Source organism: Jannaschia pohangensis (assembly GCF_900113875.1).
GTDB lineage: Bacteria > Pseudomonadota > Alphaproteobacteria > Rhodobacterales > Rhodobacteraceae > Jannaschia > Jannaschia pohangensis.
On sequence record NZ_FORA01000001.1, the window covers coordinates 1,173,495 to 1,229,660 of the forward strand.

A 56,166-nucleotide genomic window follows, 5' to 3' on the forward strand; every position below is an offset into this window, starting at 1 on the left:
AGCTGATGGCACGCGGTGCAGGCGCCAACATCGGCGGCATCCTCGGCTCGCAGAACTGGGACTGGAAGCTGGAGAACCAGTTGGGCGCGCGTTATTCGGGCACCAATGCCTTCGTGCAGTCGTTCGGCACCAAGTTCGGCTTCCCGCCCTCGCAGGCGGCCCACACCTGCTATGTCCAGACGCTGCTCTATGCGGATGCCGTGGCGCGGGCCGGGTCGTTCAACCCCTGCGCCGTGGTCGAAGCCCTCGAAGGCTTCGAGTTCGACGGCATGGGCAACGGCCCGACGCTCTATCGTGCCGATGACCACCAGTGCTTCAAGGACGTCCTCGTGGTGCGCGGCAAGGAGAACCCCGAGAACGAGTTCGACCTGGTCGAAATCGTCGAGGTCACCCCGGTCGAGCAGGTCACCTATGCCCCCGATCACCCGCAGTTCGCGGGCGGTGCCCTGGGCACCTGCAACCCGGGCGCCTGACGCCTGCATCCGTGGCGGGGACATCCCCCGCCACGGTTCGCGGCCGGTCAGCCTGCCGCCCCCGCTTCCCCGATTGCCCGCCTGATGCGGGCCTCAACGCACACGCATTCCAACCGCAAGGGGTGGGATAATGGACGCAATCATCCTCCAGACGCTCAACGGGCTCGACAAGGGCTCGGCATACGCGCTCATCGCGCTCGGTCTGACACTCATCTTCGGCACGCTCGGCGTGGTGAACTTCGCCCATGGGGCCCTGTTCATGATCGGGGCCTTCTGCGCCGTGACGCTTCAGAAGATCCTGACGCTCAGCCATACGGTGATCGACGAGACACGCACGGACTTCCTGGGCAATCCGATGAAGGTGGATGTGCCCTACATCTATGAATGGTTCGGAGAATCGACGGGCAACGCGATCATCGACTGGTCCGTGCCACTGGCGATCATCCTGGCCATTCCGGTCATGATCGTCCTGGGCGTGGTAATGGAACGCGGCCTCATCAAGCATTTCTACAAGCGCCCGCACGCGGACCAGATCCTGGTGACGTTCGGCCTGGCCATCGTGCTGCAGGAGATCGTCAAGTATTTCTATGGTGCGAACCCGATCCCGGCCCCCGCGCCCGATGCGCTGGACGGTGTGTTCGACTTCGGCGCCATGCTCGGGTTCGATGCGAACACGATCACCTATCCGCTCTGGCGTCTGGTCTATTTCCTGTTCTCGGCGGTCATCATCTGCGCCGTCTTCGCCTTCCTTCAGTTCACCACCTTCGGGATGGTTGTCCGGGCCGGCATGGCGGACCGTGAAACCGTGGGCCTTCTGGGCATCAACATCGACAAGCGGTTCACCATCATGTTCGGCATCGCCGCTGCCGTGGCGGGCCTTGCGGGTGTGATGTACGCCCCGATCAACTCGCCCAATTACCACATGGGAATGGACTTCCTCGTGATCTCCTTCGTGGTGGTCGTGGTGGGTGGCATGGGGTCGCTTCCGGGGGCCGTGCTTGCGGGCTTCGTGCTCGGCATCCTCGAGGCATTTGCCTCGATGACCGTCGTCACCGACTTCTTCCCCGGCATCAACAACATCGTGATCTACCTGGTCGCCGTGCTCATTTTGCTTACCCGTCCGCGTGGCCTGCTTGGCCGCAAGGGCGTGATGGAGGATTGATCCATGCTTGGTCTGAACGCAAAGGACTTTCGACTTCTGCTGCTCGTCACCATCCTGGTGGTCTTCGCGCCGGTATTCCTGAACCCCTTCCCCGTCGACAGCGCCATGGCGCAGTTCAACGCGGGTTATCCCGACCTGATGCAGCGCTTCGTGATCTTCGGGATCTTCGCCATCGGCTTCAACATCCTGTTTGGCCTGACCGGCTATCTGTCTTTCGGTCACGCCGCCTTCCTGGGCACCGGGTCGTATGCCGCGGTCTGGATGCTCAAGCTGCTGACGATCAACGTGCTGCCGGCGATCCTTGTCTCGACGATCGTGGCGGGTCTCTTTGCCCTGCTCATCGGCTTCGTGTCGCTGCGCCGGTCGGGCATCTACTTCTCGATCCTGACGCTGGCCTTCGCGCAGATGGCCTTTGCCCTCGCCGCTTCGGTCCTCACGTCGCTCACCGGGGGCGAGACCGGGCTTCAGACGGCGCTGTCCGATCCGCGCATCCTCGACGGGGCGGCGGCGGTTGCGGGCAACATCCCGGCGCCATCGCTCTTCGGCTACGAAATGCGGGCCACGACCACGATGCGGTTCGGGGATTGGGCTTTCACGCTGAACCTCGGCTACTACCTTGCGGGCGCCTTCATGCTGGCCGCCTTCTACCTGTCGATCCGTATCACGCGGTCGCCCTTCGGGATGATGCTGCGCGCGATCAAGTCGAACCAGCAGCGCCTGAACTATACCGGCCTTAACACCAAGCCCTACATGCTGGCCTGTTTCGTGATCTCGGGCATGTATGCCGGTCTGGCCGGTGGCTTGATGGCGGCGATGGACCCGCTGGCGGGGGCGGAGCGGATGTTCTGGACGGCCTCGGGCGAAGTGGTCGTGATGACCATCCTGGGCGGCGTCGGCACGCTGATCGGGCCGGTGCTTGGCGCGGGTCTCATCAAGTACATGGAAAACATCGTCTCCAAGATCAACGAGGCAACGCTCCACAGCTGGTTTGCCTTCCTGCCCGACGGGATGGAGGACGCGGTCGTCGCCCTCATCTATCCCTTCATCGGCAAGGGCTGGAACCTGACGCTCGGCATCGTCTTCATGCTGGTCGTGATCTTCCTGCCCGGTGGTCTGGTGCAGGGCGGACAGAAAATTGCGGGGCTGTTCCGTCGCAAGAAGTCCGCTGAGGCATCCACCAAAGCGCAAACCCCGGCCGAGTGAGGAGGAACCATCATGGGCATTCTCGAAATCAAGAACGTCGGCAAGCGGTTCGGAGGTCTTCAGGCCCTGTCCGACGTCAATCTCTCGGTCGCCGAAGGGTCGGTCCATGCGATCATCGGGCCGAACGGCGCCGGCAAGTCGACCCTGCTCAACTGCCTTGTGGGCAAGCTGATCCCCGACACCGGATCCGTCACCTTCGAGGGTCAGTCGGTCCTGGGGCGCAAACCCTACGAGATCAACCAGATGGGCATCTCGCGCGTGTTCCAGACACCCGAGATCTTCGGCGACCTGTCAGTGATGGAGAACATGATGATCCCCTGCTTCGCCAAGCGCGACGGGGCCTTCGAGCTGAACGCGTACGGGTCGATGATGAAGGACAAGGAGATCATCGAGCGGGCCGAGCACATGCTCGACGACATGAACATGGCCGACAAGCGCGACATGCACGCGGCGTCCATGTCCCGCGGTGACAAGCGGCGGCTCGAAATCGGCATGTGCCTGGCACAGGAACCGCGGCTTCTGCTGCTGGACGAACCGACGGCCGGCATGGCGCGGGCCGACACCAACAACACCATCGACCTGCTCAAGCACATCAGCGCGACTCGCCCGATCACCATCGCCATCATCGAACACGACATGCACGTCGTCTTCAGCCTGGCCGAGCGCATCACGGTCCTGGCCCAGGGCACCCCCCTGGTCGAGGACACACCGGACAACATCAAGGGCCATCCCAAGGTGCGCGAAGCGTATCTGGGTGAGTCCTCGGGCCACTGAGGGAGCCACGCCATGAACGTCAAACCCGACTTCACCCGCGAGGCCAACCAGGCCGCCACCGCGCCCGCCTTTTTCAGCGTGCATGACATCCATGCCTATTACGGCGAAAGCTACATCGTGCAGGGCGTCAGCTTCAACGTCCACGAGGGCGAGATCCTGGCCCTTCTGGGACGCAACGGGGCGGGCAAGACATCGACCCTGCGGACCTGCGCCCGGCTCGACAATCCGGAGCTCAAGAAGGGCGAGATCTGGCTGGATCACAAGCCGCTGCACCTGATGAAGGCCTTCGAGGCAAGCCAGGCAGGCCTCGGCCTCGTGCCCGAAGATCGTCGGATCATCCCCGGCCTCACGGTCGAGGAGAACCTGAAGCTGGCACAGATCGCCCCGCCCATCGGCTGGTCCATCGAGCGGGTCTATGAGCTGTTCCCACGACTGGGCGAGCGGCGCACGCAGGAAGGCACGACACTCTCGGGCGGCGAGCAGCAGATGCTGTCCATCGCCCGCGCCCTTTGCCGGGATCTCAAGCTGCTGCTCCTCGATGAACCCTACGAGGGTCTGGCACCCGTCATCGTGGACGAGATCGAGAAGACGCTGATCGAGATCAAGAAACTCGGCATCACCACGATCCTCGTGGAACAGAACGCCGTCCGGGCTCTGGAGCTGGCCGACCGGGCCGTCATCCTCGACACCGGCGGGGTCGTCTTTGACGGATCGGCCGCCGAGGTTCTGGGCGACGAAGCCCTGCGCGCCGAATACCTGGCGATCTGACGCGACGACACCGGGGGCGTGGCCCGCCCCGCGCCCCGAATGACTTCCCTGCGGTGCAGAAGGAACACGACATGCTTGACGACAACGAGAAACTCTATCCGCCTTCGGACGCCTTCGCGGCCAAGGCCCATGCCGACCGCGCGACCTATGACGCGATGTATCAGGCATCGATCGAGGACCCGGAGGCGTTCTGGGCCGAACACGGCAAGCGCATCGACTGGATCAAGCCCTATACAAGGGTCAAGGACACCTCGTTCGCGCCCGGCAACGTCAGCATCAAGTGGTACGAGGATGGCACGCTGAACGTTGCGGCCAATTGCATCGACCGCCACCTGGAGACGCGCGGCGACCAGACCGCCATCATCTGGGAACCCGACAGCCCCGATGACGATGCCTTGCACATCACCTACCGCGAGCTGCACCGCAACGTCTGCAAATTCGCCAACGTCCTCAAGTCCATGGGCGTGGGCAAGGGCGACCGCGTCGTCCTCTACATGCCGATGATCCCCGAGGCGGCCTATGCCATGCTCGCCTCCGCCCGGATCGGCGCGATCCATTCGATCGTCTTCGCCGGCTTTTCGGCCGACGCGCTGGCCGCCCGGATCAACGGGTGCGACGCCAAGGTGGTCATCACCGCCGACGGCGCGCCGCGCGGCGGCCGGATCACCAACCTGAAGGACAACGTCAACAAGGCCCTGCTTCACGATACCGACGACGTGAAGTGCCTGATCGTGCGGCGCACCGGTCAGCAGATCGCCTTCCGTTCCGCAAACGACTTTTGGCTGCACGAGGAAGAGGAAAAGGTTTCGGCCGATTGCCCCCCCGAAGAGATGGCCGCCGAGGATCCGCTCTTCATCCTCTATACATCCGGATCGACCGGTCAGCCCAAGGGCGTCGTCCACACCACGGGCGGCTATCTTGTCTTTGCGTCGATGACGCAGAAATATACCTTTGACTATCACGACGGGGACATCTTCTGGTGCACGGCGGATGTCGGCTGGGTCACGGGGCACAGCTATATCGTCTATGGCCCGCTCGCCAACGGCGCGACCACCCTGATGTTCGAAGGGGTGCCGACCTACCCCGATGCGGGCCGGTTCTGGGCGGTCTGCGACAAGCACAAGGTCAACCAGTTCTACACCGCCCCCACGGCGATCCGGGCGCTGATGGGTCAGGGCAACCAGTTTGTCGAACCCTATGACCTGGGCAGCCTGAAGGTTCTGGGAACAGTGGGCGAGCCGATCAATCCCGAGGCCTGGAACTGGTACAACGACATCGTCGGCAAGGGCCGGTGCCCCATCGTCGACACCTGGTGGCAAACGGAAACAGGCGGTCATCTTCTGACCCCCCTGCCCGGCGCGACCGCGACCAAGCCCGGGTCGGCCACTCTGCCGTTCTTCGGCGTGCAGCCCGTCATTCTGGAGCCGACGACGGGCGCGGAAATCCACGAGACGGTGGCCGAAGGCGTGCTCTGCATCAAGGACAGCTGGCCCGCCCAGATGCGGACCGTCTGGGGCGATCATGAGCGGTTCGAGAAGACCTATTTCTCGGACTACAAGAACTACTACTTCACCGGCGACGGATGCCGCCGCGACGCGGACGGCTATTACTGGATCACGGGCCGGGTCGATGATGTCATCAACGTCTCGGGCCACCGAATGGGCACGGCGGAGGTCGAAAGCGCGCTGGTCGCGCATCCCAAAGTCTCCGAATCGGCTGTCGTCGGCTATCCGCACGCGGTGAAGGGTCAGGGCATCTATGCCTATGTCACCCTGATGGGCGGCGAAGAGCCTTCGGAAGAGCTGCGCAAGGAGCTGGAAGTCTGGGTCCGTGGCGAGATCGGCCCGATTGCCAAGCCGGACCTGATCCAATGGGCTCCGGGCCTGCCCAAGACGCGATCGGGCAAGATCATGCGCCGGATCCTGCGGAAAATTGCGGAAAACGACTATGGGGCTCTGGGTGACACCTCGACCCTGGCGGACCCGAGCGTGGTGGACGACCTGATCGAAAACAGGATGAACAGATAACATCTTACTGAAATTGTTCAGACTTCGTTAACTCATCTTGCGGAATTGAGTCCGGAAAGGGGTCTTGATGCGGTAGACTGGAGCTCCGGGGGTTCCTTCCACCACACGACCAAGGAGTTTTCGATGTCCACCTTGTCCGCCCTCCTGCCCCCTGCTGCAAAGCCGGGGGGCCATTCCGTCACGGCGCAGGTTCCGTCCCAGGCCGAGGCCAAGCCTTCGGCACAGGGATCCACGGATGCAACCCGCGGCGGTGCCCCGGCCCAGAACGTTCAGGCCGGCGGCATGCCCCGCGCCGTTCCGCCCCCGACCCCGACCCGCGCGTCACCGGCACCTTCGGCCAGTCGCGGCGATGGCCGGGACACGACGGCCGGTGCCATCGACGCCGACAGCGATGCGACCCGCCTCGCCGGTGTGCGAAACGCCGAAGCCGAGGGCGCCGAGGCGCGCCGACAGGTCGAGGCGGCCCGCGACCGTCTGGTGGCCCAGGAAATCCTGTCACGGATTCCCGTTGCCCCCGACGCCCTGCCCAAGCTGACGGCCGAGGCCGAACGCAAGAGTGAGGACGCCAAGCCAGACCCCACCAAGGCCGACAGCAGCCGCATCGCCTGACCCGCCGCGACCCAGCCGGACCCGGTGCGCCTGGCCCGGCTGGTCGCGGGTGCTTCCCCTCGCCCGCAGGAACGGGTAAGCCTGCGCAAAACTGGCAGCGAGGATGGCATGAGCAAACCCCACGACAGCGACGTCGCCTTCATCAAGGCACTGGCCGAACTCCTTCGGGAGAACGATCTGACTGAATTGGAAGTCAGCCGGTCCTATGGCGAAGATGACAGCCTCGATGTCCGCGTCGCCCGTCAGATGATGGCCGCTCCTGCTGCCATGCAGGTCTCGGCCCCGGTCGCCGCTGCACCCGCGCCACAATCGGCCGCTGCCTCTGCGCCTGCCGCCGCCACGACCACCGACCCGGCACAGGATCCTGGCGCCGTGACCTCGCCCATGGTCGGCACCGTCTATCTGGCCCCCGAACCCGGGGCCGCCAACTTCATCCAGGTCGGAGACAACGTCGCCGAAGGCCAGACGATCCTGATCGTCGAGGCGATGAAGACCATGAACCAGATCCCGAGCCCGCGCGCCGGCAAGATCAAGCGCATCCTGGTCGAGGATGGCGCGCCGGTTGAATATGGTGCCCCTCTGGTCATCCTGGGGTGACCTGATGTTCAAGAAGATCCTCATCGCCAACCGCGGCGAAATCGCCTTGCGCGTGGTCCGCGCCGCCCGCGAGATGGGCGTGGCGACCGTCGCCGTGCATTCGACCGCCGACGCGGACGCGATGCATGTGCGCATGGCAGACGAATCCATCTGCATCGGCCCGGCCCCCGGCACGCAGTCCTATCTGTCGATCCCGGCCATCATCTCGGCCTGCGAAATCTCGGGGGCGGAGGCGATCCACCCCGGCTATGGCTTCCTGTCGGAAAACGCGGCCTTCGTTCAGGTGCTCGAGGATCACGGGATCACCTTCATCGGCCCCACGGCGGAACACATCCGCATCATGGGCGACAAGATCACGGCCAAGGACACGATGAAGAACCTGGGCGTGCCCTGCGTGCCCGGCTCCGACGGCGGTGTGCCGACGCTGGAAGACGCGCGCGCGGTGGCCGACGACATGGGCTATCCGGTCATCATCAAGGCGACCGCCGGCGGCGGCGGGCGCGGCATGAAGCTGGCCAAGACGGCGGCGGACCTGGAAAACGCCTTCCGCACCGCGCGCAGCGAATCCAAAGCGGCCTTCGGCAACGACGAAGTCTATATCGAGAAATACCTGGGCACCCCGCGCCACATCGAAGTGCAGGTCTTCGGCGACGGCAAGGGCCGCGCCGTCCACCTGGGCGAGCGCGACTGTTCGCTTCAGCGGCGTCACCAGAAGGTGTTCGAAGAGGCCCCGGGCCCGTCCATTACCCCCGAGCAGCGCGCCGCCATCGGCAAGACCTGCGCCGAGGCAGTGGCCAAGATCAACTATGCCGGCGCCGGCACGATCGAGTTCCTCTACGAGAACGGCGAATTCTATTTCATCGAGATGAACACCCGCCTTCAGGTGGAGCATCCGGTGACCGAGGCCATTTTCGGCGTCGATCTGGTGCGCGAACAGATCCGCGTGGCCGCAGGCTATCCGATGTCGTTCCAGCAGGAAGACCTGCACATCAACGGCCACGCCATCGAGGTTCGGATCAACGCCGAGAAGCTGCCGAATTTCTCGCCCTCGCCCGGTCGGATCACGCAATACCATGCGCCCGGCGGTCTGGGGGTGCGGATGGATAGCGCGCTCTACGACGGCTATTCGATCCCTCCCTACTACGACAGTCTGATCGGCAAGCTGATCGTTCACGGTCGCGACCGGGACGAGGCTCTGGCCCGGCTCAGCCGCTCCCTTGGCGAGTTGATCGTGGACGGCGTGGACACCACGATCCCGCTATTCCGGGCCTTGCTGGACGAACCGGCGGTTCAGACCGGCGACTATACGATCCATTGGCTCGAAAAATGGTTGGAAACGCATCTTGGCTAGAACGCTCATCCTCGTGCTTGGCCTGACGGGCCTGTTGGCGGCCTGCGGCGACAAGCCGGAGCCGGGCGTGGCGGCGGGTGCGATCGGCGTGCCCCCCGGCAATGCGCTGTTTTCCAGCGGGCGCGACGCGCGCAACTTCGACACCTATGCGGACGCCTTCACGACCCTGGATTGCCGCGGCCTCGAAGCGTCGCGCGCCGCATTGCGGACCCAGGCGCGGGAGCGTCGGCCCACCACCGGGATCGTCGCCAACATGGCGGGCACCATCATCGGCGGACCGGCGGGCGCGCTCGCCTCGGTCATCGGACAGGAAGCGACGCAGCTTGTCACCGCGTCCGGCAACCTGCGGCTGGCCGCGATCGAGGCGGTGACCGTCGCAAAACGCTGCGACGGGCCGCTTGACCCGGCCCCGCCGCGCGAACCCGTGCCCGGGCCCCTGCCGCCGCGCCCGATCCCGGTGACCCAGGGCTGACGGGGCACTTTCCCCGGCCTGCTCCTTGGCGCTAGACTGCCGCCATGCCCCGCGACACGCCAGATATCACGCCCGAAACGCTTCTGATGGCCTATGCCTCGGGCGTGTTTCCCATGGCCGAAAGCCGGGACGATCCGGAGATCTTCTGGGTCGATCCCAAGCGGCGCGGCGTCATGCCCCTTGATGGTTTTCGCCTGTCGCGGAGCCTTGCCAAGGTCATCCGTCAGGATCGGTTCGATATCACCCTGAACGCGGATTTCATGGGCGTCCTCGATGGTTGCGCGGACCGGCAGGAGACCTGGATCAACCCCGAGATCGCCCGCCTCTACCACGAATTGCATCTGGCCGGGTTCGCCCATTCGGTCGAGGTCCGGCAGGGCGGCGCGCTTGTCGGCGGCGTCTATGGCGTGACGCTCGGCGCGGCCTTCTTCGGGGAATCGATGTTTTCAAGGGTCCGGGATGCGTCGAAGGTCGCGTTGGCCTATTCGGTAGCCTTGCTGCGCGCTCGGGGATTCATGCTGTTCGATACGCAATTCCTGACCGAACACCTTGCCTCGCTCGGCGCAGTCGAGATCCCGCGCGCACAATATCGCGCGAAACTGGAAGTGGCGTTGAACCGGACGGCCCGGCTAACGGGGCCGATTCCTCAGTTGTCGGACGTCCTGCACCTGAGAACCCAGACATCATAGCGCCGATGTTCCAGCGCGTTGAGCGCCGGGGAAGAAGCGACCATCCAGCCGCTGAACAATTCGGTCACCGCGCGGGCGTCGACGATCTGCATCAGGGCGAAGGCATCGCCCGACGGGTTGTTCGCGGGATATCGGCATTCATGCAGCGTGATCTGAAGGGGACCATAGGCCATGGTCTGACCCAAACCCATTTCCACGTCGATCACTTCGCCCGATGTCTTGTCGAGTGTGCGCAGCACCGCGCCCAGGCCGTTTCCGGTCTGCACCGCCTGCGCCGCGGCAGACCCGGCCAGCGCGATCGACATAACGGCAAGCGCGCGGATCATTCCGGGGTCCAGGCCTCGTAATCGGAGGCGGGCTTGGGGTCGGCCCGCCGGAGCGATCCCGGGCGGGCAAAGGCCGCCGCCGATCCGGTCAGGTTCGGCTGGTGCGGCTTTTCCCACGTCTTGTGGACAATCGGATCCTTGGTCGGCGGCAAGGCGAAGGTGTGATGCAGCCAGCCGAACCAGTCGGGCGGCACGTTCGAGGCGTCATTCTCGCCCACGTAATGCACCCACCGGCGCGTGTCGTCGGCATTGTTGAAATAGACATTGCCGTCCGCATCTTCGCCCACGCGGGTGCCGAAGCGGCGTGTCCACAGGGCCGTGCCAAAGCTCTGACCATCCCACCAGGACACCAGTCGTTTCAGAAATCCGGCCATGTCGATCCCTCCGCACACGCTTGCCCCCGTCTACACCGCAGGGCCGGACGGTCAAGGTCGCGGAGGCCCGCGCGGCAAAGTCACGCGCGCCGTTCGTGCTGGAACCCGCCGCGCGCGCCCTGTATCCTGCGCGCAATTGTCCAGGGAGACGAACCATGACCGAGACCCGCCAATACGGCTTTGACACCTTGCAGATTCACGCGGGCGCCCGCCCCGATCCGGCGACCGGCGCACGCCAGACGCCGATCTACCAGTCGACGGCCTTCGTGTTCCGCGATGCCGACCACGCCGCAGCGCTCTTCAACCTTCAGGAAGTCGGCTATATCTATTCGCGCCTGACCAACCCGACCGTTGCCGTCCTTCAGGAACGGATCGCCACGCTCGAGGGCGGTGTCGGTGCGGTCTGCTGTTCCTCGGGGCACGCGGCGCAGATCATGGCGCTGTTCCCGCTGATGCAGCCAGGCTGCAATATCGTCGCCTCCACCCGCCTCTATGGCGGCACGGTCACGCAGTTCAGCCAGACCATCAAACGCTTCGGCTGGTCCGCCAAGTTCGTCGATTTCGACGATCTCGACGCCGTGCGCGATGCCATCGACGACAACACCCGCGCCGTCTTTGGCGAGGCGATTGCCAATCCGGGCGGATACATCATGGATGTGCGCGCGGTGGCCGATGTGTCCGATGCGGCGGGCATCCCGCTCATCATCGACAACACCACGGCGACCCCCTACCTCGTCCGCCCGATCGAGATGGGCGCGACGCTGGTCGTCCATTCGACCACGAAGTACCTGACCGGCAATGGCACCGTCACCGGCGGCTGCGTCGTCGACTCGGGCAAGTTCGACTGGTCGGCCTCGGGCAAGTTCCCGTCGCTCAGCGAAGCCGAGCCCGCCTATCACGGCCTGCGGTTCCACGAGACATTCGGGGCCATGGCCTTCACCTTCCACGGTATTGCCGTGGGCCTGCGGGACCTCGGGATGACGATGAACCCTCAAGCCGCGCATTACACCCTGATGGGCTGCGAGACGCTGAGCCTGCGGATGGAGCGCCACGTCCAGAACGCGGTCAAGGTGGCGACCTGGCTCGAATCGCATCCGGCGGTGGATTACGTGACCTATGCGGGGCTGCCGTCGTCGCCCTATTTCGAACGGTCGAAAAAGGTCTGTCCCAAGGGAGCCGGCGGTCTGTTCACCTTCGCGCTCAAGGGCGGATACGAGGCCTGCATCCGGTTCATCGACTCGGTCGAGATCTTCAGCCACGTCGCCAACCTCGGCGATACGCGCAGCCTGTGCATCCACTCCGCGTCGACCACGCACCGTCAGCTGAGCCCCGAGCAGCAGGAAGCCGCCGGGGCCGGACCCAACGTTGTGCGCATCTCCATCGGGATCGAGGACGCGGACGACCTGATCGCCGACCTGGATCAGGCCATCGCCAAGGCCGCCCCGAAAATGGCCGCGGAATAAACGCATCCGCGTCCGTTTCGAAACCGGAAACACTGATCGTCGGTCGGGCTTCGTCCGACCGTCGCGCTTTCCCTTGGCGACAAGCTGCCCTAGACTATGGCACAATCAAGGCGGGCCCTCGCGGGTCCGCACCTCCCATGATAGGGTCAGCCCATGACACCTCTGGTCGCACTTGATCTCTCGCTTGACGGTATCTCTGTCCTGACGCGGGCGCCGGAAGGCCCGGACCATGGCAAGTGGTATCGCGAAGGCGTGGTACGGCTGGATGCGCCGGACATGGCCGAAACCCTGGGGCGGCTGCGCGACAAATGCGCGGAACGGGTCGGCGGGGATTTCACGTCGATCCTGATCATCCCCGACAGCCAGATCCTGTTCACCTCGCTGGAACGCGACGACCGCAAACCCGAAGAGACGATCCGGTCGCTGCTGCGCGGACGCACGCCTTATGACGTCGAGGATCTGACCTTCGATTTCGTCCAGCGCGGCGACCGCCTGCAGGTGGCCGTCATCGCCCTCGAGACCCTGCTGGAAGCCGAGACCTTCGCCGCCGATTTCGGGTTCCGGCCTGTCACCCTGATCGGCAACCCGACCGATTCCACCTATCCCGGACGGCCCGATTTCGGAAAGACCGGCATCGCCACGGAACTTCTTGCCGGCGACAGCCTGAGCATCGATCTGGGCGAGACGATCGATGTCATCGCGGCCCCGGCCCCCGCACCTCTGCCCGAGGCTATCCCCGCCCCCAAGGCCCCGACGCCGGCCCATGCCGTCGCCGGTGATCCGGCGGGTCGCGCCCGCGTGGTCGACACCCGCCCGGCGCAAATCCCCCCGGCCCCGCCGCCGCGCGCGGCGGATGCGCCCGTCATGGCAGCCCCGGTCGAGGCCGAAGTGCCGGAGGCACCCGAAGATCTGCCGACCGAGGCCGCAGAATTTGCCGCCCTGGTCGACGACACGCCGACCGCCGAAGACCCGATGCCCGAGACTGCGGGGCGCATCGAAGACGAGGATGTCCAGACCGAGGTCGTCAAAGCCGAAGACGTGTCGCCGCCTGCATCGACCCCAGTGGCCGAAGATCATCCGACCTTGAGCGATGCCTTGGCGGCGCCGGATACGACCGAGGACGAGGGAGTGGAGCCCGAACTACCGGTCTTCAGCCATAGCCCGAAGCCTCTTGTCGTTGCCGCGTCCGACGTCGAGGCGCCGCGCTTCACCACCAAACGCCGGTCCGAGCCCACCCTGCCGACCGAGCCGGTGCTGACCCGGATTGCGCCGCGCCTGTCTGCCCCGGTTCCCGTGGCGGATCGGATCGAGCCCACGGTCTCTGCGCCGTCGCGTCCGGCCGAGGTCAGCGCCGATCCGGTCGACACGCCTCCGGTGCCGCGGCCCGCCTTGACGACACCGCCGCATGTCGGGACGACGCCTCCCCCGCGCCCCAAGACGATGCCGCCGATCCCGCTGTCGACGCTCGCCGAAGGTCTGGGCGCGCCCAAACGGCCCGAAGCGCTTGCGGATGCGACGTCGGACGCCCCGCGCAAGCGTCTGGCTGGGCTCATGTCCGGCACCAAGGTGCGGGCCACACCCAAGGTGCCGTCGAACGACGATGCGACTCCGGTCGGAATGGCCGCCGTCGCCGCCAACTCGTCTTTGGGCGGTCAGCGTGGCGGAAGCGCGCGCATGGGGCTCTATCTGACCCTGTCGCTTCTGGCACTTCTGGCGATGGTCGGCTTGGGTTCCGCCTTCTTCCTGCCGGGCGACGACCCGCGCGCCGTCGCCGAACTGATTGAAACAGAAACATCGACCAACGCGCCGCAGGACGACGTCGCCATGCTGCTGCCCGAACCGGGCACGCAGCCGGGAGTCAGCGTCGCCTCACCGATCCCGGACCTTGTCACGCCGCCCCAACCCATTCCCGGCGAAAGCCCCGAAGAGCTGGCCGAGGCCGGGGAAGATGTGCCGGTCGAGGCCCTGCCCGAAGCACTGGCCGATGCGGCGACATTCGCCGCGACCCCCGACCTTGCCCCCTCTCCGACGACGGGCGACGCACAGGATATCGACCTGGCCCAGGTCGACAGCGTGATCACGAGCGCGTCGGCGACCAGCCTGCCGACCACCGTGCCGCCGCTCGACGTCTTTGCCCCGCAGCAGAACCCGGCCCCCGCCGGTGCCGATGTGCCGGTCGCGACGGCACCTATCGAAGCCGCACCCGAAACCCCCACCGTGGCCGAGGTCGTGCCAGAAGAGGTGCCCGCCGAAACCCCGCCCGTCGAAACCGCCGAAGCAGCGGAGCCCGCAGCCGAAGCGCAGCCCGACCTGGTCGTTGCCAGCGCGGAGGGCACCCTGGCACCCGGAGGATACCGCGTTGTTCTGGGTCAGCCCGCCGTCCTGCCGACCCGTCGTCCCGGAAGCGAAGCGGCGGCGGACGAGACCACGGCGGAAGTCCCCGCGGAACTGACGGAAGAGGAAACAGCCCTTCTGCGCGTCCGCCCCGTCCAGCGCCCCGGCGACGCGCCAGCGGCGGAAGAGACGGCCCCGGACACAGAGACTGAAGACCCGTTGATCAACGGTCTATCCCGCGAGGAATTGCTCCGGATCCGTCCCCGGATCCGCCCCGCCGGGATCAGCGAAGCCGCAGCCGAAGCCAGCGCCGAGGCCAGTGCCGAAGAACTCGCCGCCGCCAATCGTGCGCGCGAGGCCGAGATCGCCGAACAGAACGCCGCGATCCAGGCCGCCGCCGCGTCGGCCGCCGCGTCCCTGGCACAGCAGCAGTTGGCGACATCGGCATCCACGGCAGGCAGCAGCGGGTCATCATCGCCTCTGGCCCTTGCCCTGTCGGAACGCCCCCGGACCCGCCCCCGCTCGGTCGAGCGGGACGCCGCCCGGATCGTCACGCAGCGCCGCGAACAGGCCACCGCAGCCTCGGCCAGCACCGCCACCGCGTCCGCCAGCAACGATGCGCCCGTCCAGGCCGCGCCACGTAGCGATCAGACCATCCGGTCCTCGGGCGGCAGCGTCGCCCGCGCCGCGACCCAGACGAACCAGATCCGTCTTCGGGATACAAACCTGATCGGCGTCTACGGTCGCCCGAACGCCCGCCGCGCCCTCGTCCGGCTTGGCAACGGGCGCTACGTGAAGGTGGAAGTCGGCGACCGGCTGGAACGGGGCCGGGTGACGGCCATAGGCGAAAGCGAGCTGGTTTATCAGCGCGGCGGGCGCAGCGTCACGCTGCGGCTACCCCGCGCCTGAATTGCCAAGTCCGGCGGCGGACTGAGCCTCGGCCGTCCAGCTAAGATACAGGCCCGAGGGCGTCTCGACCACGGGCCGTTTTATCAGGGCCGGATGCGCCAGCATCAAGGCCAGCGGGTCGGTCGCGCGCTCCGCCTCGGTCAAGCCGCGCCACGTCGTCGAACGGGTGTTCAGCATCGCGGGCCCCAGTCGGGCCAGCCATCCGACAAGTTCCGCCTGCGTCGGCGGCTCCTCCCGCAGGTCGCGCAAACGGGCGGGGATTTCGCCGACTGCCAATGTTTTGAGCGCCTTGCGACAGGAATCGCAGGCTTTCAGGCCATGGAGGACAATCATCTGCGGGACTCCGTTGTGCTGCCGTGGGGATCTGCCGGTTCCCCTTGATGTTTTCAACCGGGGACTTAGCTCCTTTCTCGTGATCGTTTCGGAACATGTGCTTTTGCCGGACTACCACAGCGGTCACCACGCCGTCGCGATGTTGCGGGCGGGAAGACCACTAAGGAGACACGGGAATGGCCACTGGCACCGTGAAATGGTTCAATACGACCAAAGGCTACGGCTTCATCGCCCCGGATGACGGCGGAAACGACATCTTCGTCCATATTTCCGCTGTCGAACGCGCGGGATTGACCGGCCTGAAGGACAATCAGAAAATCCAGTACGAATTGCGGGAAGGTCGCGATGGTCGATCGTCCGCATCGGAGCTGACACTCCTCGACTGACCCTCTGCGGGATGCGCCCCGCCCCGGATCACGGGGCGAGGGCTGTGTTCAAAACCTGCGCAGGCAGGCACGCCGGCTTTGAGTCGGCGGCGCGGTCAGGCCCATTCCCAGGGACGGGTGTAGTTGCCCATGACGGCGGTCACATCCCGATCCTCGACGTCGCCGGTCTTGACCAGACGGGCGACCAATCCGCGCTTCTTGTCCTCGACCACCTCGGAGACGCGGGCCTTGATGCCCGCATCCACCAGGGCTGCGTCATAGACACGGGTGATCGCGCGACGCCGCAAATCGGGCTTGAAGACCTTGCCGACCGCCGTCTTGGGCAATTCGTCCAGTATCTCGATATGCTTGGGCCGAGCGGCCCGCTCGTGCACATGTTCCTCGCAGAATTTCAACAACTCCTCGGGCGTGACACTGGCTCCCGAGACCAGCTCGACGTAGGCGCAGGGCAGTTCACCCGCGAAGGCATCCGGCTGGCCGATGGCACCCGCCATGGCGACGGCGGGATGGCCGGCCAGCGCTTCCTCGATCTCGGCGGGGTCGATGTTGTGGCCGCCCCGAATGATCAGGTCCTTGGCGCGGCCCGTGATCCAGAGATAGCCGTCCGCGTCCACCCGGCCCAGGTCGCCGGTCCGCAGATAGCGGTCCATGTGATAGAGGTCGGCGTTCTTGGCCGCCTCGGTATAGGTGTGGCCCGGCCAGACACCCGGGTTCGACACGCAGATTTCGCCCACGGTATCGGTCGGGCATTCCTCGGGGCCGTCCCCCTTGTCGATCAGGATGCGCACATCGGTGTGCATCAGAGGCACGCCGACGGACCCGATCTTCTTTTCGCCGTCCACGGGGTTCACGCTGACAAGGCAGGTCACTTCGGTGAGGCCGTAACCTTCGACGACGGTGATCTTCGTCGCTTCCTCGAACCGGCGGAACAGTTCGACCGGCAAGGGGGACGAGCCGGAAAAGGCCGTCTTCACCTTGCTCACGTCCGCGTTGACGGGCCGCTGCATCATCGCGGACATCGCGGTCGGAACGGTGATGATGAACGTGGTGCCCCACCGTTCGCACAGCTTCCAGAAATTGTCGAAGACGCCTTCGCCCCGGTAGCCCTGCGGCGTCGGAAAGACGACATGGGCGCCCGACGCGACCGCCGCCATCAGGATCACGTGACAGGCGAAAACGTGGAACATCGGCAGCGGGCACATCACGCTGTCCTGTTCCGAAAACAGCAGCCGGTGGCCAAGCCAGCCGTTGTAGATCATGCCGGAATACCGGTGCTGCGCGACCTTGGGCATACCGGTGGTGCCGCCCGTGTGGAAATAGGCCGCGACACGGTCTCCGGCACTGTCGGCAAAGGTCAGGGCATCTGACGGCTGTTTGGCCAGCTCATTGGTATAGCTGAGAACGTTCGCCTTGTGGGACACCGGGTTCTTGGGCCGGATCAGCGGCACGATTAGCTTCTTGAGTCCGGTGAGATAGCCGTGCAGGTCGATTTCCAGCACCGTCGTCACGCCGGGGGCCAGCTTGACCGCCTCGGCGACCTTCTGGGCGACGTCCGTCTTCGGGAAGGCCCGCAACGTCACGACGACCTTGGCATTCGTTTCCCGCAGGATCGCGCCGATCTGTTCAGCGTCGAGCAGGGGATTGATGGGGTTGGCGATGCCCGCGACGGTCGCCCCCAGAAGGGCCGTCGTCGTCTCGACGCAATTGGGCAGGACATAGGCGACCGTATCGGTCTCGCCCACGCCAAGGGAGCGGAACAGGTTCGCGGCCTGCGTTACCTGCTTGTGCAGTTCCGTCCAGGTCAGCGTGCGGGCCGGATCGGTCGGGCCCGAGAACAGCTGATAGCTGATCGCCGGACGCGAGGGGTGCGCGTCGCGCGTCTTGGTCAGAAGCTCATAGAGCGTCTGTGCCGGCTGAACCTGTTCCCACGGTTCCGCCGCAGCGATGTCCAGAATGTCCTGCTTGCTGGCGAATGAAGCCATCGTCCCCTCCCTATGTGATGCCGACGCTCCCCCGTCGGTCGTCCGGCCAAAATGGGGGAGTGGCGGCCCGTGCGCAAGGACTACGCTACGGCGAAATGCGCAACGATACTTGCGCGGGGTTAGAGGGGACTTTCGGGACCGGGCGGCGCCTAGGTCACTCGGCGGCCAGGCCGTCAGTGAATTGCAGACGCGCGAGACGCGCATAGAGCCCGCCTTCGGCGACCAGCTGGTCATGGGTGCCCTGGGCGGCGATCCGGCCGTCTTCCATCACGATGATGCGGTCGGCTTGCTTCACAGTCGCCAGGCGATGCGCCACGATGATCGTCGTCCGTCCCTTGGCCAGGCGGGCCACGGCATCCTGCACGGCCTTCTCGCTCTCGGCGTCGAGCGCGCTTGTCGCCTCGTCCAGCAGCAAGACAGGTGCGTCGCGCAAGATGGCACGGGCAATGGCGATACGTTGCTTCTGCCCGCCCGACAGCATCACGCCGCGCTCACCCACATAGGTGTCATATCCCTGCGGCAGGGCCGTCAGGAAATCATGCGCCGCCGCCGACCGGGCGGCGGATTCGACCTCTGCATCGGTGGCGTCGGGGTTGCCGAACCGGATGTTGTCGCGGGCAGAGGCGGCAAAGATCACCGGATCCTGCGGGACCAAAGCCATCTGAGCACGGAAGGCCGCCCGCTCCATGTCGCGCAGGTCGACGCCGCCCAGGGTGATGCGCCCCTCTGTCGGGTCATAGAATCGCTGCAGAAGCTGGATCACCGTGGATTTGCCCGCGCCGGACGGGCCGACAAGGGCGACCGTTTCGCCCGGGGCGACAGCCAGCGTCACACCATCGAGCGCCAAGGTTTCGGGCCGCGTCGGATAGCGGAAACTGACATTCTCGAAGGCAACGGCCTCCCCCGCGGGACGGGACGTCGGGGCAAGCGGATCGTTGACCGCATCCTGCACGTCCAGCAATTCGACCAGCCGTTCAGTGGCACCGGCGGCGCGCTGCAATTCGCCCCAGACTTCGGAGAGGGCCGCGACCGACCCTGCGACCATGATCGCATAGATCAGGAACTGGATCAGCTCCCCGATGCTCATCACGTCGGCACGCACGTCGCGCGCGCCCATCCAGAGAACACCGACGATGCCGATAAAGGTCAGCAGGATGACGATCACGGTCATGATGGCCCGGGTGCGGATACGCGACTTGGCGGAGTCGAAGCTGCGCTCCGTCACATCGTCGAAGCGGCCCGAGGCCTCGCCCTCGAAAGTATAGGCCTGCACGGTCTGCGCGCTCAGCAGCCATTCGGACGCCCGGCCCGAGGATTCGGCGATCCAGTCTTGATTCTCACGACTGAGTTTGCGCAGCCGCCGCCCCAGGACGATGATCGGCACGATCACCGCAGGCACGATCAACAGCACCAGCCCCGAGAGTTTGGGCGCCGTCCAGAGCATCAAGCCAAGCCCGCCCGAGAACAACAGGACATTGCGCAAGGCCACCGACACCGACGATCCGATCACCGACAGAAGCAGCGTCGTGTCGGTCGTGATCCGGCTGAGCACTTCACCGGTCATGATGCCGTCATAGAAGTTGGGCGACATGCGGATCATGCGCCCGAACACCGCCTTTCGGATATCGGCCACCACGCGTTCGCCAAGCCGCGTCACCAGATAATAGCGCAGCCCCGTCCCAAGGGCGAGAAGGCCCGCGATGATGAGAGCGGCGGCAAAATAGCTGTCCAGAAGCTGTGCCTCGCCTGTGTCGAATCCGTCCACGACCCGGCGCACGGCCAGCGGCAGGACGAGCGAGACGCAGGCCGTGAGGACAAGCGCGGCCAAGGCGGCCACGACCATGCCCAGATGGGGCCGGAAGAACGGCAGCAGGCGGCGCAGGCTGCCGATCTGCTTTGACCCCTCGCGGTCCGCTTCCTTGGCGATATCGACCATGAGGTCCTCCGGTGTTCGGGGTGGGAGGTAACGACGCCCGGCCCACTGTGCAAGATTTCTAGCGCCGCCTTCGCGTGGGCTGTGGGGATTGACGCACGGACAGATCGCCGCGCACCCTTGTCCCGGGATCAACCGGGAGACTGCCCATGCCGACTGCCCTCGATGTCACTGCGCTCGCGTTTTACGGCGTGCTTTGCAGTCTGCTTGCGGCCTTCGCGCCGCAGACACCCCGGATCTGGGTGCGCGCACTGGTCGGCGGCATGGTCGGGATCGTCGCGGCGGTACTGCTTCCGATCCTGCGCGGTGCAATCGGAGTCTAAGGCCAGTCAGGTCGGAGAGCTTGGAGCGGGCGGCGGGAATCGAACCCGCATCATCAGCTTGGAAGGCTGAGGTCTTACCATTACACAACGCCCGCAACAGACCGACGAAGTATTTCACGTCGCCCCGCCGGTCAAGACCGGGCGATCAGCTGTCGGTAATCGCCGCCGTCACCGACTGCGCGCGCCGCGCCTTGTGACGGTGCGAATAGACATAGCTGCAAAACCGCGCGACCAGCGGGGTCTTCCACCCCGCCTCCACTTCGATCCAGTCGCGCCAGAGCGCGCCCTCGCCGTTCTCCTCGACCGTCAGGCGAAGATCCCAGCGGGAGACCGAGGGGCTGTGCTCGCGGCTTTGCAGCAGGCGCTTGGCCGGATCGAGACGCACCACCTCCATCACATGGCCGCGCACCTTCATCAGCCCGAAGAACGTCACGTCAACGACATAGCGGTCCCCTTCGGCCACGCGCTGATCGGGCAAGCCGTCATAGCGGGCGATCTGGGCCATGGCCTTCTTCATCTCCGACAGGTCCAGCGCACTGCGAAACACCGTGTCGGCGTCGCGCGGATAGGTCGCTTCCACCATGATCGTCTTGGCCATGTCGCTCTCCGGTCTGCTGCGGTCTCAGTATGCACATCGGGGGCGCGGGCGACACGGGCGATATTGAACCCGGTCTCCGGCCCCTATAGACCGCGCGGGAACCTGACGAAGCCTCCGGAGACAACCATGTCCATCGACAAGGAAACCGCGCGCAAGGTGGCGAAACTCGCCCGGATTGCCGTGCCCGACGATCGGCTCGACGCCCTCGCCGGTGAGTTCAACGCGATCCTGGGGTTCATCGAGCAATTGCAGGAAGTCGATGTCGACGGCGTGGAGCCCATGGTGTCGGTCACGCCGCAACGGCTCAAGCGCCGCGAAGACGTGGTGACCGATGGGGGCCAGCAGCGGGCCGTCCTCGCCAATGCCCCCGATGCCCGCGAAGGGTTCTTTGCCGTTCCGAAGGTGGTGGAATGACCGATCTGACCGACCTGACAATCGCAACGGCCCGCGACGCGCTGCGCGCGGGCGAGACGACCGCCGTCGAACTGGCCGAGGCACATCTGACCGCGATCGAGGGGGCCGGGGCCCTCAACGCCTTCGTCCACCACACCCCCGACATCGCGCGCGCGCAGGCCGCCGCCGCCGACACGCGGATCAAGGCCGGTGACGCCCCCGCCCTGTGCGGCATCCCCATCGGGGTGAAGGACCTGTTCTGTACCAAGGGCGTGCCCAGTCAGGCTGCCTCTCGCATCCTTCAGGGGTTCAAGCCGGAGTACGAATCCACCGTCACGACGCAGCTTTTCGGCGCGGGCGCGGTCATGTTGGGCAAGCTCAACATGGACGAATTCGCCATGGGGTCGTCGAACGAGACCTCGACATATGGCAACGCGATCAACCCCTGGCGCGCGGGCAATTCGGACGCGGCGCTGACACCCGGCGGATCGTCGGGCGGGTCGGCCTCGGCCGTGGCGGCGCGCCTGTGCCTTGGCGCGACCGGCACCGATACCGGCGGATCGATCCGCCAGCCCGCCGCCTTCACCGGCACCGTTGGCATCAAGCCGACCTATGGCCGCGTCAGCCGGTGGGGCATCGTCGCCTTCGCCAGCAGCCTGGACCAGGCGGGCCCGATGACCCGCACCGTCCGCGACAGCGCGATCATGCTCGGGGCAATGGCGGGCCACGACCCCAAGGACAGCACCTCCGCCGATCTGGCCGTTCCCGATTTCGAGGCGATGCTGACCGGCGACATCAAGGGTCAGGTCATCGGCGTGCCGCGCGAATACCGCATGGACGGCATGCCCGAAGAGATCGACACGCTGTGGCAGGATGGCATCGAGATGCTGCGCGATGCCGGCGCCGAGATCCGCGACATCTCGCTGCCCCATACCAAATACGCGCTGCCCACATATTACGTCATCGCCCCCGCCGAAGCCTCGTCGAACCTTGCGCGCTATGACGGTGTGCGCTTCGGCCACCGCGCCGACATCGGTCAGGGCGACGGCATCACCGAGATGTACGAAAAGACCCGCGCCGAAGGCTTCGGCCCCGAGGTGCAGCGACGGGTCATGGTCGGGACCTATGTCCTGTCGGCGGGCTTTTACGACGCCTATTACAACCGGGCCCGCAAGGTCCGCGCCCTCATCAAGAAGGACTTCGACGACGTCTTTGCGGCGGGGGTCGACGCGATCCTGACGCCTGCGACACCGTCCTCGGCCTTCGAACTGGGATCGATGGCGGATGCCGACCCGATCGAGATGTACCTGAACGATGTTTTCACCGTGACGGTGAACCTTGCCGGGCTTCCGGGCGTTGCAGTTCCGACGGGACAGGACCGCAAGGGCCTGCCCATGGGACTGCAGGTGATCGGCAAGCCCTGGGAAGAGGGTGCGCTGCTGAATGTCGCACAATGTCTTGAGGATCGGGCCGGGTTCGTAGCCCGTGCGGAAAAATGGTGGTAGGGTCTTGGCCAAAGAGACGAGCAGAGGCGGTATGCGCGTGACAAACCTTTTGACGACACGACCCTTGTTGGCCGGTCTGGCACTGGTCCTGCTGGCAGCTTGCGAGCCGCCCTTGCCCGACAGCGGGTCGCGTGGCGCAGGCTTCGACACACCGGCACAGGTCGCGCAACGTCGCGAGGCAGAGCTGCGCAGCGCGCGCGCGGTCCGCCAACCCACGACGATCCGGCCGCCCGCCACCCCGCCCACGCCCCCCGGCGCGATCGTTCCGGGAGCGCCCGCGCCCCTGCCCACCCCCCTTGCTGCCCCGCAGACCGAGGCCGAGCGCCTCGCAAGCGAAACCCGCGCGGCCTTGGGCCAGTCGGCCGCAGCGGCCCCCACGGCTGCCCCGGCCCCATTGCCACAGTCCGCCACCTCCGCCTCCGCCCCGGACCTGGACCGCGACAATCCGAACCTCAGCCGAGAGCAGGACTTCGCCGCCGTCTCCGCGCAACGCGACATCGAAGCGGACGCAGAACGCCTGCGGGCCGCCCGGCAGCAATATCAACTGGTGCAACCGACCGAGTTGCAACGCCCCGATTCGACGGGTCCGAATATCTTCGCCTACGCTCTGAACGATGCCCGCCCCGTCGGCACGAATGGGGCCTTCCGCCGTGGCCTGACCGCGTCGTCGAGCCGGTCGGCCCAGAAATGCCAGGGCTACCGCAGCGACGACATCGCGCAGGAGGATTTCCTGGCCGCCGGCGGACCCGAGCGGGATCGTCTGGGCCTCGACCCAGACGGCGACGGCAATGCCTGCGCCTGGGATCCGGCGGTAGTGCGCAACCTGGTGCGGCGCCAGTAACCCTTGCAGATCACCGACCGGCCAAGCCCGAACCACGGGCCACGCAAGGACGGCAATCCCCGGCCCGACCTGATCGTGATCCATTACACGGCGATGACGGGCGGCCCCGGCCCGGCGATCAAGCGGCTGTGCGATCCTGGGACCGAGGTGTCCTGCCACTATGTCATCGGGGAATCGGGCGACATCAGCCGACTGGTCCCCGACCATCTGCGCGCCTGGCACGCCGGCGTGGGCCAATGGGGCCAATGGCACGACATCAACAGCCGTTCCATCGGGATCGAGCTGTCGAATGACGGCGCGTCGCCCTTCCCCGCCGATCAGATGACCGCGCTGGAGGCGCTGCTTCGCGACCTGATGGGGCGGCACGCCATAGGCGCAGAAGGGGTGATCGGCCATTCCGACTGTGCCCCCGGCCGCAAGATCGACCCGGGCCGGCGGTTCGACTGGCAGCGCTTCGCGCGTCAGGGTCTGGCCGTCTGGCCCAAGCCGGGAAATCCGGCGGACTCAGGCGGCTTTCGCACCCATGCCACGGCCTTCGGCTATACCGCGCCCGTCGACGACGACACCTTGCTGGCCGCCTTTCGTCTGCGGTTTCGACCCGGTGCGACCGGCCCCGTGACGGCAACCGATGCCAGCCTTGCCGCCGACCTTGCCCGCCGGTTCCCCGCGCCCCGGATTGACGCGCCGACGCCGACCGCCTAGGTCGCGGCGGTGCGGGGGGCCGGACGGCCGCGGGGTGCATTCCACCACGAGGAAAGTCCGGACTCCACAAAGCAACGGTGCCGGGTAACGCCCGGGCGGGGTAACCCGACGGAAAGCGCCACAGAAAACAGACCACCGTGGGTTCGCCCGCGGAAAGGGTGAAACGGTGGGGTAAGAGCCCACCGGGGGGCTGGCAACAGCGCCCGCATGGCAAGCCCCACCGGGAGCAACGCCGAATAGGGACCTCACGCTCCGGGCAACCGGTGGCACGGGCGCTTTGCCCCAGAGGTCCGGGTTGGCAGCTTGAGGCCCGAAGCGATTCGCGGTCCAGAGGAATGGTCGTCACCCGAGGGGCAGCCTTCGGGACAGAATCCGGCTTACAGGCCCCCCGCACACCTTGAGATTGTTTCAGATCGGCGGAAAACGCCCATTGGCGAACAGATGTGAACTTTTTCCTTGCCATGGCGGATCAATCCTTTGTCCGATGACCTCGGGGAATGCCTGGATTAATTTTGCCGGAGGTCGTGATGCCACACGCCGCCACTACCACGATTGCGTCGACAACACCTATTTCGCACCTTCCGCCGGGGTCTTTGGACCTGATCGACGACGACCGACGGCGTCGTGGACTGCTGTTTCGCGATGGTCGTATCGCCGCCCTGGGAAAGCCACTGTTGGATGACCTCGGGTTTGATGCGGATACGAACCTGCGCGGCCTGCATTTCGCGAGTTTCTGGGCCTACCGTGATCGAACCGACGTGATGAAGGCCCTTCAGCGGGCCGCGACCGAAGACCGTGCGGAACTGAGCCTCGACCTTGCTTACGTGAAGGGGCAATCGGGCTGCTGCGACATCACACTGGAAAAAGCCCCTGTCGGCGGATTGCTGGTGCTGACGCTGGAATGCCACGACTGATCCGATGATCGCCCCAAGGCGCGCTTGACACCCCGGTGTCAGCGGCTAGAAGGCAGCTTCCGGATTTCGCGGGCGCGGCGCATCATTGCCCCCCGTTTGTTGCAGGAGACACCAGATGGCGAAGCCCACCACGATCAAGATCCGGCTGAATTCCTCGGCTGGCACCGGCCACTTCTATGTGACCAAGAAGAACGCCCGTACAATGACCGAGAAAATGACCGTACGGAAGTATGACCCCGTCGTGCGCAAGCATGTCGAGTACAAGGAAGGCAAGATCAAGTAAGGCGAACGCCCCCTGATCACCGACCTCACGACAGGCCGCGCCGGGACACCGCCGCGGCCTTTTTGTTGTCCGGACCAGCCGTTTTTCTGACCGAGGTTGCCATGACAGACCATCCGACGATCCGTGCCACCACAGGCGCAGATGCCGCCGCCATCGATGCGCTTCTGGCGGTATCCTATCCCCGGCTTCTGGCGGGCGATTATTCCGCCGATCAACTGGCCCGCGCGCTTCCCCTGATGACGCGGGCCAAGCCGGAGCTGCTGGCCAGCGGCACCTACTTCCTGATCGAGGGGGCGGACGGCCAGGCCATCGCAGCCGGAGGGTGGAGCCTTGCCGCCCCCGGCACCGGCGAGACCGAGACGGGCCTGGCCCACGTGCGTCACGTCGCCTGTCACCCCGATCACCTGCGCTGCGGCCATGCCCGGCGCATCCTGGACAACATCATCCGCACTTCCCGGGACGCGTGGGTGACAGACCTCGACTGCCTGTCCACGCTGACGGCGGTGCCATTCTATGCGGCACAGGGGTTCGCGGTCATCGCCCGGGTGGATGTTCCTATCGGCGGGCGGGTGCCCTTTCCGTCCGTACAGATGCGGCGGGCGATCTGAAGTCGTCAGGCGAACAGGCCCGGGTCCGATCCCATATCGAGGCCCGGAAACACCAGCGACGACAGGGCCGCGCGGTCAGTCCCGAAAAGCCCATGCATGGCCCAGGCCGCATAAGCCCGCACGTCGCCCGTCGGCATGAGGTCGCGCCGGTCCAGCAGGGCCGCCTCGGACAGGCCGGGCCAGTCGCCCCAGACCTTGCCGCCGCGCAGGGCACCACCGGCCAGGATCATCGTGCCGCCCGTGCCGTGGTCCGTCCCACGCGTGCCGTTCTCGAATGCGGTCCTGCCGAACTCGGTCATCGTCAGAACCAGCGTGCGATCCCAGTCGGGACCAAGATCGGTCTTGAGGCGCAGCAACCCCTCCGACAGCGCGCGCAGACCGCGGGTGATCTGGTTGTCCTGACCCCGATGCGTGTCCCAGCCGCCAAGTGAAAGGGCCGCGATTCGGGCGTCGGCGCGCAATTGGGCGGCGGTGAAGGCGAAGAGCGCGTCGGTCTGATTGCCCTCCGCGTTGGTCGTGAGCCCGGCGAGGTCCAGCGCTTCCTCGGCTGCGGCCAGAAAGAGGGGGTCGTCGTGATAGCTGTGCAGCAGCAGGTCCGCTGTCGCGGGCGCCATATCGAGACTGGCATCCGGGGCCCAACTGGCATGGTCCGCTGCGCCACGCAGGATCAGCATCTCTTCGCGCCCCACGGCAAAGGCGGTGCGCCCATGTGCGTCGGGCAAAAGCGGCAACAGCCGGTTCAGCCAACCGTCCCGACCCGTCATCGGCGGAACCTCTCCGGCGGTGCCCGCCTCCAGAATGTCCTGCCCGTCGAAATGGCTGCGCTTGCCGCGATAGGGCGTGCTGACCGCCTGCGCGAACCCCAACTGGCCCGCGCGCCAGAGCGGCATCAGGTCGCCCAGTCCGGGATGGAGCGCATGGAACCCCGTCAGGTCCAGCGCCCCGGCGGCGGGCCCGATCGCGAACCCCGGACGCAAGGCGGCAAGCGCCGGATCGCCGTAGGGTTGCAAGGCGTCCAACCCGTCCATGGCGCCGCGCAGGATCACCACCACCAGCCGATTGTCTGTGGGCAGGGCGGCAAAGCTCATCGGGGTCATCAGGGGGAAGGCTGCCGCCGAACAGCCCAGAAGGCTCAGGAAACGGCGGCGGTCGGGCCTCAGATCCATGGCGTCATCTCCGTTGCATTTCAGGGGCAGCAAGAATGAGTCCGATCCCGGCGGCACGGTCCTCGGCGGCGTCGGCGGCAAAGCGCAGGCGTGCGCTCGCCAAGGGCCCGAGCGCCGTGTCCACGAACGCCCGAGGGTCAGGCGCAGGGTCGAGGGTGCCCGCCACCCGCATCGCCCAATCGAGCCGGGCAGCCAGACCTTGCGGCGTGATCCAGGCGGCGCCATCCTCGGGCCAGCCATCGGGCCCGGAGGGACGCAGCCAGGTCTGCCCCATCTGGAGCAGCGGGGTCGTGAGCCATTGGCGCAAGGTGCGCACCGGGGCATCGGCCAACGCGGCGCCCTGCCCTGTCACGCGCGCGACGGCGGCAACATAATCCAGCGGTCGACGCACCTTTTGCAGCGTTTCCGACCAGGCCGCCGGATGATCCAGCATGGCGCCATAGACCGCCATCAGATCACCGTCCGTCGCGCGCCAGGCGGCGTCCATTGCAGCGACAAGTCCGGGGTCGGGGTCGTCCGCCACGAAATGCACCGCCAGCTTGCGCGACAGGTAGCGCGCCGTGTCGGGATGGACGGACAGATCCTCCAGCACTCGGTCGATGTCGCCCGGATCCGGTCGGTCGCCCCCATAGCTGCGACCCAGAACCGTCTCGGCCCCGGGCTCCGCGATGTTGACGCGGAACAGGCTCTGCCCTTCCTTGTCGAGGCTGAGGCCGGTCAGAAGTTCCGCCAGTTCCCGCACATCGGTCTGGCTGTACCGCGCGCCGACGCCCAGGGTGTGCAGCTCCAGAACCTCGCGGGCCAGGTTCTCGTTCAGGCCGCCGCCCCGTCGTCCGCGCGGCGAATTCGGCCCGATGGAACTGCCCTGATCCAGATAGGCGACCATCGCCGGATGCGTCACCGCCGCCCGCAGAAGATCGGCAAAGCGCCCGGTCAGATGGGGGCGCAAAGCATCTTCGTGATAGCCACCGACCGTGCGACGCAGGAAACCACGGCTGTCCTCCACCGCGAAATGGTCGGCCCAGAACCACATCAGACGTTCGCGCATCCCGTCGCGCGTGATCGCGGCGCGGGCAATCGTGCGGCCAAGATCGACGTGATAGCGAGCGTTGAGCGACTGGTTCACGCGCCGATATTCGGCTTCCTTCTGCGGATCGGTCCGGCGCTCCTGACGCAGGCGAATGAACTCAACGGCCTCAAGGACGCGGATATCCCAACCCTCGACCGGAATCGCCGCTTGCGCCTGATCCGGCCCCGCCAACAACGCCAGAACCTCCGCTCCGTCGGTCGGCGCAGCAAGGTCAGGGGACAGACCGGTGCCAAACCGGATGGCGGCAATGGTGGATCTCATCCCATCTAGATAAGCTTCGCCGCGGCCTGCGCACAGAGGTCGCTGGCAAAATCGCAGCAGACCGGCAACAAACCTCCCGTTCCCGATCCGTTCCGTGCGGGTTTGGGCGTGACGGCGGCGGGGACGACCGCTAGATATGGGGGATGATCCGCCCTGCCCTCCCACTGCTGACATTTCTGCGCCGCCTCACGGGGTCCGCATGATGGATGGCACGTCGTTCGGATCGACCCGCCTCACGTCGGTTGAGGTCTGCGCGGGAGCCGGCGGGCAGGCTCTGGGGTTGGAGCAGGCGGGTTTCGACCACCTCGCCCTCTGCGAGATCGAGGCCCATGCCCGCGCGACGCTGCGCCTGAACCGCCCCGCCTGGAACGTGATCGAGGGCGCGGGTGCCGACCTCAAGACGTTCGATGCCACGCCCTACGCGGGCGTGGACCTTCTGGCCGGCGGCCTGCCCTGCCCGCCGTTTTCCGTGGCTGGTCAACAGCTTGGCGCACGGGACGAGCGGAACCTGTTCGACGACTTCCTGCGCATCGTCGGCCAGTGCCAGCCCAAGGCCGTCTTCATCGAGAATGTGCGCGGTTTTCTGGACCCGACCTTCGCCGATTTCCGCAAGCGGCTGGTGGGGCAATTTCGCAGGCGCGGCTATGCGGTCGACTGGCGCTTGCTGAACGCCTCCGATTTCGGCGTGCCGCAGCTGCGTCCCCGCGTGGCCATCGTCGGGTTTCGCAAGGGCGCGGCCAAGGGGTTCACCTGGCCCGAACCCGTCGGCGCGCCGCCCCCGACCGTGGGCGAGGCGTTGCGCGACCAGATGGCGGCGGGCGGTTGGCCCGGGGCCGCAGCCTGGTCCGATGGCGCGCAGAGCGTGGCCCCGACGCTGGTCGGCGGCTCCAAGAAACACGGCGGCCCCGATCTTGGCCCGACCCGCGCCCGGCGCGCGTGGCGTGACCTTGGGGTGGAAGGGAGGACCCTCGCCGAGGCGCCCCCCGGCCCGGACCATCAGGGGCTGCCCCGCCTGACCGTCCAGATGGCCGCCCGAATTCAGGGTTTTCCCGCCGACTGGGTGTTTTCGGGTCGCAAGACGCCCGCCTATCGGCAGGTCGGCAATGCCTTCCCCCCGCCCGTGGCCCAGGCCGTCGGGGCGCAGATCGCGGCGGCCCTGCTGCGCGCCCGCGTCCCGTGCGACAGCTGACGTGACCGTTTTCGCCGACCTGCGCCGCCAGTTTCACGCGACCCTTCTGGCCGAAGTCCTGACCCTGTCGGGCACCGGAGTGGCCAGCAACGCCGACAAGAGCAGCAAATGGAGCCGGATGTTCGCCGCCGGGATCATCGAGCGGATCGGCCATGCCGCCGTCGCTCCAAAGCTGGCCGGCCAGACATCGGGCGCGCGGTTCGAGGTGATCTGCGCCCAGTTCCTGACCGCGACGCAGGCACATCTGACCCACCTGCGCCCAGGCCGGTTCGAGGTGGAGGTCGGCGGCCATATCGCGCGGTTCCGGCAATATGCCCATCTCGACGAGCTTGAGGCGATTGCCCGGTCCAATCGCGAAATCGCCACGGCGCTTGGCTCCGACTACCTCATCAAGCCCGACATCCTCATCTCGCGCCAGCCCGAGGGCGACCGGGTCATCAACGCCCATGCGGCGCTGGTCGATTGGGACGTGGCGGGGCTCAGCGATCTGCGGGCGGGGATGACGGCGATGCCGCTTCTGCACGCCTCGGTCAGTTGCAAATGGACGTTGCGCAGCGACCGGGCGCAGAATGCGCGGTCCGAGGGGCTGAACCTGGTGCGCAACCGCAAGGGGCCCTTGCCGCATATCGTGGTCGTCACGGGTGAGCCGCTGCCAAGTCGGATCGCGTCACTGGCCCTCGGGACCGGGGACATCGATTGTGTCTATCACTTCGCTCTGCCCGAGTTGCGCGATGTGCTGACGACCCCCGGCAACGCGGCCTATCTGGAAACGCTGGACATGATGGTCGAGGGGGGCCGCCTCAAGGATATCAGCGACTTGCCCCTCGACCTCGTGTCCTAGTCCTTGGGCACAAGGCGCAGTCCAAGCTCCATCAGCTGACCGGAAATCGGCTCGCTCGGCGCGCCCATCATCAGGTCTTCGGCCCGCTGGTTCATCGGGAAGAGAATGACTTCGCGGATGTTCGCCTCGTCCGCCAAGAGCATGACGATCCGGTCAATGCCGGCGGCACAGCCCCCGTGGGGCGGCGCGCCGAACTGGAACGCCTTGACCATGCCGCCAAAGCGCTTGTGGACCTCATTCGCCGAATAGCCGGCCAGCTCGAATGCCTTGAACATGATCTCGGGCTTGTGGTTCCGGATCGCGCCGGAAATCAGCTCATAGCCGTTGCAGGCAAGGTCATACTGATAGCCGAGCACCTCAAGCGGATCACCGTTCAGCGCTTCCATCCCGCCCTGAGGCATCGAGAAGGGGTTGTGGCTGAAGTCGATTTTCCCCTCGTCGTCCTTTTCATACATCGGGAAGTCGACGATCCAGGCAAAGGCGAAGCGATCTTTGTCGGTTAAGCCAAGTTCGTCGCCAATCACGGTCCGCGCACGGCCTGCGACGCTTTCGAAGTCGGAGGCTTTGCCGCCAAGGAAGAAGGCAGCATCGCCAACACCGAGGTTCAATTGCTTCCGGATCTCCTCCGTTCGTGCGAGCCCAATGTTCTTTGCCAGCGGCCCAGCCGCTTCGATCGCGCCCATGCCTGCCTTCAAAACTGCCTGAGCGCGCTTAAATTCTCCAGCCTCTACAGCGGCCAGAGCTTCGTTCAGGAACTTTTCTCTTGCGGCAATCGTTTCGCTATCTGAAAGTTCAATCTGTTGAACTTGCTCTTTGAGTTGATCCCAAGACTGGATCAACGCGTCTCTAGCGTCTTCAAGCTCCCTGTTTCCCTCCCATTCGTCGATCTTGTCTGCCAGTGCAGTCATACTAGCGTGCAATTCCTCAAATTTCTCTGGATCACCGAATTTGCGCCAGAAGATATACCCCATCCCCGGCAGGCCCTGTTCCTGGGCGAATTTGTTCATCCGGTCGCAGAACTTGCGCGACCCCCCCGTGGGGGCCGGGATGGCGCGGATCTCGGTGCCGTCCTTCTCCAGCAGCGAGGCGAAGATGGCAAAGCCGGAGCCGCGGAAATGCTCGGAGACGTCCTGCATCCGGATCGGGTTGCGAAGGTCCGGCTTGTCTGTTCCGAACATCAGCGCCGAATCCTTGTAGCTGATCTGCGGCCATTCGGCATCGACCTTGCGACCGCCGCCGAACTCTTCGAACAGGCCAGCGACTACAGGCTGAATCGTATCGAAAACATCCTGTTGGTCAACGAAGCTCATCTCCATGTCCAGCTGGTAGAAGTCGGTCGGCGAGCGGTCGGCGCGGGGGTCTTCGTCGCGGAAGCAAGGCGCGATTTGAAAGTACTTATCGAACCCTGACACCATCAGCAGCTGCTTGAACTGCTGCGGCGCCTGCGGCAGGGCATAGACCTTGCCGGGGTGAAGACGCGACGGCACGATGAAGTCGCGCGCGCCTTCGGGCGACGATGCGGTAATGATCGGTGTCTGGAACTCGTTGAAGCCCTGATCCCACATCCGGTTGCGGATGGAGCGGACGACATTGGACCGCAGCTTCATGTTGCGCTGCATCGCGTCGCGGCGCAGATCGAGGAAGCGATACTTCAGCCGCGTCTCTTCGGGGTATTCCTGATCGCCGAAGACCATCAGCGGCAATTCGTCCGCCGATCCCAGAACCTCCAGATCGCGCACGAAAACCTCGACTTCGCCCGTGGGGATCTTGGGGTTGACCAGTTCGGGATCACGGGCCTTCACGGTGCCGTCGATGCGGATGCAGTATTCGGACCGCACCTTCTCCATCTGGGCAAACACGGGGCTGTCAGGATCGCAGAGCACCTGCGTGATGCCATAGGTGTCGCGCAGGTCGACAAACAGGATACCGCCATGGTCGCGGATGCGGTGGACCCACCCCGACAGGCGGACGGTGTCGCCCACATCGGACTTGGTCAGACCGGCGCAGGTATGGGTACGGTAGGCGTGCATCAGGCTCTCCCCAGGGGGTCATGTCAGCGGTTGGCCCGATGAACACGCCCCCCGGGCAGGTGTCAACCTGAGACGGGCCTTCGCCCGTCCCAGGTGTGGTCCATGGACCTGTTTCGCCGCGTCAGAAGATGATCTGCCAGGTCGGCGCCATCCGGATGCATTTGCTGGTGTGCAGGATGACTTCGTACTCGCTGGCTCCCGTCTGGATGAACTCCTCCCATTCCTGACTCCACTCGAGGCAGACCATCACCAGGACCGCGCCCGCCGGCGGTTTTTCAAGCTCGAACCGGGGGTTGTCGCTGATGACATCGGGCGGAAGGGTCCAGCTTGCGTCGAGCGACCCGAGGCGGTCATGGCAGCCGATATTGGCGCCGATATAGGCCGCCAGGAAGACATACTCTTCGACCGCGAACTGCAGGGCATCGACCGCATAGGGCAGGGTCTCCTGGGACAATTGCGCCCCCGCCCCGGCCCCGATGGCCGCACCATAGGGGTTGTCGCTCAGGCCGGCGCCCACCACGCCGCCGATGGCGCCGACGACAAGGGGCCCCAACTCATCCGCGACGAAATCCGTCATGTCGTCGAAGAGCTGGGTGTTGCCGGGGGCAGCTGACCGGGCGACGCCGTTGGCATAGTCCTGACAGAAGGCCACGGCCCCGGCGCTGCCTGCGGTGCCGAGCGAGCTGGAGATATCGATGCCGCTGGAGGTGTCGATCACATTGCCCTCCCCGTCAGCGATGATGGTCTCGTGGCGCTGGCCTTCGCTGCTGACGGGAAGGGACACGCGATGCGTCAGTTCCGCCTTGCGGGTGGGTCGGCTGTTGGGATCGAAGAGGGTGAAGGTCGTCTCGACCCACTGCCCCGCCTCACCGAAAAAGGGCCAGTCCTCGCCGCTCAGGTCGATGCGCATTTCACCGCGGATCCGCGCCAGCACGGGATATCCCGCCCAGGTGCTGCGGAGGGCACTCGCCAGCGCGCCCTTGCCCGTCGCGGGGACCGGCTCGGCCAGAATATAGCTCACCATGGCCTGCCGCCGCAGGACCGTCAGTTGCAACAGGTTGCCATCGGGCGTCGCGATGACGTTGTAGGAAACGACGGGTTCGGGCGCGATCCGGTTCACGAAGGTCCAGTTCACCAGGTGCCCGTCAAACGTGCTGATCACCGAAGGTCGGTGCAACGCGCCAGGCGTGACGCGCGCATCGGTCGGCAGGCGGGTCACCTGCGCCTGCGCGGTTGCGGCAAAGGCACCAAGCAGAAGGCCGAGCATCAGGCCCGGCGCGAAAAAGCGGAATAATGTCATGGGTGAAATCCTTTGACTGGGTTTCAATACCGGCCAGCCTGCCCCATGCGTCACCGCTTCCCAATTGCGGGAATCCATACCTTTGCCACCCGCCCGGCCTGCGCACACGCGAACGAGGGTTGCACCCCCCCTTCCGCCCCCCTAAACCGCCGACTGTTTGACATCACCGGGGGAGTCAGGGCCATGCCGAAGCGGACGGACATCAAGTCCATCATGATCATTGGCGCGGGCCCCATCGTGATCGGGCAGGCCTGCGAATTCGACTACTCCGGCGCCCAGGCCTGCAAGGCCCTGCGCGAGGAAGGCTATCGCGTCATCCTCGTCAACTCGAACCCGGCCACGATCATGACCGACCCGGGCCTGGCCGACGCCACCTATATCGAACCGATCACCCCCGAAATCGTCGCCAAGATCATCGCCAAGGAGCGTCCCGATGCGCTGTTGCCGACGATGGGCGGGCAGACGGGTCTGAACACGGCGCTGGCGCTGGATGACATGGGCGTGCTTGCGGAATACAACGTCGAGCTGATCGGCGCAAAACGCGCCGCCATCGAGATGGCCGAAGACCGCAAATTGTTCCGCGAGGCGATGGACAGGCTCGGCATCGAGAACCCCAAGGCCACCATCGTCGCGGCCCCCAAGGGGGCGAACGGGAAATACGACATCACCGCAGGACTTGCCGCCGCGATGGACGCCATCGAATTCGTCGGCCTGCCCGCGATCATCCGCCCCGCCTTCACCCTGGGCGGCACCGGCGGCGGCGTGGCCTATAACCGCGCCGATTACGAGCGGATCTGCCGGACCGGCCTTGAAGCGTCGCCGATGGCGCAGATCCTCGTCGACGAGAGCCTTCTGGGGTGGAAGGAATTCGAGATGGAGGTGGTGCGCGACACCGCCGACAATGCCATCATCGTCTGTGCCATCGAGAACGTCGACCCGATGGGCGTGCACACCGGCGATTCCATCACCGTGGCCCCGGCGCTGACGCTGACGGACAAGGAATACCAGATCATGCGGACGCACAGCATCAACGTGCTGCGCGAGATCGGGGTCGAAACGGGGGGGTCGAATGTGCAGTGGGCCGTGAACCCCGCCGACGGGCGCATGGTCGTGATCGAGATGAACCCGCGCGTGTCGCGGTCGTCGGCGCTGGCCTCCAAGGCGACCGGTTTCCCGATTGCCAAGATCGCCGCCAAGCTGGCCGTGGGATACACGCTCGACGAATTGGACAACGACATCACCAAGGTGACGCCCGCCTCGTTCGAGCCGACGATCGATTATGTCGTTACCAAGATCCCGCGCTTCGCTTTCGAGAAATTCCCGGGTGCCGAGCCGCTTTTGACCACGGCGATGAAGTCCGTGGGCGAGGTGATGTCGATTGGCCGAACCTTCCACGAAAGCCTGCAGAAGGCGCTGGCGTCGATGGAGACGGGTCTTACCGGATTTGACGAAATCGAACTTTCCATGGACCCGGCCGCGATCAAGGCGGCCCTGGGTCGCCAGACCCCGGACCGGATCCGCGTTATCGCCCAGGCCATGCGCAACGGCCTGTCGGATACAGAGATCAATGCGGTCACCAAGTTCGATCCTTGGTTCCTGGCCCGGATCCGTGAAATCATGGACTTGGAATCCGAAGTTAAGGCAAATGGCTTGCCCGTGACCGAGGATGGCTTGCGCCGTCTGAAGATGTACGGCTTCACCGATGCACGCCTTGCCAAGCTGACCGGACGGACCGAAGACAACGTCCGGCGCGCCCGTCTGAACCTGGGCGTAATTGCACAATTCAAACGTATCGACACCTGCGCCGCCGAGTTCGAGGCACAGACGCCCTATATGTATTCGACCTATGAAGTGCCCGTCATGGACGAGCCGGAGTGCGAAAGTCGGCCGACCGATGCCAAGAAGGTCGTCATCCTGGGCGGCGGTCCGAACCGCATAGGCCAGGGCATCGAATTCGACTACTGCTGCTGTCACGCCTGCTTCTCGCTGACCGAGCAAGGCTATGAGACGATCATGGTCAACTGCAATCCCGAGACGGTCAGCACCGACTACGACACTTCGGATCGCCTCTATTTCGAGCCGCTGACCTTCGAGCACGTGATGGAGATCCTGAGGGTGGAGCAGGACAACGGCACCCTGCACGGCGTCATCGTCCAGTTCGGCGGACAGACGCCTTTGAAGCTGGCCAATGCGCTGCACAATGCCGGTATTCCGATCCTCGGGACCACCCCCGACGCCATCGACCTCGCCGAAGATCGTGAACGGTTCAGCGCGCTTGTGGACCAATTGGGCCTGAAGCAGCCGAAGAACGCGATTGCCCATTCCGACGCCGAAGCCCGCCTTCGGGCCGAAGAATTGGGATATCCGCTGGTCATCCGGCCGTCCTATGTCCTGGGTGGGCGGGCGATGGAGATTGTTCGCGATACCGCGCAACTCGAACGCTACATCCGCGAGGCCGTGGTCGTCTCGGGCGACAGCCCCGTCCTCCTCGACAGCTATCTGTCGGGCGCTATCGAGGTGGATGTCGACGCCCTGTCCGACGGCGACGCGGTCCACGTCGCGGGCATCATGCAGCACATCGAAGAGGCCGGCGTTCATTCGGGCGATAGCGCCTGCTGCCTGCCACCGCACACCCTGTCGCGCGATGTCATCAACGTCATCCGCGAACAGACCGTCGCCCTGGCGCGCGCCTTGCGGGTCGTAGGGCTGATGAACGTGCAGTTCGCGGTCAAGGAGGACGAGGTCTACCTGATCGAGGTGAACCCCCGTGCCTCCCGCACGGTACCCTTCGTGGCCAAGGCCGTCGACTCGGCCATTGCGTCGATTGCCGCCCGTCTGATGGCCGGGGAGCCCTTGTCGAACTTCCCGCTGCGCGACCCCTATCCGGGTGACGCGAACCCGGACCATGTGCCGATCGGCGATCTGATGACCCTCGCCCATCCGGACACGCCCTGGTTCTCGGTCAAGGAAGCGGTCCTGCCGTTTGCGCGTTTCCCCGGCGTCGACACGCTTCTGGGCCCCGAAATGCGGTCGACTGGCGAAGTCATGGGGTGGGACCGGTCGTTCCCCCGCGCCTTCCTCAAGGCCCAGATGGGGGCCGGCACGCGCCTGCCCGAAGGTGGGACGGTGTTCCTGTCGATCAAGGACGACGACAAGACGACGCAACTGGTCGAGACGGCGGCGACGCTGACCGATCTGGGCTTTTCCATCATGGCGACCTCTGGCACGGCGGAATTCCTGGCGCGGCATGGCATCGACAGCCGCCATGTGAACAAGGCCTATGAGGGCGGGCGGACCGTCGTAGACGTCATGAAGGACGGCGAAATCGTCCTCGTGATGAACACCACCGAAGGCGTTCAGGCGGTCGAGGACAGCCGCTCCATGCGCAACGTGGCGCTGACCGACCGTATTCCGTACTTCACGACGCTCTCCGGGGCGCACGCCGCGGCCCTGGCCATCCGCGCGATGACCGAGGGCGAGCTCGAGGTGCGCTCGCTCCAGTGAGTTAACCAAGTCATTGAATTTTAACCATCAACTCGCAAACCCGCTCTGACATCCATGTCGGGACGGGCGCCCGATTTCTGACACATCCGCACCCGAAACATCGACCATCCGTCACCAGGTGGAGGTCCCGGAATGTCAGACGTCACCACAACCCCGCTCAGCCGTTTCTTCGGTCGATTGTCCCGCCGGTTCCCGTCCGAGCGGATCACAGAATTGCACGCCCTGAATGCTGCAACCGTGGATACCGCGCCCCTTCTGGAAGCGAACCGGCAGTTCGTGTTCCTGCACCTGCGCGACCTGGCCGGGCGGCACGGGCTGCACGTGGCCCCCGCGGTGTCGGTCGATTCGATCCTGACAATTCGTGCAGGCTTATCCGGTGGTAGTGATGCGACCGAGCGGGCCATGCAGCACATGCGTGTGGATTTCCTTCTGATGGACGGGGCCGCGCGTCCGGTGCTCGCCATCGACTGCGTCTGTCCGAACGTCAGCCCCGACAACCTCAAGAGCCGTATTTTCGAAAAGGCCCGTCTGCCGTTGCTGGATCTGGCCGGGGGTGACGCGCTCGAGGCGGATATGACGTTGATCGAGACGACGCTCCTCGCCCTTCCAGGTGTCTGCGGCGCAAGTCGCGCGAACTAGATCGGTCTCGTTGCGCGTCGACGCGAGAACGCCGGTCCCGACCCTCTGCCTTGACCTCCACCCCGTTTCCCGGCAGCACCTTTGGACCCGAGGAGGAGGGCAGAAGATGCAAAAGGCGGCCATTTCCGGAAGCGGTGTCTTCACCCCGTCGCAGGTCATCACAAACGACGAACTCGTGGTGGCCTTCAATGCCTATGCCGACCGGCAGAACGCGATTCACGCCGATGCCATTGCCGCGGGCACCATGGCGGCCATCCCCCACTCCAGCGCCGAATTTATCAAGTCGGCCAGCGGGATAGATCAGCGCCATGTCCTCGACAAAAGCGGCGTGCTCGACCCAGACCGGATGTATCCGCGACTTGCGACCCGCGATGACGACGCCCCAAGCCAGATGGCCGAAATGGCGCTGGCGGCCTGCAAAGATGCGCTGGCCCAGGCGGGCGTGGCGGCGGGCGACATCGATGCCGTGATCTGCGCCGCCTCGAACCACGAGCGTGCCTATCCCGCGATTGCCATTGAAATTCAGCAGCTTCTGGGCACCTCGGGCTTTGCCTTCGACATGAATGTCGCCTGTTCGTCGGCCACCTTCGGCATTCAGGCGGCGACGGACATGATCCGCGCGGGCTCCATTCGCCGCGCAATTGTGGTGAACCCCGAAATCTGCTCCGCCCACCTCGAATGGCGCGACCGGGATTGTCATTTCATCTTTGGCGACGTTTGCACCGCCGTGGTGATCGAAGCGTCCGATCTGGCGACGGGGCCGAAATTCGTGATCGAGAGCACGCGCTGCGCCACCGAATTCTCGAACAATATCCGCAACAACGACGGTTTCCTGCGCCGGACGCGCGACGCGATGGACGACCGGCGGGACATGCAGTTCGTCCAGAACGGGCGCAAGGTGTTCAAGGAAGTGCTGCCGATGGTGTCGAACCATATCGCGGCACATATGGCCGACGAAGGGGTCGGCGCGGACGACCTGAAGCGCCTCTGGCTTCATCAGGCCAACAAGTCGATGAACGACTTCATCGGCAAGAAGGTTCTGGGTCGCGTCCCCGACCCGACCGAGCAACCGAACATCCTGCAGGATTATGCGAACACCTCTTCGGCTGGGTCCATCATCGCGTTTTCCAAGTATTCCAACGACCTTGTCCCGGGCGACAAGGGCCTGATCTGTTCGTTCGGGGCCGGCTATTCCGTGGGGTCGGTCCTGCTGACCCGCGCCTGATCAGGTTTCGCTGTGCACCTCGAGGTGCAGCTTCATCTCGACCAAAACCTTTTGCAGCTCCAGCGTCTCGGAGAGCATCGACCGCGCCTCGGCAGGCGTGATGACGTTATCGGCGATCGCATCGGCATAGGCGCTCATCAGCATGGCGAAACGTTGCGAAATGACGGCGATGTCTTCGTTGACGTGCCCCACATGGCGCGATGCCGGGGCGTTGCTGGTGTTGCGACTGATGGACAGACCCGCCATTTCCGCCAGCGCGGCGGTCACGTGCGGATAGCTGGCTTCCTTTTCCAGCTGAGCGACCGCGTCGACGGGCATGAACCGTTCGGCATGTTCCTCGTGCAGCGAATAATACCGCCCGATGGTCGCCTTGGACTTGCCCGTGATCGCGCAAGCCGTCTCGACTCCGACGTCCTTCACCAAAGCCTCGGTGTGATGCTTCAAAAAGCGTCGGCCGTCTGAATTCATGATCGCGATTCCCCAACGTCAACTTCAGTCTAGCGGCACAACCGCAGCGGGGAAACCTGTCGCTCGTTTCCCATGATGCGACTTGGAGAGATGGGTTAGACACCCTCATCGGCCTTCGAAGCGCTTTCAATTCGAGGTCAAGAGATCGGCAAAACCAAAAACCACTCCTCCCGAGATGGCCCGATCGATCGCATGAGGATCCCGTGTAAGTTGGCGCAAGCACGGGATCCGAATGCACCCTCTCACCCCTTGCAACACGCGTGATCCGACGGCAGGACGGGGTATGGCAAAGCTGTACTTCAATTACTCGACGATGAACGCAGGCAAGAGCACCTTGCTCCTGCAGGCATCCTACAACTACATCGAACGCGGTATGCAGACCTATCTGCTGACGGCGAATTTCGACGACCGGGCGGGGACGGGAAAAATCGCCAGCCGCATCGGGATCGAGGCCGAGGCGGACACTTGGGCCGCGTCCTCCGACCTGTTCGACATGATCCAGAAGCGCTTTCAATCCGGGCCCTGCGCCTGCGTTCTCGTGGACGAGGCGCAGTGGCTTTCGCGTGAACAGGTGTGGCAACTTGCTTGTGTGGTGGACGACCTGGGCCTTCCGGTCATGGCCTACGGCCTGCGCGTTGATTTCCGGGGTGAGCTGTTTCCCGGGTCTGCCGCCCTGCTGGCACTGGCCGACGAATTGCGCGAAGTCCGCACCATCTGTCACTGCGGCCGCAAGGCGACGATGGTGATCCGCCGCGGCCCCGACGGCGTCGCCGTGACCGAAGGCGCGCAGGTCGAAGTCGGCGGCAACGACCGTTACGTGAGCCTGTGCCGCCGCCATTTTCGCGAAGAAATCGGCGACCGCCCCGCCGACTGAGTCAGGCCATCAGATCCGCCAGCAGGCGCTCCGCCCGTTCGATCAGGCGCGGCAGATCGATGGTCGTGATCTGCCCGTCGCGCACGACCTGGCGGCCTTCGACCAGCAGGTGCTTCACCCGGCGCGGCCCGGCCAGCAGGATCGCGGCGCGGTCCCAGCTCCCGGCGGCTTCGACCCCCGACATGTCCCAGATGGCGACATCGGCGCGCATCCCGGGGGCGATCACGCCGCAATCGTCGCGACCCAGAACCTCCGCGCCGCCCCGGGTCGCCACGCGCAACACCTCGGACCCTGACATGGCGTCCGCCCCCCGCAAGACCCTTTGCAACAGCATCGCCTGCCGCGCCTCGTCCAGAAGGTTGCCCGCGTCATTCGACGCCGAGCCGTCCACCCCCAGACCCACGGGCACGCCCCGGTCGAGCATGTCGCGAAGGGGCGCGATCCCGGACCCGAGCCGACAGTTCGAACAGGGGCAATGGGCGACACCCGTCCGTGTCCGGGCAAAGAGGTCGATCTCGCTTGCGTCGAGCTTCACGCAATGGGCATGCCAGACGTCCGGCCCGGTCCAGCCCAGGTCTTCGGCATACTGTCCGGGCCGGCATCCGAAGCGGTCCAGCGAATAGCGCACATCCTCGTCGTTCTCGGCCAGATGGGTGTGGAGCATGACGCCCCGGTCACGGGCAAGCAACGCCGTCTCGCGCATCAGGTCGCGACTGACCGAAAAGGGCGAACAGGGGGCAAGCCCCACCCGGCACATCGACCCGGGGGACGGATCGTGAAACGCCTCGATCACGCGCTGGCTGTCCGACAGAATCGCGGCCTCGCCCTCGACCAGGCTGTCCGGCGGCAGGCCTCCGTCACTCTCGCCGATGGACATCGCGCCACGCGTCGGGTGGAAGCGCAGACCGACCTCTCTGGCAGCGTGGATCGTATCCTCCAGCCGGACGCCGTTCGGAAAAAGGTAGAGGTGGTCCGAGGTCAGGCTGCACCCCGACAGCGCCAGTTCCGCAAGACCCAGTTGGGTCGCGACATGGACGTGATCGGGCGTGAACCGCGCCCAGATCGGATAGAGCGCCTTGAGCCAGCCGAACAGAAGCGCGTCCTGACCGGCGGGCACGGCGCGGGTCATCGTCTGGTAGAGGTGGTGATGGGTGTTCACCAGACCGGGGGTGACAAGGCATCCGCCCGCCTCGATCACGGTGCCCTCGGTCCGAAGGTCCGGGCCGACGGCGACGATGACTCCATCCCGGATCAGGATATCACCGTGAAGGCCACCCTCTGCCATGGTGAGCAGGTGGTCCGCCCCCCGGATCAGGACCTCAGCCATTGAGCAGAGCCAGTGCAGCCGCGTGCAATTCGGGCGTTGCCGCCGCAAGCGCCCGTCCGCCGCCATGGGCCGGCCCGCCCTGCCAGTCGGTCACGATCCCGCCGGCAGCCCGGACCACGGCAATCGGCGCGGCAATGTCGTAAGACTGAAGCCCAGCTTCGATCACCAGGTCCACATGCCCCGCCGCCAAAAGGGCATAGCCGTAACAATCCATGCCGTATCGCGTCAGGCGACAGGCGTTCGCCACGCGCCGGAAGGCCGCCGCCTCCTCGGCGGTGCCGATTTCGGGAAAGGTGGTCAGGACGGTCGCGTCGGCCAGGTCCGTCGTGGCGCGCACCTTCATCGGCACCCGCGCATCGCCACGGGTCCAGATCGCCCCGTCGGCCCCGCCCTCGAAACGCTCCCCGGTGAAGGGCTGATCGATGATCCCGTGGATGGGCCCGCCCGCATCCTGTAACGCGATCAGAACGCCCCAGGTCGGGGTGCCGGAAATGAAACCGCGCGTGCCGTCGATCGGGTCGAGAACCCAGGTCAATCCGCTCGTGCCGCGCACGGCTTCCTCTTCCTCGCCCAGGATCCCGTCATCCGGGCGCATCCGCCTCAGGACGGCCCGCATGGCAGCTTCGGCGGCCCGGTCGGCAATCGTGACCGGGTCGAAATCCGCTCGCTTGCTGTCGACCGCCAGCGGCTTGCGGAAATACTTCAACGTCTCGACCCGCGCGGCGTCTGCCACCGCGTGGGCCACGGTCCGGATCGTCTCGATGTCGGGCGTCATGCTCATGGCGACGGGGTGCCCCACGGGGGACGGCCTCGTCAAGGCGATGACGTCAGCCTGTGCTCCCGGATAGGACACGGGCCAGGTCGAACAGGCGACGCCGCTGGTTCTCCGGCATGGCGTAATAGGATCGGATCAGTTCCATGGCTTCCTTGTCCGACAGCACGTCCTGATCGTCGGTGCCGTCGGCCACCTCTTTCATGCCTTCAAAGAAATGCGCGATCTGCACGTCCAGCGCTTCGGAAATCTCCCACAGGCGCGAGGCAGAGACGCGGTTCATCCCCGTCTCGTATTTCTGGATCTGCTGAAACTTGATCCCCACCTGCTCGGCCAGCTGCTGCTGCGTCATGCCGAGCATCCACCGGCGATGCCGAATGCGCTTGCCGACGTGGATATCCACAGGATGTTTCATAGGGAGCCCTTTCCGAGCAACGCCAAGTCTTTCGGTGATCGTGCGGCTGAATCGTCGGCGTGATCACATCCTGCGCAGGTTGGGACACGTTTCGATACGCACAGGAAACGGCATGCCGGATTGCATAACTGCAAGGCGGACCCGAGCCGGGACCGCACGCATGGGACGAACGGAAAACGAATAAGACTCCCGATCAAGGGGTTACAGGCCGATTTGCGGCGCACGACAAACCCCGCGGTGCTGTTCATTCCACGATCAGTTGTGTGACAGTGTTTCGAATTGTTCTGACGTGTGGAGGCGCAGATGCGCGGATTTTTGGTGACCGGTGCCGATCAGGCGGGGCTGAGGGACGATCTGACCCCGCCCGAACCCGCGGCAGGTGAGGTGGCCCTCGCCATCGAGGCCTGCGGTCTGAACTTCGCCGATCTACTGATGATCAAGGGCACCTATCAGGATACCCCCGCCTGTCCTTTCGTGGCAGGCCTCGAGGTCTGCGGGCGCGTCACCGGGCATGGGCCGGGCGTCACGGAACCGGCCATCGGCACCCGCGTCGCCGTTTTCGGCGGACAGGGTGGTCTGGCCGAAGTGGGCTGCTTTCCCGTCGACCGGCTGGTACCAGTGCCCGATGCGATGCCGTCGGACATCGCCGCCGGTTTCATCGTGGCCTGGTCGACCAGTCACCTGGCGCTGGCGCACCGGGCGCGCCTGCAACCGGGCGAGCGGCTTCTGGTCCTTGGCGCGGCCGGCGGCGTCGGGCTGACGGCGGTGGAACTGGGCGCGCATCTGGAGGCCGAGGTGATCGCCGTGGCCCGGGGGCCCGACAAACTGGCCGTGGCGCGCGACCACGGCGCCCACCACCTGATCGACGCCGATGCGCCGGACCTTCTGGACCGGCTTCGCGCGCTTGGCGGCATCGACGTGGTCTATGATGCCGTGGGCGGGGCGGCGGCGAAATCGGCGTTTCGGGCCACCCGGCCCGGGGGCCGCTATATCGTGATCGGCTTTGCCAGCGGCGATGTCCCGGTCTTTCCCGCCAACCATCTGCTGGTCAAGAACATCGACCTGATCGGCCTCTACTGGGGCGGCTACATGGTGTTCGACCCGGATACGGTGCGCGAAAGCATCGCCGCGCTTTTCGAGATGCATGAACGGGGCGAAATCCGGCCCCACGTCTCCCATACCCTTCCGCTCGACCGGATCGACGAGGCGCTGGACCTGATGCGCGACCGCAAGTCGACGGGCAAGGTGGTGGTGACGATATGAAAGCGGGCTTCGAGATTTTCATCGCCGCTCTGCGCAGCCTGGTCGAACGTCCCGTTCCTGCCATCGGCCTGTTGGTCCTGTTCTGGGCTGTCGATTTCGCGCTCACGCAGATGCTTCTTCTTCCAGCGATCGAGGATGCCCCGCTGTCGATTGCTCCTTTCGTGGCCTCGATCGTCCTTGTCGGCCTCGTTGCATCCACCTGGCACCGCATCGTCCTGTTGCCGGAGGGTCCGCCTATTTCGACCTGGCGGGCCCTTCACTACGCGGTTGCGTGGTTCGTGTTGGGGATCGTGATCACGATTGCGCTGATCCCGGCGTTTCTGTTGTTGGCGGGGTTCGGCTTCCTGATGCGGCATGGCCTTGTGCTGGCAACAGATGGCCCGCCGTGGGGCGATATTCTCGCTGCCGGTGCTTTCTTGCACCTCAACTTTTTCCAGATAACGGTGTTTTTCTCGGTTGCTCTGGTGGTCATCGGATTGCCGTTTACCTGGCTGCTCTGCCGGATCGGCCTTGGCTTGCCGAACCTCGCCATCGGGCGAGGCGACCTGTCCTTTCGCGGCAGTTGGGCGCGCACTGCCCCCTTGGCCCGTCCGATTGCCTGGCTGGCCGTGATTGTCGGCCTGACTCAAGTTCTGCTGCTCCTCGCCCCTTTCCTGTTCATGCCGTCGCTCGAAGATACGGAGGCATTCTACGCGGCGACCGACGATCTGGAGGCCCTGCCGCCGGGCTACCTCTTCTCCGACGTGATCGGCACGGTCGGCTACGGCCTCGTTGTCATGCTGGGCGCCGCGATCCTGACCGAGCTTTATCGCCGGACCGAGCCCACCCCCTAGCCGACGGCCAGCACCGGCTTGCGGCGAGTGGGGCGCAGCGCGCCGTAAACCTCGTGGATCAGTTCCAGAAGACGGTCGCGCGCCGGATCGCGGCCCATGTCCGACGCATAGACCGTGATCCCGACCTCGCCGATATCGGGCAAGGCGCCGCCATGTTCGACCGGCCGCATCTCCCCGGTATCGAAGCCGTCGATGACGACATGGCAAGCCAGGTCCGCGCTGACACTGGCGTCGATGGCACGGCTGGAGGAGGCGGTGATCGCCACCTCCCAGGGGATGTCGGCGCGGTCCAGCGCGGCCTGGGCCTGCACGCGGAACACGCAGGCATCTTCGAACGCGAGGCGCAGCGGGCGCTGCATCCAGGCCTGCCCATCCTCGGCTCCGACCCAGATCATCGGCAGGCGGACCACTTCGGTCCCGCCCTGCGCAGGCGCGTTTTCGGTCGCCAGAAACACATCGCAGCCGCCTTCGGCAAACAGCGCGTGCAACTTGGTCGTCACGCTGGAAATCAGCGTGATGCGGGTCCGGGGATATTCGGCGGCGAACACCCGCAGGATCGCTGGCACACAGCGCGGCACGATGTCATGGGGCACACCGAGCCGGATTTCGCCCTCGGGAACAGACTGTTGCATGCGGTGCAACAGCTCATCGTTCAGGGTCAGCATGCGGCGCGCATAGGCTAGAACCTTTTCGCCATCCGGGGTCGGATGAACGCCCCGGCCCGTCCGATCCAGCAGGCGCGTATCCAGCGCCTCTTCCAGCCGCTTGATCTGCATCGAGACCGCCGATTGGGTCAGGTTCAGAACAGCCGCGGCCCGTGTGACACCGCCCGTTGCGGTCACGGTGGCAAAGGCGCGCAGGGCGGTCAGATCGAGATTGCGAGGCATCGGAAACTCCTTCGACGTCCAGGATACGCGATGCACGAACATCATGGAAATCGATTGATCTGATCCAATTCATCACGTTCTGGAATATGCCTCATAGGTCCGAGGCGCGGCAATCATAGATATTATCTATCAAAAATCAGGTAACTGGCAGAAATGGACGCTTGAAATAGGGGGAGCGGCCACCGATATTCACTTCCGAGGGGTTCCACGCGCGGAGCCCCAGGAAACGCATCCTTTTGGAGGAGCCAGATGGCACAATTCGACGCCTATGGGACCGGAACGCTATCCGGCGCCCGCGCCGCAGAGATCGATCAGGGTCTCCGCGCCCACATGAACAAGGTCTACGGCACGATGTCCGTAGGCATGTTGATCACATTCGCCGCAGCCTGGGCCCTGTCCGGCCTGACCGTCACGAACAACCCCGCCGAGGCGGTGGTGCAGTTGAACAACGGCACGCTGCTCAACTCCCTCGGCGCCTCGATCTATGCGTCGCCGATCCGTTGGGTCCTGATGTTCGCGCCGCTGATCTTCGTGTTCGGCTTCTCGGCCATGATCAACCGCATGTCCGCCGCCACGGCGCAGCTGGTGTTCTATGCCTTCGCCGCCGTCATGGGCATCTCGATCAGTTCGATCTTCCTTGTGTTCACCGGGGCATCGATCGCGCAGACGTTCCTTGTCACCTCGATCGCCTTCGCCGCGCTGAGCCTCTATGGCTACACCACCAAGAAGGACCTGTCCGGAATGGGCACCTTCCTCTTCATGGGTGTGATCGGCCTCATCGCAGCTTCGATCCTGAACCTGTTCCTGCAGTCGGGTCCGCTGATGATGGCGATCTCGGCCATCGGTGTCCTGATCTTCGCGGGTCTGACCGCCTATGACACGCAGCAGATCAAGAATGAATATGTCGAGCATGCGGTGCATGGCGACCAGGAATGGCTGGGAAAGTCGGCGATCATGGGCGCGCTTCGCCTCTACCTCGACTTCATCAACATGTTCATGTTCCTGCTCCAGTTCCTCGGCAATCGCGAATAAGCGTCGCCGCCGAACGAACGATCCGGGCCGTCCTTCGGGGCGGCCCTTTTCGTTTGCCGATGCGCTTACAGCGGCTCGAACCAGGGCAGTTGTTCCCGCATCGCATCGACCAGCTGCTCGGGCGTGATCCCGTCCTGCAAAAGCTTGTAGCAGACGAGGATCAGGGTGACCGACGCCGCAACCGCGACGATGCGCCAGATGCTCAGCATCACGACGCCGAACCCCGCCGCCAGCCCGAGCGTCGGCCAGAAGCCCAGGTCGGATGCCCGCTCCAGCAGGGTCTGATGCACGGCCACCGCGGTAACACCCCCGATGGCCAGTTTCAGGGCCGACCGCCAGACGACGCCAGCCGCCATGCCGGTCATCCCGGCCAATGCGAACGGATGCCAGTCGGCCTGAAATTGGACCGTCATGATCAGGTATTCATAGACGGCAAAGCCCACGCCGATGGCCACGATGGTGCTGGCCACGGTCCAGGGGTCTTCGTTGCGCGGCTTTGGCCCCGGTTCCGCCACCCGCCCGCTGCCGTCGCAATGGGCGCAGGCGACGTCGGGCGCCGCCTTCTCGACCTGTCCTTCATCAAACGTGGCGGTCACCGGCGCAGAAGGCGCCCTTCGCCCTGTGCGCGGGGGCGATGGACGTGGGCGCTCTGGACCAGGCCGAAGCCCAGAAGAAGCACCAGCATGGCCGACCCCCCATAGCTCACCAGCGGCAAAGGCACGCCCACCACGGGCGCCATCCCCATCACCATCGACATGTTGATCGAGAAGTAGAGGAAGAACGCGACCGCCACGCCCAGGGTCACCAGCGACGAAAACCGGTCCTTCATCCGCAGGGCCGACACGACGCAGAAGCCGACGATCAGCAGATAGAGGGTCAGCAGGGACAGCCCGCCGATCAGGCCGAATTCCTCGGCCAAGGTCGTGAAGATGAAGTCGGTATGCTTTTCAGGCAGGAAGTTGAGACGCGCCTGCGTGCCCTGAAGGAACCCTTTGCCGGTCCAGCCCCCGGACCCGAGCGCGATCTTGGATTGCGTGATGTTATAGCCCGCGCCAAGGGGGTCGCTGTCGGGATTCAGGAAGATGTCGATGCGACGATACTGATAATCCTTGATCAGCTGCCAGTCGGTCCCCCGCGATTTCAGAACCGTCGTCACCGCCGCAGCGGCCGACCCGAAAACGGCGACGAAATAGGCCCAATGCACCCCGGCCAGAAACATCACGGCCGCCCCGCCCATCATCAACAGGAGGGCCGTGCCGAGGTCGGGCTGTGTCAGCACAAGCGCGGCGGGGATCAGGATGATGAGGGCCGGGACGGCAACCCAACCCGGGTGCGACACACGGTCGGCGGGCAGCCAGTCATAATAGGCCGCAAGCATCATCACGAGTGTGATCTTCATCAGTTCCGAAGGCTGCAACCGCAGGGGACCGATATCGATCCACCGCTGCGCGCCGCCCCCCGTGGCCCCGACGAATTCCACCCCGAGCAGGAGGAGCAGCGCGATAGCGTAAGCGACGGCTGATACATTTCGCCAGAACCAGATCGGGATCATCGCGACGACGAACATCACCGCAAGACCCAAGGCAAAGCGCTTCATCTGCGGCTCGGCCCACCGCCAGTCGCCGCCCGCCACGGAATAGAGCACCACGAACCCGAGCGACGCGACGGCGGCGATCAGCAGGATCAACGCCCAATTGAGCGCCAGCACCTTCTGCAGGCCGGCCGGCGTGCGGGCGATGTTGTACTCAAGATAGCTCATGCTTCGCTGGACCCGGTCCCCTCGCGTCTCAGGACGGGATTGATCGGCAGCTCGGACAGCAATTGCTCCATCTGACCGCGCTGGCCTGACGGATAGGCGTCGATCGGGGGGATCCCGCCATTCAGCGCATAGAGCATGATGTCACGCGCAATGGGTGCCGCGGCGGTCGATCCGCCGCCGCCGTGTTCCACCACGACCGAAACGGAATACTTCGGATCGTCATGCGGAGCGTAGCCCACGAACAGCGCGTGGTCGCGCCGCTCCCAGGGCAGATCCTCATTGCGCGAAACGCCGCGCGCCCGCTCGGCGGCGGTGATGTTGCGCACCTGGCTTGTGCCGGTCTTGCCCGACCACCGGATGCCGCCCATGTCGAACTTGCTCCGCGCAGCCGTGCCGCCTTGCGCGTTGACGACCTGGTACATGCCGTTGCGAACGCCCTCGAGCCAGCTGCGCGGAATATCGAGCGGCCCTTTCACGCTCGACGGCCGTGCCACGCCGTCGACCGACCGCACCAATCGCGGCTCCACCTCAAGGCCCGAGGCGATCCGCGCGGTCATCACGGCCAGTTGCAGAGGGGACGCAAGGACGAACCCCTGCCCGATCGACGCGTTCAGACTGTCACCGATGACCCAATCCTCGCCCCGCCGCTCGCGCTTCCACTGGCGATCCGGGATCAACCCCTCGCTGACCGACGTCATCTCGATATCGAAGGCCTTGCCCAGGCCAAGCTTGCGGGCCATGGCGGCGATCCGGTCGATCCCGGCCCGCTGCGCCAGATCGTAGTAATAGACGTCGCAGCTTTCCCGCAGCGACTTGGCCATGTCGACGTAACCGTGACCCGCCCCCTTCCAGCAATGGAAACGGCGGTTCGACACGGTGGTGTGGCCCGGGCAATAGACCGTCTCTCCGGGGCTGATCTCGCCCGACTCGAGCGCGGCCAGCATCGTGACCATCTTGAACGTCGATCCCGGTGGATAGAGACCTTGCACGATCTTGTTGTGGAGCGGCCGATGGTCGTTGTCGCGAAGACCCGCGTAGTCGGGCACGCTGATCCCCGACACGAAGAGGTTCGGGTCGTAACTGGGGGATGACACGGCGGCGATGATGTCGCCGTTGTTCACATCCATCACCACGGCGCTGGCGCTTTCGGTGCCAAGCCGGGCCTGGGTGAAATTCTGCAGACCGGCATCGATGGTCAATTGGACGTCCGCGCCAGACCTGCCTTCGGTACGCCCCAACTCGCGCATGATGCGCCCGGCGGCGTTCTGTTCGACGCGGCGCGCCCCTGCAGTGCCGCGCAGCACGTCCTCCAGCTGCCGCTCCGCGCCGATCTTCCCGATCTGGAACTGCGGCGTCTGAAGAAGCGGGTCGACGGTGCCCTGCTCGGCCGCCGCCTCGATATCGCGTTCGGACACGCGCCCGACATACCCCACCACATGCGCATAGTCGGGCCCGAGCGGATAGACCCGGCTCAACCCGACCTCGGGGGTGATCCCCGGCAGGGCGGGGACGTTGACCGCGATGGTCGACAGCTCCTCCCAGGTCAGACGGTCCGCCAGGGTCACCGATTGATGCGGCCGACGGTCCATTTCCCGCAGGGCCCGTTGCAACGTCTCTTCGTCCAGTTTTACGAGGCCGCGCAGATAGGTGATGACGGCATCCACGTCATCCGCGTCCTCGCGGATCATCGACACGCGATAGATCTGCTCGTTCCCGGCCAGCATAACGCCATTACGGTCGAACAATACGCCACGCGCGGGCGCGATCAGCCGGACCTTGATGCGGTTTTCTTCGGCAAGAAGCAGGAACTCGTCGGCCTGATCCACCTGAAGATGCTGCATCCGTCCGAAAATCGCTGCACCGACACCAAGTTGAAGACCGCCCATCATCAAGGCGCGCCGGGTGATCCGTCGCGACGAAAGGCTCAGGTCTTGTGCATTGCGCTTCATCATTACCCCCACAGGGCGACACCTGAACGATCAGGCCCGCGTCCCAAGGCTGTCGAGTTCACCGGGGGCCAGACGACGCACCCCGATCAGTTGCGAGAATACCGCCGTCGGGGGGTAAAACACAATCGTCGCCAATGCGTGCAAGGCCTGTCCCAGAAGGGGTGGCGTCTCCACGACCAGCAGCACGAGCACCAAGTGATTGGCCAGAAAAGCCGCCGCGATACAGCCCGATACCAGCGCCACCTCGGACCAGAAGGGCACGGCCTCGGCGTGATCGACCCTGCGGCGCAGATATTCGGCCATCAACAGGACGATCAGCGTCCACAAGCCAAGCGGTCGCGTCAGCAGCACATCGTCGAGCAGGAGCATCGCGACCATCAGCCAGACCGGCACGTAATCCGGTCGCCGCAGCACCCATGCGGCAATCAGGCACACCATGAGTTCCGGCCCCGGAACCTCTCCCTCGCCCGGCCCGAACGGCAAAAGCGAAAAGAACAGGATCGATGCCCCGAGAGCCACGAAAACCCCGCGATAAAGCCAGACAGACCGCCGTCCCATCCCTCACCCCCCGCTTTGGGCCGCGGCCTCGGGCAGCAGGGGCGGGCCCTGTTCGGGTCCGGCCTCGGGCGGCAACAGCGTGCCGGTCGTGGCGATTGCGGGCGCGGCCCGGCTGCGCAGGACCCGCAGGAATTCCAGCCGCGCGATATCGGCCGACAGACGCACGCGGAGCCGACCGTCGGCGCCCCGCACGACCTGCCCCACCGACAGGTCGGACGGAAAGACCCCGCCGTCGCCGCTGGTCACGATACGGTCGCCCGCGCGCACATCCTCGGGGTTTTCGACGAACTCCAGAACAGGCGCGGCGCTGGTATCTCCCGCAAGAATGGCCCGCTTGCCCGACGGCTCGATGGTCACGGGAATGCGGCTGTTGCCATCGGTCAGAAGAAGAACGCGGGCCGTACGCGGCCCGACGCCCGCAATCCGTCCGACAAGGCCCAGACCGTCCATCGCGGCCCATCCGTCCTGAATGCCGTCATCCGCCCCGATGTTGAGCAGCACCGACCGCCGAAACGGAGAGCCGGAATCGGTCAGGACAACTCCCGTCACATAGGTCAGATCGGGCGACAGACGCACCTTGTTGAGATCGAGCAGGCGCGCATTCTCCTGCTCCAGCTGAATGGCCGCCTCGCGCCAGGCCTTCATCTGCTGCAATTCGCGGCGCAGTTCCTGGTTCTGTTCGTAGACGCGCGCATAGCCCTCGAAATCCTCGATCAGCCGGCCGGCCCAGGTCACCGGGGCCAGCGCCCATTCGAAGTTCGGCACGATGCGGTCGGTGATGCCCGCGCGGATCCTCTCTGCCCGGCTGTTGTCGATCCGCCAGAGCAGGATCAACGCCACCAGCACTACGCAGAGGAGGGTCACCAACAGGCGCCGCAGCGGCTTTTGATAGATCTCGTCGGCGGCGCGGGTGCTGCGGGCCATGGCGGCCTCAGCTGTCGTAGTCGATGACGTGGCTCAGCTGACGCTCGTATTCCAGCGCCTTGCCGGTGCCCAGGGCCACGCAATTGAGGCTTTCGTCAGCCACGCTGATCGACAGGCCGGTCTGTTCGCGCAGCGCCAGGTCCAATTCACCCAGAAGGGCGCCGCCTCCGGTCAGCATGACACCCCGATCAACGATATCGGCGGCAAGATCGGGCGGCGTCTGCTCCAGCGCGGTCATCACCGCTTCGCAGATCTGCTGGACCGGTTCGGCCAGCGCCTCGGCCACCTGGGCCTGGCTGATCTCGGTCTCTTTCGGAACCCCGTTGAGCAGGTCGCGCCCGCGAATGCGCATGACCTCGCCCCGCCCGTTTTCCGGCATGCGCGCGGTGCCGATTTCCTTCTTGATGCGCTCGGCCGTAGCCTCGCCCACCAGCAGGTTCTGATGCCGGCGCAGATAGCTGATCAGCGCTTCGTCCATGCGGTCACCGCCAACGCGGACGGACCGGGCATAGACGATGTCGGCAAGGCTAAGCACGGCGACTTCGGTGGTGCCGCCGCCGATATCGACGACCATGCTGCCGGTCGGATCGGTGATCGGCATGCCCGCCCCGATGGCGGCGGCAATCGGCTCGGCGATCAGGCCCGCCTTGCGCGCGCCGGCACCCAGAACCGACTGGCGGATGGCGCGTTTTTCCACGGGCGTGGCGCCATGCGGCACACAGACGATGATCTTGGGCTTGGTGAAGGTGGAGCGTTTGTGGACCTTGCGGATGAAGTGTTTGATCATCTCTTCGGCCACGTCGAAATCGGCGATGACACCTTCGCGCATCGGGCGAATCGCTTCGATGCTGCCCGGCGTGCGGCCCAGCATCAGCTTCGCGTCCTCGCCCACGGCCAGAACTTCCTTGCGACCGTTCTTCATGTGGTAGGCGACGACAGACGGTTCGTTCAGAACGATCCCCTTGCCCTTGATATAGACCAAGGTATTGGCCGTGCCGAGGTCTATGGCCATGTCGCTACTGAACAGGCTTCCGAAGATATTCATTCCGAGTTCCCCAAACCACATCCGCCCCGTGGCGGTCCGCCCGGGGGGTTTCACGCGTTCTATCCGAGGGGTGCGGCGGGGGAAAGGGCGGGGTTACCGGTCATGGGCGGGGGATTGCCGGACGGCGCGTCGCGACGGTCGCGCAGCGCGGCGCCGGCGCGCAGGGACACCGCCATGTCGCGATGGATCGAGGAGTGGGGCCAGGCAAAGGGATCGTCGACCAGCCCGTGCCGGACTGCATCGTTCCAGCAGAAGCGGATCGCCTGCTGCATCTCGGCTTCGTTGCGGATGTGATGTTCCCAGAAGCGGCGCTGCCAGAGCCCGCGCTCGGCCCGAAGCAGATGGCTTGCCCGCCGCACACCCGGCGGCAACCCCCGCGAGAAGCGCGCCTTCAGAAGGCGCCAGCGGGTCGAATAGTCGTGATCCCCATCAGGCAGGGTCCAGACGCAATGGATGTGATCCGGAAGGATCACGATCGCCTCGGTCGTCACCGGACGATCCTGGCACATCCGCCGATAGGACCAGCGCAGCCGGTCGATGTTGTCCGTCAGCAGGCTTTGCCGTCGATCCGCAAGGCAGACGGTGAAGAAGATCGAAGCAGCGGGGATTCGGGGGCGAAGATAGCTGGACATCTTCCGAGGGTGCCCGGAAATACTTAACGCTTCGTGTAGGGTGCGTGCTGAGCACGCACCCTACCGCAAAAATCCTAGCTGACGTCCTTATAGGAAATCTCCCGCGCGTCCTTGCCCGCCTTCGTGCGACGTACCAGCAGCCGGTTTAGGGCATTCACATAGGCGCGCACGCTGGCCACCACGGTATCCGTGTCCGCGGATGACCCCGACACGATGCGCCCGTCCTCTTCCATCCGCACCGACACCGTGGCCTGCGCATCCGTTCCTTCGGTCACGGCGGACACCTGGTAGAGCTGCAGCCGCGCCTCGTGCGGGACCAGCGCCTTGACCGCGTTGAAGGCGGCGTCCACGGGGCCGTCGCCCGTCGCCTCGGACGACTGCGCCGCGCCATCGATGGTCAGGGTCAGCTCCGCCGTCTGCGGCCCGTCGGTGCCGCAGACCACGCGCAGGCGCTCGACCTTGATGCGATCCTCGCCCGAGCGCTCCTCGTCCTGCATCAGCGCGATCAGGTCGTCGTCGTAGATTTCCTTCTTCTGGTCGGCCAGCGTCTTGAAGCGCACGAAGACATCGGCCAACTGATTGTCGGCCAGCTCGTACCCCAGATCCTTCAACTTGGACCGCAGCGCCGCGCGGCCCGAATGCTTGCCCATCACCAGCGACGTCTCGGTCAGGCCCACATCCTCGGGGCGCATGATCTCGAAGGTCTCGGCGTTCTTGAGCATCCCGTCCTGGTGGATGCCCGACTCATGCGCGAAGGCGTTCTTGCCGACGATGGCCTTGTTGAACTGCACGGCAAAGCCCGACACGCTGGCCACCCGGCGCGAAATCGCCATCAGCTTGCGGCTGTCGACGCCGGTCGTGAAGGGCAGGATGTCGTGGCGCACCTTGAGCGCCATCACGACTTCCTCAAGCGCGGTGTTGCCCGCCCGTTCGCCCAGGCCGTTGATCGTGCATTCGATCTGGCGCGCCCCGCCCTCGACCGCGGCCAGCGAATTGGCCGTCGCCATGCCCAGATCGTTGTGACAATGGGTGGCGAAGATCACGTCGCCCGCGCCGGGCACCTCGGCGATCAGACGGCGGATCAGCTCGGCGCTTTCATTGGGCGCAGTATAGCCCACGGTATCGGGGATGTTGATCGTCGTGGCCCCGGCCTTGATGGCGATCTCGACCACGCGGGCCAGATAATCCCATTCGGTCCGCGTCGCGTCCATCGGCGACCATTGCACGTTGTCACACAGGTTGCGGGCGTGTGTCACCGTCTCGTGGATCCGGTCGGCCATCTGATCCTTCGTGAGGTTCGGAATGGCCCGGTGCAGGGGCGAGGTGCCGATGAAGGTGTGGATGCGGGGGGATTTCGCGTGTTTTACCGCCTCCCAACAGCGGTCGATGTCGCGCAGGTTGGCGCGCGCCAGCCCGCAAATCGTGGCGTTCGTGGCGGCGCGGGCGATATCGGACACGGCGGCAAAGTCGCCATCGGAGGCAATGGGGAAACCGGCCTCGATCACATCCACCCCCATTTCGTCGAGCATCTGGGCGATTTCCAGCTTCTCGTCGTGGGTCATGGTCGCGCCGGGCGACTGCTCGCCGTCGCGCAGGGTGGTGTCGAAAATGATGACGCGGTTGTCGGCGCGGGTCTGGGTGCTCATGGCGGGTCTCCTCAGATTCTGTCTTTGGCGGCGGCCGGGGCCGTGCTGTCGCCGGTGTTTGCTTCGCCCTTGGGCTCGATCAGAAGGACATGCACTTCGGCGTCGGCCTCGGGGCGGTGCACCTGACCGGCGGGAACCACGATCACCTCGCCCGCGCGCACCGTCACCGGATCGCGGTCGGGATAGGCCATCCGCATCTCGCCCG

The 56,166-nt window shown here is 65.4% G+C and carries 55 protein-coding genes, 1 tRNA gene and 1 other RNA gene (2 of these 57 running past the window's edge); 32 read left to right on the top strand and 25 right to left on the bottom strand.

The genetic code is table 11. From position 1 onward, the window contains the following. The 11 genes from BM002_RS05895 to aat all read left to right on the top strand — a co-directional run. Positions 1 to 473, top strand: partial view of a substrate-binding protein gene (locus BM002_RS05895; RefSeq protein ID WP_092778182.1) — the 3' portion only. Its footprint begins 904 nt before the window's first position; only the last 473 of its 1,377 coding nucleotides appear in the window; the start codon falls outside the window, past its left edge; the stop codon is at positions 471 to 473. Between the two features lie 130 nt (positions 474 to 603). Further along, entirely contained in the window at positions 604 to 1,635 is a 1,032-nt protein-coding gene (locus tag BM002_RS05900; RefSeq protein WP_092778184.1) for a branched-chain amino acid ABC transporter permease, read from the top strand. 3 nt (positions 1,636 to 1,638) lie between these two features. Next, the gene (locus BM002_RS05905; RefSeq protein WP_092778186.1) at positions 1,639 to 2,838 is read left to right on the top strand and encodes a branched-chain amino acid ABC transporter permease; all 1,200 of its coding nucleotides are present in this window, start codon (positions 1,639 to 1,641) and stop codon (positions 2,836 to 2,838) included. Positions 2,839 to 2,850: 12 nt separating this feature from the next. Beyond that, complete coding sequence (locus tag BM002_RS05910; protein ID WP_092778188.1) at positions 2,851 to 3,612, top strand: ABC transporter ATP-binding protein; 762 nt, start codon at positions 2,851 to 2,853, stop codon at positions 3,610 to 3,612. Positions 3,613 to 3,624: 12 nt separating this feature from the next. Further along, a complete protein-coding gene (locus BM002_RS05915) occupies positions 3,625 to 4,380 on the top strand; it encodes an ABC transporter ATP-binding protein (protein ID WP_092778190.1) in 756 nt (251 codons plus the stop codon). Positions 4,381 to 4,451: 71 nt separating this feature from the next. Then, on the top strand, positions 4,452 to 6,407 hold the full coding sequence (gene acs / locus BM002_RS05920; RefSeq protein ID WP_092778832.1) for an acetate--CoA ligase: 1,956 nt from the start codon (positions 4,452 to 4,454) through the stop codon (positions 6,405 to 6,407). Between the two features lie 123 nt (positions 6,408 to 6,530). Beyond that, positions 6,531 to 7,016, top strand: coding sequence for a hypothetical protein (locus BM002_RS05925; protein WP_092778192.1), 486 nt, complete (start codon positions 6,531 to 6,533; stop codon positions 7,014 to 7,016). A 108-nt stretch (positions 7,017 to 7,124) separates the two neighbouring features. After that, a complete protein-coding gene (gene accB / locus BM002_RS05930) occupies positions 7,125 to 7,613 on the top strand; it encodes an acetyl-CoA carboxylase biotin carboxyl carrier protein (RefSeq protein WP_092778194.1) in 489 nt (162 codons plus the stop codon). A gap of 4 nt (positions 7,614 to 7,617) precedes the next feature. Then, positions 7,618 to 8,964 carry an acetyl-CoA carboxylase biotin carboxylase subunit gene (accC, locus tag BM002_RS05935; protein WP_092778833.1) on the top strand — a complete coding sequence of 449 codons (1,347 nt, stop codon included), beginning with the start codon at positions 7,618 to 7,620 and terminating at the stop codon, positions 8,962 to 8,964. Next, positions 8,957 to 9,436 (top strand): hypothetical protein, encoded by a 480-nt coding sequence (locus tag BM002_RS05940; protein ID WP_139212289.1) that lies wholly within the window; start codon positions 8,957 to 8,959, stop codon positions 9,434 to 9,436. The genes accC and BM002_RS05940 overlap by 8 nt, the downstream gene beginning before the upstream one ends. A gap of 44 nt (positions 9,437 to 9,480) precedes the next feature. Next, positions 9,481 to 10,125, top strand: coding sequence for a leucyl/phenylalanyl-tRNA--protein transferase (gene aat / locus BM002_RS05945; RefSeq protein ID WP_092778198.1), 645 nt, complete (start codon positions 9,481 to 9,483; stop codon positions 10,123 to 10,125). Here aat and BM002_RS05950 read toward each other — a convergent pair. Beyond that, positions 10,083 to 10,451 (bottom strand): DUF2155 domain-containing protein, encoded by a 369-nt coding sequence (locus tag BM002_RS05950; protein WP_092778200.1) that lies wholly within the window; start codon positions 10,449 to 10,451, stop codon positions 10,083 to 10,085. The two genes, aat and BM002_RS05950, sit on opposite strands and share 43 nt — an antisense overlap. Continuing rightward, positions 10,448 to 10,825: an NADH:ubiquinone oxidoreductase subunit NDUFA12 gene (locus BM002_RS05955; RefSeq protein ID WP_175484813.1), complete on the bottom strand. Its 378-nt coding sequence runs from the start codon at positions 10,823 to 10,825 to the stop codon at positions 10,448 to 10,450. The genes BM002_RS05950 and BM002_RS05955 overlap by 4 nt, the downstream gene beginning before the upstream one ends. 155 nt (positions 10,826 to 10,980) lie before the next feature. On the opposite strand from BM002_RS05955, the gene BM002_RS05960 reads away from it, so the two are divergent. Together BM002_RS05960 and BM002_RS05965 are read left to right on the top strand one after the other, a co-directional pair. Continuing rightward, complete coding sequence (locus BM002_RS05960) at positions 10,981 to 12,288, top strand: O-acetylhomoserine aminocarboxypropyltransferase/cysteine synthase family protein (RefSeq protein WP_092778202.1); 1,308 nt, start codon at positions 10,981 to 10,983, stop codon at positions 12,286 to 12,288. A 153-nt stretch (positions 12,289 to 12,441) separates the two neighbouring features. Further along, complete coding sequence (locus BM002_RS05965; protein WP_092778204.1) at positions 12,442 to 15,531, top strand: hypothetical protein; 3,090 nt, start codon at positions 12,442 to 12,444, stop codon at positions 15,529 to 15,531. Here BM002_RS05965 and BM002_RS05970 read toward each other — a convergent pair. Beyond that, the gene (locus BM002_RS05970; RefSeq protein WP_342707300.1) at positions 15,517 to 15,864 is read right to left on the bottom strand and encodes an arsenate reductase family protein; all 348 of its coding nucleotides are present in this window, start codon (positions 15,862 to 15,864) and stop codon (positions 15,517 to 15,519) included. The two genes, BM002_RS05965 and BM002_RS05970, sit on opposite strands and share 15 nt — an antisense overlap. A gap of 176 nt (positions 15,865 to 16,040) precedes the next feature. Here BM002_RS05970 and BM002_RS05975 point away from each other — a divergent pair, with 176 nt between their 5' ends. After that, positions 16,041 to 16,250: a cold-shock protein gene (locus BM002_RS05975; protein WP_092778206.1), complete on the top strand. Its 210-nt coding sequence runs from the start codon at positions 16,041 to 16,043 to the stop codon at positions 16,248 to 16,250. Positions 16,251 to 16,345: 95 nt separating this feature from the next. Here the strand turns inward: BM002_RS05975 and BM002_RS05980 are convergent, their stop codons facing one another. Together BM002_RS05980 and BM002_RS05985 are read right to left on the bottom strand one after the other, a co-directional pair. Then, positions 16,346 to 18,232, bottom strand: coding sequence for an acyl-CoA synthetase (locus BM002_RS05980; protein ID WP_092778208.1), 1,887 nt, complete (start codon positions 18,230 to 18,232; stop codon positions 16,346 to 16,348). A 154-nt stretch (positions 18,233 to 18,386) separates the two neighbouring features. Next, the gene (locus BM002_RS05985; RefSeq protein ID WP_092778210.1) at positions 18,387 to 20,168 is read right to left on the bottom strand and encodes an ABC transporter transmembrane domain-containing protein; all 1,782 of its coding nucleotides are present in this window, start codon (positions 20,166 to 20,168) and stop codon (positions 18,387 to 18,389) included. A gap of 146 nt (positions 20,169 to 20,314) precedes the next feature. Here BM002_RS05985 and BM002_RS19265 point away from each other — a divergent pair, with 146 nt between their 5' ends. Next, a complete protein-coding gene (locus BM002_RS19265; protein ID WP_175484814.1) occupies positions 20,315 to 20,488 on the top strand; it encodes a hypothetical protein in 174 nt (57 codons plus the stop codon). A gap of 21 nt (positions 20,489 to 20,509) precedes the next feature. Here the strand turns inward: BM002_RS19265 and BM002_RS05990 are convergent. Together BM002_RS05990 and BM002_RS05995 are read right to left on the bottom strand one after the other, a co-directional pair. Next, a tRNA-Gly gene (locus BM002_RS05990) sits at positions 20,510 to 20,583 on the bottom strand. Positions 20,584 to 20,633: 50 nt separating this feature from the next. Further along, the gene (locus tag BM002_RS05995) at positions 20,634 to 21,086 is read right to left on the bottom strand and encodes an SRPBCC family protein (protein ID WP_092778212.1); all 453 of its coding nucleotides are present in this window, start codon (positions 21,084 to 21,086) and stop codon (positions 20,634 to 20,636) included. A gap of 126 nt (positions 21,087 to 21,212) precedes the next feature. Between BM002_RS05995 and gatC the strand changes: the two genes are divergently transcribed. The 8 genes from gatC to BM002_RS06035 all read left to right on the top strand — a co-directional run bounded on the left by gatC (position 21,213) and on the right by BM002_RS06035 (position 26,332). Continuing rightward, complete coding sequence (gene gatC / locus BM002_RS06000) at positions 21,213 to 21,500, top strand: Asp-tRNA(Asn)/Glu-tRNA(Gln) amidotransferase subunit GatC (protein WP_092778214.1); 288 nt, start codon at positions 21,213 to 21,215, stop codon at positions 21,498 to 21,500. Beyond that, positions 21,497 to 22,984, top strand: coding sequence for an Asp-tRNA(Asn)/Glu-tRNA(Gln) amidotransferase subunit GatA (gene gatA / locus BM002_RS06005; RefSeq protein ID WP_092778216.1), 1,488 nt, complete (start codon positions 21,497 to 21,499; stop codon positions 22,982 to 22,984). Before gatC ends, gatA begins: the two co-directional genes overlap by 4 nt. Positions 22,985 to 23,021: 37 nt before the next feature. Continuing rightward, entirely contained in the window at positions 23,022 to 23,825 is an 804-nt protein-coding gene (locus BM002_RS06010) for a hypothetical protein (protein ID WP_139212290.1), read from the top strand. Between the two features lie 3 nt (positions 23,826 to 23,828). Next, positions 23,829 to 24,527 carry an N-acetylmuramoyl-L-alanine amidase gene (locus tag BM002_RS06015; protein ID WP_245749141.1) on the top strand — a complete coding sequence of 233 codons (699 nt, stop codon included), beginning with the start codon at positions 23,829 to 23,831 and terminating at the stop codon, positions 24,525 to 24,527. Between the two features lie 11 nt (positions 24,528 to 24,538). Continuing rightward, an RNA gene (gene rnpB / locus BM002_RS06020) (RNase P RNA component class A) lies at positions 24,539 to 24,923 on the top strand. 131 nt (positions 24,924 to 25,054) lie between these two features. After that, positions 25,055 to 25,441, top strand: a complete 387-nt coding sequence (locus BM002_RS06025) for a hypothetical protein (protein WP_175484815.1) — start codon at positions 25,055 to 25,057, stop codon at positions 25,439 to 25,441. 115 nt (positions 25,442 to 25,556) lie between these two features. Further along, positions 25,557 to 25,724 carry a 50S ribosomal protein L33 gene (gene rpmG / locus BM002_RS06030; protein WP_021098674.1) on the top strand — a complete coding sequence of 56 codons (168 nt, stop codon included), beginning with the start codon at positions 25,557 to 25,559 and terminating at the stop codon, positions 25,722 to 25,724. 101 nt (positions 25,725 to 25,825) lie between these two features. Then, positions 25,826 to 26,332, top strand: coding sequence for a GNAT family N-acetyltransferase (locus BM002_RS06035; RefSeq protein ID WP_092778222.1), 507 nt, complete (start codon positions 25,826 to 25,828; stop codon positions 26,330 to 26,332). A 5-nt stretch (positions 26,333 to 26,337) separates the two neighbouring features. Here BM002_RS06035 and BM002_RS06040 read toward each other — a convergent pair whose 3' ends face one another. Further along, positions 26,338 to 27,498 (bottom strand): DUF1501 domain-containing protein, encoded by a 1,161-nt coding sequence (locus BM002_RS06040; RefSeq protein ID WP_092778224.1) that lies wholly within the window; start codon positions 27,496 to 27,498, stop codon positions 26,338 to 26,340. A gap of 4 nt (positions 27,499 to 27,502) precedes the next feature. Further along, on the bottom strand, positions 27,503 to 28,849 hold the full coding sequence (locus tag BM002_RS06045) for a DUF1800 domain-containing protein (RefSeq protein ID WP_092778226.1): 1,347 nt from the start codon (positions 28,847 to 28,849) through the stop codon (positions 27,503 to 27,505). Between the two features lie 202 nt (positions 28,850 to 29,051). Between BM002_RS06045 and BM002_RS06050 the strand changes: the two genes are divergently transcribed. Both BM002_RS06050 and BM002_RS06055 read left to right on the top strand, forming a co-directional pair. After that, entirely contained in the window at positions 29,052 to 30,038 is a 987-nt protein-coding gene (locus BM002_RS06050; RefSeq protein ID WP_092778859.1) for a DNA cytosine methyltransferase, read from the top strand. A gap of 1 nt (position 30,039) precedes the next feature. Continuing rightward, entirely contained in the window at positions 30,040 to 30,879 is an 840-nt protein-coding gene (locus BM002_RS06055; protein WP_217641147.1) for an NgoMIV family type II restriction endonuclease, read from the top strand. On the opposite strand, the gene aspS is transcribed toward BM002_RS06055, so the two are convergent. Next, on the bottom strand, positions 30,876 to 32,909 hold the full coding sequence (gene aspS / locus BM002_RS06060; protein WP_092778230.1) for an aspartate--tRNA ligase: 2,034 nt from the start codon (positions 32,907 to 32,909) through the stop codon (positions 30,876 to 30,878). The two genes, BM002_RS06055 and aspS, sit on opposite strands and share 4 nt — an antisense overlap. A 121-nt stretch (positions 32,910 to 33,030) precedes the next feature. Next, entirely contained in the window at positions 33,031 to 34,209 is a 1,179-nt protein-coding gene (locus tag BM002_RS06065; protein ID WP_092778232.1) for a hypothetical protein, read from the bottom strand. Between the two features lie 183 nt (positions 34,210 to 34,392). Here BM002_RS06065 and carB point away from each other — a divergent pair, with 183 nt between their 5' ends. The 3 genes from carB (at position 34,393) to BM002_RS06080 (ending at position 39,577) form a co-directional block, all read left to right on the top strand. Continuing rightward, entirely contained in the window at positions 34,393 to 37,713 is a 3,321-nt protein-coding gene (gene carB, locus BM002_RS06070) for a carbamoyl-phosphate synthase large subunit (RefSeq protein WP_092778234.1), read from the top strand. Between the two features lie 132 nt (positions 37,714 to 37,845). After that, positions 37,846 to 38,352 carry a DUF2726 domain-containing protein gene (locus BM002_RS06075; protein WP_092778236.1) on the top strand — a complete coding sequence of 169 codons (507 nt, stop codon included), beginning with the start codon at positions 37,846 to 37,848 and terminating at the stop codon, positions 38,350 to 38,352. A gap of 106 nt (positions 38,353 to 38,458) precedes the next feature. Further along, the gene (locus BM002_RS06080) at positions 38,459 to 39,577 is read left to right on the top strand and encodes a beta-ketoacyl-ACP synthase III (protein ID WP_092778238.1); all 1,119 of its coding nucleotides are present in this window, start codon (positions 38,459 to 38,461) and stop codon (positions 39,575 to 39,577) included. Here the strand turns inward: BM002_RS06080 and BM002_RS06085 are convergent, their stop codons facing one another. Next, positions 39,578 to 40,045 (bottom strand): hypothetical protein, encoded by a 468-nt coding sequence (locus BM002_RS06085; protein WP_092778240.1) that lies wholly within the window; start codon positions 40,043 to 40,045, stop codon positions 39,578 to 39,580. A gap of 283 nt (positions 40,046 to 40,328) precedes the next feature. On the opposite strand from BM002_RS06085, the gene BM002_RS06090 reads away from it, so the two are divergent. Next, positions 40,329 to 40,919 carry a thymidine kinase gene (locus BM002_RS06090; RefSeq protein WP_092778242.1) on the top strand — a complete coding sequence of 197 codons (591 nt, stop codon included), beginning with the start codon at positions 40,329 to 40,331 and terminating at the stop codon, positions 40,917 to 40,919. A 1-nt stretch (position 40,920) separates the two neighbouring features. Here BM002_RS06090 and BM002_RS06095 read toward each other — a convergent pair whose 3' ends face one another. Genes BM002_RS06095 through BM002_RS06105 form a run of 3 tightly spaced genes read right to left on the bottom strand, consistent with a single transcriptional unit; the run spans position 40,921 to position 43,433 of the window. Further along, complete coding sequence (locus BM002_RS06095; RefSeq protein ID WP_092778244.1) at positions 40,921 to 42,246, bottom strand: 8-oxoguanine deaminase; 1,326 nt, start codon at positions 42,244 to 42,246, stop codon at positions 40,921 to 40,923. Then, the gene (hisN, locus tag BM002_RS06100) at positions 42,239 to 43,027 is read right to left on the bottom strand and encodes a histidinol-phosphatase (protein ID WP_425431826.1); all 789 of its coding nucleotides are present in this window, start codon (positions 43,025 to 43,027) and stop codon (positions 42,239 to 42,241) included. Before hisN ends, BM002_RS06095 begins: the two co-directional genes overlap by 8 nt. Before the next feature lie 46 nt (positions 43,028 to 43,073). Continuing rightward, the gene (locus BM002_RS06105; protein WP_092778246.1) at positions 43,074 to 43,433 is read right to left on the bottom strand and encodes a helix-turn-helix domain-containing protein; all 360 of its coding nucleotides are present in this window, start codon (positions 43,431 to 43,433) and stop codon (positions 43,074 to 43,076) included. A gap of 303 nt (positions 43,434 to 43,736) precedes the next feature. Here BM002_RS06105 and BM002_RS06110 point away from each other — a divergent pair, with 303 nt between their 5' ends. Both BM002_RS06110 and BM002_RS06115 read left to right on the top strand, forming a co-directional pair. Next, the gene (locus BM002_RS06110; RefSeq protein WP_092778865.1) at positions 43,737 to 44,696 is read left to right on the top strand and encodes an NADPH:quinone oxidoreductase family protein; all 960 of its coding nucleotides are present in this window, start codon (positions 43,737 to 43,739) and stop codon (positions 44,694 to 44,696) included. Next, on the top strand, positions 44,693 to 45,529 hold the full coding sequence (locus BM002_RS06115) for a hypothetical protein (protein ID WP_092778248.1): 837 nt from the start codon (positions 44,693 to 44,695) through the stop codon (positions 45,527 to 45,529). Before BM002_RS06110 ends, BM002_RS06115 begins: the two co-directional genes overlap by 4 nt. Here BM002_RS06115 and BM002_RS06120 read toward each other — a convergent pair. Next, positions 45,526 to 46,416 carry a LysR family transcriptional regulator gene (locus BM002_RS06120; RefSeq protein WP_092778866.1) on the bottom strand — a complete coding sequence of 297 codons (891 nt, stop codon included), beginning with the start codon at positions 46,414 to 46,416 and terminating at the stop codon, positions 45,526 to 45,528. The genes BM002_RS06115 and BM002_RS06120 overlap by 4 nt on opposite strands. 249 nt (positions 46,417 to 46,665) lie before the next feature. Here BM002_RS06120 and BM002_RS06125 point away from each other — a divergent pair, with 249 nt between their 5' ends. Beyond that, positions 46,666 to 47,448, top strand: coding sequence for a Bax inhibitor-1/YccA family protein (locus BM002_RS06125; protein ID WP_092778250.1), 783 nt, complete (start codon positions 46,666 to 46,668; stop codon positions 47,446 to 47,448). 65 nt (positions 47,449 to 47,513) lie between these two features. Here the strand turns inward: BM002_RS06125 and BM002_RS06130 are convergent, their stop codons facing one another. The 9 genes from BM002_RS06130 to BM002_RS06170 all read right to left on the bottom strand — a co-directional run. Continuing rightward, positions 47,514 to 48,044, bottom strand: a complete 531-nt coding sequence (locus tag BM002_RS06130; protein ID WP_092778252.1) for a hypothetical protein — start codon at positions 48,042 to 48,044, stop codon at positions 47,514 to 47,516. After that, positions 48,041 to 49,207 carry a rod shape-determining protein RodA gene (gene rodA / locus BM002_RS06135; protein WP_092778254.1) on the bottom strand — a complete coding sequence of 389 codons (1,167 nt, stop codon included), beginning with the start codon at positions 49,205 to 49,207 and terminating at the stop codon, positions 48,041 to 48,043. Before rodA ends, BM002_RS06130 begins: the two co-directional genes overlap by 4 nt. Beyond that, complete coding sequence (gene mrdA, locus BM002_RS06140) at positions 49,204 to 51,156, bottom strand: penicillin-binding protein 2 (RefSeq protein WP_092778867.1); 1,953 nt, start codon at positions 51,154 to 51,156, stop codon at positions 49,204 to 49,206. Before mrdA ends, rodA begins: the two co-directional genes overlap by 4 nt. 30 nt (positions 51,157 to 51,186) lie before the next feature. Then, the gene (locus tag BM002_RS06145) at positions 51,187 to 51,714 is read right to left on the bottom strand and encodes a hypothetical protein (protein ID WP_092778256.1); all 528 of its coding nucleotides are present in this window, start codon (positions 51,712 to 51,714) and stop codon (positions 51,187 to 51,189) included. Between the two features lie 3 nt (positions 51,715 to 51,717). Further along, positions 51,718 to 52,638, bottom strand: coding sequence for a rod shape-determining protein MreC (gene mreC, locus BM002_RS06150; RefSeq protein WP_092778258.1), 921 nt, complete (start codon positions 52,636 to 52,638; stop codon positions 51,718 to 51,720). Between the two features lie 7 nt (positions 52,639 to 52,645). Beyond that, a complete protein-coding gene (locus BM002_RS06155) occupies positions 52,646 to 53,683 on the bottom strand; it encodes a rod shape-determining protein (RefSeq protein WP_092778260.1) in 1,038 nt (345 codons plus the stop codon). A gap of 59 nt (positions 53,684 to 53,742) precedes the next feature. Continuing rightward, the gene (locus tag BM002_RS06160; protein ID WP_245749142.1) at positions 53,743 to 54,315 is read right to left on the bottom strand and encodes an REP-associated tyrosine transposase; all 573 of its coding nucleotides are present in this window, start codon (positions 54,313 to 54,315) and stop codon (positions 53,743 to 53,745) included. Positions 54,316 to 54,389: 74 nt separating this feature from the next. After that, on the bottom strand, positions 54,390 to 55,961 hold the full coding sequence (locus BM002_RS06165; RefSeq protein ID WP_092778262.1) for a 2-isopropylmalate synthase: 1,572 nt from the start codon (positions 55,959 to 55,961) through the stop codon (positions 54,390 to 54,392). Between the two features lie 11 nt (positions 55,962 to 55,972). Next, positions 55,973 to 56,166: the 3' portion of a cupin domain-containing protein gene (locus tag BM002_RS06170; RefSeq protein WP_092778264.1), read on the bottom strand. 163 nt of this gene lie beyond the right edge of the window; the window shows 194 of its 357 coding nt (coding positions 164-357); its start codon lies off the right edge, out of view; its stop codon occupies positions 55,973 to 55,975.

Bases quoted from the DNA above. Each gene is read 5' to 3' on its own strand.
- BM002_RS05900 (WP_092778184.1), top strand. From the start codon at position 604: ATGGACGCAATCATCCTCCAGACGCTCAACGGGCTCGACAAGGGCTCG.
- BM002_RS05905 (WP_092778186.1), top strand. From the start codon at position 1,639: ATGCTTGGTCTGAACGCAAAGGACTTTCGACTTCTGCTGCTCGTCACC.
- BM002_RS05910 (WP_092778188.1), top strand. From the start codon at position 2,851: ATGGGCATTCTCGAAATCAAGAACGTCGGCAAGCGGTTCGGAGGTCTT.
- BM002_RS05915 (WP_092778190.1), top strand. From the start codon at position 3,625: ATGAACGTCAAACCCGACTTCACCCGCGAGGCCAACCAGGCCGCCACC.
- acs (WP_092778832.1), top strand. From the start codon at position 4,452: ATGCTTGACGACAACGAGAAACTCTATCCGCCTTCGGACGCCTTCGCG.
- BM002_RS05925 (WP_092778192.1), top strand. From the start codon at position 6,531: ATGTCCACCTTGTCCGCCCTCCTGCCCCCTGCTGCAAAGCCGGGGGGC.
- accB (WP_092778194.1), top strand. From the start codon at position 7,125: ATGAGCAAACCCCACGACAGCGACGTCGCCTTCATCAAGGCACTGGCC.
- accC (WP_092778833.1), top strand. From the start codon at position 7,618: ATGTTCAAGAAGATCCTCATCGCCAACCGCGGCGAAATCGCCTTGCGC.
- aat (WP_092778198.1), top strand. From the start codon at position 9,481: ATGCCCCGCGACACGCCAGATATCACGCCCGAAACGCTTCTGATGGCC.
- BM002_RS05950 (WP_092778200.1), bottom strand. From the start codon at position 10,451: ATGATCCGCGCGCTTGCCGTTATGTCGATCGCGCTGGCCGGGTCTGCC.
- BM002_RS05955 (WP_175484813.1), bottom strand. From the start codon at position 10,825: ATGGCCGGATTTCTGAAACGACTGGTGTCCTGGTGGGATGGTCAGAGC.
- BM002_RS05960 (WP_092778202.1), top strand. From the start codon at position 10,981: ATGACCGAGACCCGCCAATACGGCTTTGACACCTTGCAGATTCACGCG.
- BM002_RS05965 (WP_092778204.1), top strand. From the start codon at position 12,442: ATGACACCTCTGGTCGCACTTGATCTCTCGCTTGACGGTATCTCTGTC.
- BM002_RS05970 (WP_342707300.1), bottom strand. From the start codon at position 15,864: ATGATTGTCCTCCATGGCCTGAAAGCCTGCGATTCCTGTCGCAAGGCG.
- BM002_RS05975 (WP_092778206.1), top strand. From the start codon at position 16,041: ATGGCCACTGGCACCGTGAAATGGTTCAATACGACCAAAGGCTACGGC.
- BM002_RS05980 (WP_092778208.1), bottom strand. From the start codon at position 18,232: ATGGCTTCATTCGCCAGCAAGCAGGACATTCTGGACATCGCTGCGGCG.
- BM002_RS05985 (WP_092778210.1), bottom strand. From the start codon at position 20,168: ATGGTCGATATCGCCAAGGAAGCGGACCGCGAGGGGTCAAAGCAGATC.
- BM002_RS19265 (WP_175484814.1), top strand. From the start codon at position 20,315: ATGCCGACTGCCCTCGATGTCACTGCGCTCGCGTTTTACGGCGTGCTT.
- BM002_RS05995 (WP_092778212.1), bottom strand. From the start codon at position 21,086: ATGGCCAAGACGATCATGGTGGAAGCGACCTATCCGCGCGACGCCGAC.
- gatC (WP_092778214.1), top strand. From the start codon at position 21,213: ATGTCCATCGACAAGGAAACCGCGCGCAAGGTGGCGAAACTCGCCCGG.
- gatA (WP_092778216.1), top strand. From the start codon at position 21,497: ATGACCGATCTGACCGACCTGACAATCGCAACGGCCCGCGACGCGCTG.
- BM002_RS06025 (WP_175484815.1), top strand. From the start codon at position 25,055: ATGCCACACGCCGCCACTACCACGATTGCGTCGACAACACCTATTTCG.
- rpmG (WP_021098674.1), top strand. From the start codon at position 25,557: ATGGCGAAGCCCACCACGATCAAGATCCGGCTGAATTCCTCGGCTGGC.
- BM002_RS06035 (WP_092778222.1), top strand. From the start codon at position 25,826: ATGACAGACCATCCGACGATCCGTGCCACCACAGGCGCAGATGCCGCC.
- BM002_RS06040 (WP_092778224.1), bottom strand. From the start codon at position 27,498: ATGGATCTGAGGCCCGACCGCCGCCGTTTCCTGAGCCTTCTGGGCTGT.
- BM002_RS06045 (WP_092778226.1), bottom strand. From the start codon at position 28,849: ATGAGATCCACCATTGCCGCCATCCGGTTTGGCACCGGTCTGTCCCCT.
- BM002_RS06050 (WP_092778859.1), top strand. From the start codon at position 29,052: ATGGATGGCACGTCGTTCGGATCGACCCGCCTCACGTCGGTTGAGGTC.
- aspS (WP_092778230.1), bottom strand. From the start codon at position 32,909: ATGCACGCCTACCGTACCCATACCTGCGCCGGTCTGACCAAGTCCGAT.
- BM002_RS06065 (WP_092778232.1), bottom strand. From the start codon at position 34,209: ATGACATTATTCCGCTTTTTCGCGCCGGGCCTGATGCTCGGCCTTCTG.
- carB (WP_092778234.1), top strand. From the start codon at position 34,393: ATGCCGAAGCGGACGGACATCAAGTCCATCATGATCATTGGCGCGGGC.
- BM002_RS06075 (WP_092778236.1), top strand. From the start codon at position 37,846: ATGTCAGACGTCACCACAACCCCGCTCAGCCGTTTCTTCGGTCGATTG.
- BM002_RS06080 (WP_092778238.1), top strand. From the start codon at position 38,459: ATGCAAAAGGCGGCCATTTCCGGAAGCGGTGTCTTCACCCCGTCGCAG.
- BM002_RS06085 (WP_092778240.1), bottom strand. From the start codon at position 40,045: ATGAATTCAGACGGCCGACGCTTTTTGAAGCATCACACCGAGGCTTTG.
- BM002_RS06090 (WP_092778242.1), top strand. From the start codon at position 40,329: ATGGCAAAGCTGTACTTCAATTACTCGACGATGAACGCAGGCAAGAGC.
- BM002_RS06095 (WP_092778244.1), bottom strand. From the start codon at position 42,246: ATGGCTGAGGTCCTGATCCGGGGGGCGGACCACCTGCTCACCATGGCA.
- hisN (WP_425431826.1), bottom strand. From the start codon at position 43,027: ATGAGCATGACGCCCGACATCGAGACGATCCGGACCGTGGCCCACGCG.
- BM002_RS06105 (WP_092778246.1), bottom strand. From the start codon at position 43,433: ATGAAACATCCTGTGGATATCCACGTCGGCAAGCGCATTCGGCATCGC.
- BM002_RS06110 (WP_092778865.1), top strand. From the start codon at position 43,737: ATGCGCGGATTTTTGGTGACCGGTGCCGATCAGGCGGGGCTGAGGGAC.
- BM002_RS06115 (WP_092778248.1), top strand. From the start codon at position 44,693: ATGAAAGCGGGCTTCGAGATTTTCATCGCCGCTCTGCGCAGCCTGGTC.
- BM002_RS06120 (WP_092778866.1), bottom strand. From the start codon at position 46,416: ATGCCTCGCAATCTCGATCTGACCGCCCTGCGCGCCTTTGCCACCGTG.
- BM002_RS06125 (WP_092778250.1), top strand. From the start codon at position 46,666: ATGGCACAATTCGACGCCTATGGGACCGGAACGCTATCCGGCGCCCGC.
- rodA (WP_092778254.1), bottom strand. From the start codon at position 49,207: ATGAGCTATCTTGAGTACAACATCGCCCGCACGCCGGCCGGCCTGCAG.
- mrdA (WP_092778867.1), bottom strand. From the start codon at position 51,156: ATGAAGCGCAATGCACAAGACCTGAGCCTTTCGTCGCGACGGATCACC.
- BM002_RS06145 (WP_092778256.1), bottom strand. From the start codon at position 51,714: ATGGGACGGCGGTCTGTCTGGCTTTATCGCGGGGTTTTCGTGGCTCTC.
- mreC (WP_092778258.1), bottom strand. From the start codon at position 52,638: ATGGCCCGCAGCACCCGCGCCGCCGACGAGATCTATCAAAAGCCGCTG.
- BM002_RS06155 (WP_092778260.1), bottom strand. From the start codon at position 53,683: ATGAATATCTTCGGAAGCCTGTTCAGTAGCGACATGGCCATAGACCTC.
- BM002_RS06160 (WP_245749142.1), bottom strand. From the start codon at position 54,315: ATGTCCAGCTATCTTCGCCCCCGAATCCCCGCTGCTTCGATCTTCTTC.
- BM002_RS06165 (WP_092778262.1), bottom strand. From the start codon at position 55,961: ATGAGCACCCAGACCCGCGCCGACAACCGCGTCATCATTTTCGACACC.